The following is a 57,157-nucleotide window of genomic DNA, read 5'->3' as shown; positions in this document are numbered from 1 at the left end:
TGACCTGTTCAAAGGCCCCGACAAGCCACCCCCACGTGCCTTTCCCGTCCTCGAACCGAGCCGCCCGATGCGACTGACCATCCCGGCGATCAAGGTCGAGGCGCCGCTGCTCAACGTCGGGCTGGCCGAGGATGGGACGGTGGCCGTACCGCCGCTGGAAAGGCACAACGAGGCCGGCTGGTTCGATCAGGGACCTACGCCCGGGCAGTTCGGGCCTGCCTTGATCGTTGGGCATGCTGACACCCGTACCGGCGCATCGGTCTTTCATCATCTGGGCCGGCTCAAGCCTGGCCAGAAGATCGAGGTCCTGCGCGAGGACCATGAGACGGCGATCTTTCAGGTCAACTCCGTCGAGCATCACGGCAAGAACAAACTGCCGATCCAGCGGGTGTACGGCGACTACAGCCGTCCTTCGCTGCGCCTCGTGACCTGCGGTGGCACCTGGCTCGGCGGCGAGCGCGGCTACTCCGACAACATCATCGTGTTCGCGTCCCTGATCGACAGCAAGGACGGCTGAGGAGACAAAAAATCCGAGGCGCTAAGCAGCGGCCTCGGCGGTGAAGGTGGTCGGGGCGGGCAGGTCCAGCCAGTCCGCCCAGCGGGGGTCCGGGGTCCGGTGCCCCAGGACCCGCCAGGCGACTCCCCGGGGCGCGGCTGGAGCGGTGTGCAACCGCCACCCGAGTTCCGCCGGTGTCTTGTCACCCTTGCTGTGGTTGCACTTGGCGCAGGCCGCCACCACGTTCTCCCAGGCGTGCAGCCCGCCTCGGCTGCGGGGGAACACGTGGTCGATGGTCTCGGCCGAACCCCTGCAATAGGCGCACCTGCCGCCGTCGCGTGCGAAGATCGCGCGCCGGGACAGGCCCACATGCGTGCGGTACGGCACCTTCACATAGCGGGTGAGGCGGACCACCGACGGAACCGGCAGGTTCTGGTGGACGCTGTGCAGGATGCCGTCACCATCGGAGACGCATTCGGCCTTGGCAGTCAGCACGAGGATGGTTGCTCGACGCACCGATACGACGCACAGCGGCTCGTAGGTGGCGTTCAGAACCAACGCGGAGGAGCCCACTGTGGGTCGTATGTCAGGCATCGCGATCACCCTTCGGTGTGAGTGCTAGCAACCGCTCCCGATGTGCGTGAGGTCTCAAGCGAGCACCGGATCGGCCGATGCTCGTGGGCCAATAGTCCCTGATGAATGACGAATTTGCGAGCACAATCTGTGGCCGGGCGGTAAACGTCCGAGGTCTGTGCCACAGATGTCCGGTTCCCGGGCGGCGCCGAACGGCCGGTACGGTGGTGTCCCGTGATTCTGCTGGCCGCTACTCCCGACCCGTCGACCTCGCCCGTTCCGATCGTCGACACGACGCCGCTGTCCGAGCGCTGTGCCACCGATGAGTTCTGCACCTGGATCTTCCAGAACACGAACAATCAGTGGCTCGCCAACGGTGGCTATCTGTTCATCGTCAAACCGCTGCGGATCCTGGCGATCATCCTCGTGGCGGCACTGATTCGCTGGGCGCTGACCCGCGGGGTGTCCCGGCTGACCAGCACGACGTCGCGCGCCGCGATGCCCGCCCTGCTCAAGCCGCTGCGGGAACGCGCGGACCGCGAGGCCGACTCCACCGAGGCCCAGTTCATCCCGGAACGCCGCCGCCAGCGCGCCGAGGCGATCGGGTCGGTGCTGCGCAGCTTCATCACCGCCGTGGTGTTCACCATGGCGGCGCTGCTGGTGATGGGTGAGCTGGGCTTCAACCTGGCACCGCTGCTGGCCAGCGCCGGGATCGTCGGCGTGGCGCTCGGCTTCGGGGCGCAAAGCCTGGTCAAGGACCTCATCGCCGGGCTTTTCATGCTGTTGGAGGACCAGTACGGCGTCGGCGACTCGGTGGACCTGGGTGACGCGGTCGGCGTGGTGGAGACCGTGGGCCTGCGGGTCACCACGGTGCGCGACATGCGAGGCGTGCTCTGGTACATCCGCAACGGCGAGATCGTCAGGGTCGGCAACAAGAGCCAGGGCTGGGCGATGGTCGTCATCGACATCCCGATCGGGTTCGTCAACTCCGAGGAGGCCGGCGCGGTGCTGCGCTCGGCGGCGCTGGCCTTGGCCGAGGAGCCCGAGCACGCCACCGAGTTCCTGGAGCCGCCGGATGTCGTCGGCGTCGAGCAGTTGACCGTCGACGGCGCGGTCATCCGGACCATCGCCAAGACCACAGCCGACGGCCAGCCGGTCATCCAGCGCGAGCTGCGCCGGCGGCTCACCGAGGCGCTCGAAACGTCCGGAATTTCGGAACGGATTGCAGTATCCCGCATGCTTCCGCGCTCGGCGGTGCCGTCGGCGTACTCCTCGGCGGACGCCCCGGGCGCCCCGGGGGGAGCGTCCTGACCTGCGGCAACACCGCTACGGAGGATGTCTGAGGTCGACCGATTGGACGGCAATCCTCCCGTACGCCCTAGCCAGGACTCCGACGATCGGGCAGAATCGTGCAAGAAGCATCTGCACTTGCAGCGTCACGTACGCGAGAGGCGGACGAGGCCTCCCGGCAGCGGTGAGGCAGTCGTCGCGATCGATGGAGGACCTGGGTGTCCGAGGACCGGCCCGCCGCGCAGCCCGGCCCCAGTGGCAGCGCGGCGGAGCGGGCCGACCGGGTCGGTTACCGCGACGTGCTGGCCGTGCGCGAGTTCCGCGCGCTGTACGTCTCGCTCATCATCAACTGGCTCGGTGACTACCTGGCCCGCGCGGCGATCATCGTTCTGGTCTACGAGCAGAGCCGGTCGGTCATGTTGTCGGCGGCGTCCTTTGCGATCAGTTACCTGCCGTGGATCGTCGGCGGGCCGGTGCTGGCGGCGTTGGCCGAGCGGTATCCGTACCGGCGCGTCCTGATCCTTTCCGATCTGACCCGGGCCGTGCCGATCGCCTTGATCGCGCTGCCCGGAATGCCCGTGCCGGCGATGCTGGTCCTGCTGTTCGTGACCGCGCTCGGCGCGCCGCCCACGCAGTCGGCCCGCTCCGCGCTGATCCCGCTGATCCTCGACCGCCGCCTGGTCGTCACCGGCCTCGCCCTCAACTCCTCGACCTCGCAGGCCGCGCAGGTCTTCGGCTATCTGGCCGGCGGTCTGCTCGCGGCCGGCTTCAACGCCCGGCTCGGGCTGGCCCTGGACGCCGTCTCGTTCCTTGCCTCGGCCGCGATGATCGCCGCCTGGGTGAAGCCGCGTCCCGCCGCCAACGCCCCGGCGCAGCGCCGGCACCTCATGCACGAGACCGCCGAGGGATACCGGCTGGTCTTCGGCACCCCGCAGCTCCGCTCGATCGCGGTGATGGTGTTCGCGCTGACCACGTTCACGATCCTGCCGGAGGGCCTGGCCGCGGGCTGGGCGGCGGTGTTCGAGGACAACCCGGGCTCCCGCGGCTTCGACCAGGGGTTGATCATGGCCGCCGGGCCGGTCGGCTACGTGGTGGGCGGGCTCGCGGTGGGCCGGATCGCGTCGCAGTCCCGCAAGCATCAGCTGGTCCGTCCATTCGCCGCTGTTGCCCCCCTCGCGCTGGCGCTGACCATGTTCGCCCCCAACGCGATCATGGTCGCGGTGCTGGTCTCGGTGTCCGGGGTGGCCCAGGGGGTGCTCGTGCCGACGTTGAACGGCATTTTCGTGCTCGCGCTGCCGCATGGTTACCGGGCGCGGGCGTTCGGCGTCATGCAGAGCGGGCTGCAGCTCACCCAGGGCTTCGCAGTGATGTCGACAGGTGTGCTGGCGCAGCGCTCGTCCGTACCGATGGTCGTGGGGTTGTGGAGCGTCGCCGGCCTGGTGCTGATGGTGGCGCTGGCGACTCGCTGGCCGCGGCCGGACGGGGCGATACGGGCCGGGCGGCACCGGCCGGAGAATGTCACCCCGGCGCTGGAGCCACCGGCGCAGCGCGCCCCCACCGGCGACCGGTCCGGAACGGCGAGCAGTGAGCGCACTCACCTCCCCCCGGGACGACGCACCACGGCTGGCAGACTGGACAGGTGAGCGAGGTCAGCTTCTTCGAAGCGGTCGGTGGCGAGCCGACGTTCCGCCGGCTTGTCGGCAAGTTCTACGAAGGTGTCGCCAAGGACCCGCTGCTGCGCCCGATGTATCCCGAGGAGGATCTCGAGCCGGCCGCCGATCGCTTGACGTTGTTCTTGATGCAGTACTGGGGCGGGCCCACCACGTACTCGACCAGCCGGGGTCACCCGCGGCTGCGGATGCGGCACGCCCCCTTCCGGGTGGGTCCGGAGGAACGCGACGCCTGGCTGCTGCACATGCGCGAAGCGGTCGATGATCTCGGCCTGCCCGAGGAGCTGCGCACCCAGCTGTGGGAATACCTCGAGCGCGCCGCCTACTTCATGGTCAACACCATGGATGCGCATCCCGGGGGACCGGCCCTTCGTTGATCGGGTGACGTTTCCCGATCCCAGGAGCTGCCAACCCCATGCGACGCCGTCTGCTCGCCGCCGCCGCGCTGTTCAGCGCTGCCCTGATCACCACTCCCCTGCTCGGGTCGCCGCCGGCCGTTGCCGATCCGGCTCAACCCGCGGTGGTCTCGGCAAATCCGGTCGACTTCACGCCGCACGTGCTGGACGGCACGGTCTGGGCCCTGACCGTCGTCGGTGACACGGTGGTGGTCGGCGGCTCGTTCACCAAGGTGCAGGACAGCGCCCGCAAGGTCACTTACAGCAGGACAAACATTTTCGCGTACGGCCTCAAAGACGGTGCCGTGCGCCCCTGGGCCCCGGCTGTCGACTCCCCCGTGTACGCCCTGGCCCCCGGTGCCACGAACACGGTCTACGTGGGCGGCGCGTTCCGCACGGTCAACAAGGTCGAGCAGCGCGGCTTGGCGCGGATCTCGCTCACCAGCGGTGCCCGGATCTCGGGGTTCAGCGCGAAAATCAACTGGGGTGATGTCCGCGCGATGGTCATCCGCGGCAGCCGGCTCTACGTGGGTGGCACGTTCTCCTCGATCAACAACGTGGGCCGGGTCGGCCTGGCCCGGCTCAACATCTCCACGGGCGCGGTCGACACCGGCTTCAACCCCAAGCTGTCCGCGCCGGGGCTGAGCCGGCCCCGGGTCGAGCACTTCGACGTGACGCCGGACGGCACCCGCCTGGTCGCGGTGGGCGCGATCCTCAAGGTCGGCTCGGTCAGCCGCACCCAGATCGCCATGTTCGACACCTCGGGCGCGGCTGCGACGGTGCTGAGCTGGTACACCGATGCGTACAAGGCCGAATGCCTGAAGGGCTTCGACACGTACCTGCGGCAGGTGAAGTTCTCGCCGGACGGCAAGTACTTCGTGGTGGCGGCGACCGGGCGGGCCTCCTCGCCGGTCAAGCTGTGCGACTCGGCGGCCCGCTTCGAAACCACCGGCGGCGGCAAGCACAACCCGACCTGGGTGCAGCGCACCGGCGGTGACTCGCTCTACGCGATCGCGGTGACCGGCACCGCGGTGTACGTCGGCGGTCACCAGCGCTACCTGGACAACCCGTACGGCAGCGACGCCGACGGGCCCGGTGCCGGCGCGGTGACCCGGGTCGGCATCGGCGCGGTCAGCCCGACCACCGGCAAGGCGCTGGCCTGGAACCCGACCCGCAAGCGCGGCGTGGGCGTGCGGGCGTTCCTGGTCGTGCCGGGTGGCCTGATCGTCGGCTCGGACACCGATCAGCTCGGCAAGGAGTTCCACGGCCGGATCGGCATGTTCCCGTTGCCCTGATCCGAGTGAGGGCAGGAAAAAGCCGGGCTCCCGCATCGGGAGCCCGGCTTTTGGCATTTCAGAGCAGCGCGCCCTCGTCATGCAGCCAATCCACGAACGAGGTCGCGACCGCGGCACCGCAGTCCAGCATCTCGACCAGCAGCGCGTCGTGCGCGCCGGACGCGAGCGGCACCTGCAGCTCGGCGTAGATCGGCAACTGACCCCGCTCGGTCGGGTCGCCGATGTAGGCCTTGCAGAACCGGCGCGTGTGATTCCACTCGTTGACCACCCGGTAGGCGCGATCGGCCCAGTCCGGCGGGACGGTGGCGTGCGGGCGGGCCCGCATCACCAGGATCTCGTCGTCCGGGCCCTCGAGCGTGAACAGCACCGCGTGCCGCTCCCACATCGCCAGCAGGCTTCCGCCTCCGTCGGCGAGGAACCGGATGTCGAGCAGATCAAGGGCCTTGCCGATCCGGCCCAGGTCGACCGGCGCCACCTGGCCCGGTTCCTCGATCGCGGACAGGTCGGCGGGCGACATCGAAGCGCGCTCGGGCTCACGCTGCGCCGGTACGCCGACACGGACGCCGCTCTGCAGGGCGATCTCGCCACCGTTATCGGGCTCGTTGTCTCCGGACGATCCGGGACGCCATGACCACCACGGCATCGTTGTGCACCTCACTCCCCAGCAGGTCAGCCGCCGGACGTAGCGGTGGACCCGTGGCGACGGTACCCGTACAGCTCGCGGAGGTCATCCCCTCAAAGGGAGGGCGCGACCGGACGAACGATGCAGCATCACCCTTTCGGATGACCCCCCAAGGGCATAACGGTCAGTTCTTGGACCGGCTGTAGCCAGGCAACTCCATATGGTGCAGAAATTCCCACCCAGCGTCCCGCCACGCACACGCGTGGGCTAGGAACGTCGGCCCCCGCCGGTCCGAGGAAGCCCATTCGCGAGATGGCCTGAACGAGTCGCTGCGGCACCGGCACCGGTTCGCCCTCGCTGGGCGTGACCACCAGCGCGACATGATCGAGCAGTGCATCCCGCACCGCCCGCTGCCCCACCGTACGACCGGCCAGCCCACCCTCACTGACCTCACGCAACGTGCCAGCGGCAGCCTCGGCCAGCCGGTCCAGCTCGGCCGCCGTCACCGACTCCACCACGTGCGCCCCGGCCGGCGGCAGCGGCCAGCGCCAAGCGGCATCGCGGCGCTTGGGCAGCTCGGTGCCCCCCGCGGCCAGGATGGACAGCAGCTCGCGGGCGGCCACAGTGGCGTCGCCGGGACCGGGACCGGTCACATCGCGGGTGACCAGCACGCCCCACGGCAGCCGGGCCCACAGCGCGGTGCGGCCCTTGCCGGAACGAAGCCGCACCGCCAGCGCCGGGTCGAGCCGGACCAGGCGGGCCAGGAAGGCGCCGGCGTCCGGGACCCCGGAGATGCCGTGGTCGGTCATCGGCTCAGGCTTCCCGGTAGGGCGTGAGGAAGTTGCGCTCGGCGTCGGTCAGCCGGCGCGGGAAACCCTCTGCCAGCTTGTACGGCACACACACCGACTTCGCCCGGCTGGCCAGCACGCCGTCGTCGAACAGCTCGTACGAGACGGTGAACGAGGCGGCGCGCAACTGGGAGATCCACAACTCGATGCGCACGTTCTCGCCGTAGTCCACCGGGCGCAGGTAGTCGACCTCATGCCGGGAGATGACGATGCCCTCTTCGAACGTGGTCAACCCGGCGGCGCGGGCGGCGGTGAAGAACAGCGCAACGCGCGCCTCCTCGTACAGGGTGAGGAAGCGCGCGTTGTTGACGTGGCCGTACGCGTCCATGTCGGACCAGCGCACTGCCACATCGTAGGTGAACCTGTCAGTCACGGGTCAGCTTGCGGTAGGTGACCCGGTGCGGGCGGGCGGCCTCGGCGCCGAGCCGGTCGATCTTGTTCTTCTCGTACGCGTCGAAGTTGCCCTCGAACCAGAACCACTTGTCCGGGTCCTCCTCGGTGCCTTCCCACGCGAGCATGTGGGTGGCCACCCGGTCGAGGAACATCCGGTCGTGGGAGATCACCACGGCGCAGCCGGGGAACTCGAGCAGCGCGTTCTCCAGGCTGCCCAGCGTCTCCACGTCGAGGTCGTTTGTCGGCTCGTCCAGCAGGATCACGTTGCCGCCGATCTTCAGCGTCAGCGCGAGGTTGAGCCGGTTGCGCTCACCACCGGAGAGCACCTTGGTGGGCTTCTGCTGGTCCGGGCCCTTGAAGCCGAACGCGGCGACGTAGGCCCGCGACGGCATCTCGACCTTGCCGACCATGAGGTGATCAAGACCGTCGGAGACGACCTCCCACACGGTCTTGTCGCCGTCGAGGCCGGCGCGGTTCTGGTCGACGTACGACAGTTGCACGGTCTCGCCGACGCGGACCTTGCCCTCGTCCGGCTGCTCGAGCCCGACGATGGTCTTGAACAGCGTGGTCTTGCCGACGCCGTTCGGGCCGATGATGCCCACGATGCCGTTGCGCGGCAGCGAGAACGACAGGTGGTCGATCAGCGTGCGCCCGTCGAAGCCCTTGGTCAGCTCGTTGGCCTCGATGACGGTGTTGCCCAGGCGCGGGCCCGGCGGGATCTGGATCTCCTCGAAGTCCAGCTTGCGGGTCTTCTCGGCCTCGGTGGCCATCTCCTCGTAGCGGTCGAGGCGGGCCTTGCTCTTGGTCTGGCGGGCCTTGGCGTTGGAGCGGACCCACTCCAGCTCCTCCGACAGCCGCCGCTTGAGCTTGGCGTCCTTGCGGCCCTCGACGGCAAGGCGCTGGGCCTTCTTGTCGAGGTAGGTCGAGTAGTTGCCCTCGTAGGGGTAGGTGCGGCCGCGGTCCAGCTCGAGGATCCAGGTCGCGACGTTGTCCAGGAAGTACCGGTCGTGCGTGATGGCGATGACGGTGCCGGCGTACTTGGCGAGGTGCTGCTCCAGCCAGTGCACACTCTCGGCGTCCAGGTGGTTGGTGGGCTCGTCGAGCAGCAGCAGGTCGGGCGCCTCGAGCAGCAGCTTGCACAGCGCGACGCGGCGGCGCTCACCACCGGAGAGCTGGGTGACGTCGGCGTCCGGGGGCGGGCAGCGCAGCGCGTCCATGGCCAGCTCGAGCTGGGAGTCGAGGTCCCAGGCGTCGGCGTTGTCGAGCTCCTCCTGGAGCTTGCCCATCTCCTCCATCAGCTCGTCGGTGTAGTCCGTGGCCATCTGCTCGGCGATCGCGTTGAAGCGCTCCAGCTTGGCTTTGGTCGCGGCGACGGCTTCCTCGATGTTGCCGAGCACGGTCTTCGAGTCGTTGAGCGGGGGCTCCTGGGCGAGCATGCCGACGGTGTAGCCGGGCATGAGCCGGGCTTCGCCGTTGCTCACCTGCTCGACGCCCGCCATGATCTTCAGCAGGGTGGACTTACCCGCGCCGTTGGGGCCGACCACGCCGATCTTGACCCCGGGCAGGAAGCTCAGCGTCACGTTGTCGAGCACGACCTTGTCGCCGTGCGCCTTGCGCGCCTTCTCCAAGGTGTAGATGTACTGGGCCACAGCGCGGCCTACCTCCGTGATCGTGGTTTCCGGTGCCGGAACGGAGGCCCAATCTTTCCAGGTCGCTCCCCGGCCTCTTACATCAACCCCGGTCGGCGCACAAGGATTCCCCGTACCCCGGCTACTGGACCCGCACGGGGTGGTCCTCGACCTTGCCGTTCTTCTTGACGATGTGCAGCTCAGTGGTGCTGACCGTGAAGGTCGCCCCGTCGTTGGCGGTGGCGATGTAGCTGTCGCCGGACTTCTCGACGTCGCTGAGGAACAACGCGGTCTCGCCCTCGACCCACTGGCCGTCCACGCCGCCGCGGTTGGCCTGGTAATAGAGCTTGGCCGCGGGGTCCTGGCAGATCCAGACGACCAGCCCGGTGTCCTCGGTGCGCACCTGCAGGACCTCGCTGAGCTGCCCGGTGATGCCCAGCCTGCGGGCCGTCGCCAGCATTTGATCGGGGCAGGACGGGCCGGCCGGCGCGGGCTGGTCGCTGACTGGGTTGGTATCTGGCGTCTGGGGGGACTGAGGGGCTGTCGCCTGGGAATCCCGATCCCGGCGATGCTCTGTTCCCAGCGCGAAGCCCCCCGATATGCCGATGATGGCCAGGAAGACGGTGGCGATGACCACAGGAAAGAACAGCGGCCGTCGCGGCGGGGAAAGATCAGCGGACAGACTCACCGGTCAAGGATGGCATTCGCATGCCACCGCCCCGCCCCCGGCGGGACGGTCCCTCAGCAAGACCCGGCTGGCTACGCACAGTAGGCTCGTCAGCGGGGAACCAGAACGACCCGGAGGTGCACTCAGCGTGGCCGAACGAAGTTCCTTCGTCGTAGTTGCCAACCGCCTGCCCGTGGACGAGGTCATCGTCGACGGCGAACGGCAGTGGCGCCCGAGTCCCGGCGGTCTCGTCACCGCCCTGCACCCGGTGCTGACCCAGCACCGGGGCACCTGGATCGGCTGGGCCGGGGGCGATGGCGAGGCGCCGGAGCCGTTCGAGCTCGAAGGCATCAACATCCACCCGGTGCCACTGAGCGCCGAGGAACTCGAGCGTTACTACGAGGGCCAGTCGAACGCGACCATCTGGCCGCTGTATCACGACGCCGTCGAGACCCCGGTCTACAAGCGGCGCTGGCGCGAGGCCTACCGGCTGGTCAACCAGCGGTTCGCGCAAGCTGCGGCCGAGGTCGCCGCCGAGGGCGCCACCGTGTGGGTGCAGGACTATCAGCTGCAACTGGTGCCCGCGATGCTCCGCGAGATGCGCCCCGACCTGCGCATCGGCTTCTTCCTGCACATCCCGTTCCCGCCCATCGAGCTGTTCATGCAGATGCCGTTCCGCGCCGAGATCCTGCGCGGTCTGCTCGGCGCCGACCTGGTCGGGTTCCAGCAGCGGCTGGCCGCCCAGAACTTCGTGCGGCTCGCCCGGCACCTGCTCGGGCTGCGTTACGAAGGCCAGTCGATCCAGGTGGACGGGCGCAAGGTCAAGGCCGGCGCGTTCCCGATCAGCATCGACACCAAGGACATGGAGCGGATGGCCGCCGACCCCCGGGTGCAGGCCCGGGCCAAGGAGATCCGTGCCGAGCTCGGTGACCCCGAGACCATCGTGCTGGGCGTGGACCGGCTCGACTACACCAAGGGTATCGAGCTGCGCCTCAAGGCGTTCCGCGAACTGCTGGCCGACGGCAAGCTCAAGGTGCCGGACGCGGTGATGGTGCAGGTGGCCACGCCGAGCCGGGAGCGCGTCGAGCACTACCAGACGCTGCGGGTCAAGGTGGAGCGCGAGGTCGGCCGGATCAACGGTGAGTTCGGCAAGGTCGGCATGCCGGCGGTGCACTACCTGCACCAGTCCATGAGCAAGCAGGAGCTGGCCGCGCTGTATGTGGCCGCCGATGTGATGATGGTGACGCCGCTGCGCGACGGCATGAACCTGGTCGCCAAGGAATACGTCGCCTGCCGCGGTGACCGGGGTGGCGCGCTGGTGCTCAGCGAGTTCGCCGGGGCCGCGACGGAGATGCGTCAGGCCTTCCTGTGCAACCCGCACGACCCCGATGGCGTCAAGGACGCGCTGCTGCGGGCCGTGGCCGCCGAGCCGGCCGAACTCAAGCGCCGGACGCGGGTCATGCAGCGGCACCTGCGCACCCATGACGTGGCCGAGTGGGCGCGCACCTTCCTCGCCGAGCTGGGCGTCGACGCGTCGGACGACGCGTCGGACAACCCGGCCGGGGACAGCTCAGAGGAAAGCCCGGCCGGGGACAGCTCAGAGGAATAGGCAGAAGGGATGGCCGGCCGGGTCGAGATAGATCCGGACGTCCTCGTGCGGCTGGAAGCCGGCCTTGGTGGCCCCGGCCTTCTCGGCATGCAGGCCCGCCTCTTCGAGGTCGGTCACCTGGATGTCAAGGTGGATGCTCATCTGCGGGTCGTCGGGGCCGGTCGGCCACACCGGGCGTACATAGTGCGCCTCGGTCTGGAACGACAGGCCCGGACCACCGGCCGGGTCGCCGAGCTTGACCCAGTCCGGCTCGTCCTGCACCGCGTTCCAGCCCAGCAACCGCTGGTAGAAAGCCGCGAGTTGCTGGGCGTCCGGGGAGTCGAGCACCACCCCGGCGACGATCATCTGCGGTCGCTCACTCATGTGAGTGAGCTACCCATTCCTCACCGTGACTATCCCAGGACGCCGACGACCTCGCCGATCACGACTACCGCTGGCGGCCGCAGCCCTGCGGCAGCCGTGGCGGCAGCCACCTCGCCCAGCGTGCTCTGCAGCACCCGTTGCGAAGAGGTCGAGCCCTCCTGCACCACGGCGGCCGGCGTGTCAGCCCCGCGCCCCTCGGCGATCAGCCGCTCGGCGATCTTGGGCAAGTTCTTGAGCCCCATCATGATCACCAGCGTGCCGCGCAGCCGGGCCAGCGCGGCCCAGTCGACAAGTGACTGGGTGCTCTCCGGCGGTACGTGCCCGGAGACGACCGTGAACTCGTGGGCCACCCCGCGATGGGTGACCGGGATGCCGGCCAGCTCGGGTGCGGCGATGGAGCTGGTCACGCCCGGCACGACAGTGACCGGCACCCCCGCCTGCGCGCAGGCCAGCACCTCCTCGCCTCCGCGGCCGAAAACGAACGAGTCACCGCCCTTGAGCCGCACCACGAACTTGCCGGCCTTGGCCCGCTCGACCAGCGTCTGGTTGATCCACTCCTGCGCGGCGGACGGGCCGTAGGGGATTTTCGCCGCGTCGACCAGCTCGACGTCGGGGCGCAGCTCGTCGAGCAGCATGCCGGGCACCAGCCGGTCGGCGACCACGACATCCGCGCGGGACAGCAGCCGGCGCCCCTTCACCGTGATCAGCTCCGGGTCGCCGGGGCCGCTGCCGACCAGCACGACCTGACCGGGTTCCTCCCCCACCTGGGGCTCCGGGAGGTTCTGCAGGGCGGCGGCGATCAGGTCCCGCACGGCCATGGCCCGGCTGCGTTCCCCGCGGTCGGTCACAGCCACGGTTACCTCGCCCTGGCGCGCCACGGCGGGGGTCCAGGCCGTTGCGGCGTCGCGGTCGTCCGCTCGTACGCAAAAAACGCCGTGCTCTTCGGCAGCGGCACTGACCTGCTCGGCGGCGCCCGGGTCGTCCACGGCCACCTGCACGAGCCAGGCCCCGCTCACGTCGGCGGGCTCGAACCGCCGCTCCTGCCAGGTCAACCGGCCCGCGTCGACATAGGCGCGCAGGGCCGGGGTGAGCACCGGCGACACGATCTCGATGCGGGCCCCGGCCGCCAGCAACGCCGGCATCCGCCGGGTCGCCACCGCACCGCCGCCGACCACCAGCACCCGGCGGCCGTCCAGCTTGAGCGCCAAGGGGTAGAGGTTCACTTCTCCGACACTCCTGCGCTGTCGAACGTCGCCACCTCGTGCAGTACCCGCACCGAGCCGGCCACCAGCGGCGCGGCCAGCGCGGCCCCGGTGCCCTCGCCCAGGCGCAGGCCCAGGTCGAGCAGCGGGGACAGACGCAGGTGGGTGAGCGCGACATCGGCGCCCGGCTCGACGGAGCGGTGCCCAGCAACCATGGCGGCCACGGCGTCCGGGGCGAACGCGGCGGCGACCACGGCAGCCGAAGCCGCGATGACCCCGTCGATGATCACGGGGATTCGCCGGGCGGCCGCGCCCAGAATGAAGCCGGCCAGCGCGGCGTGCTCCAGACCGCCGACCGCTGCGAGCGTCGTGAGCGGGCGCGCGGGGTCCGGCTGATGCAGCGCGATCGCCCGGGCCACCACATCGACCTTCTTGGCGTACGTCGCGTCGTCCACGCCCGTGCCCCGGCCGGTGACCTGCGCCGCCGCCGCACCGGTGAACGCGGCGATCAGGGCCGCCGCGGGCGTCGTGTTGGCGATGCCCATGTCCCCGGTGAGCAGGCACTTCGCCCCGCCCTCGATGAGCGCCTCGGCGACCGAGATGCCGGTCTCCAGCGCGGCGCGCGCCTCGTCCTCGGTCATGGCCCCGGTGACGGCCAGGTCCCGGGTGCCCCGGCGCACGTTGGCGTCGAGCAGGTTGTCGCCGCCGTGCAGCTCGATGCCCACGCCGACGTCGATCACCAGGATCGAGGCGTTGATCTGGCGGGCGAACGCGTTGATCGTGGCGCCCCCGGCCACGAAGTTGGCCACCATCTGCGCGGTGACCTCCTGCGGCCAGGGCGTTACCCCCTGCGCGTGCACGCCGTGGTCACCGGCGAACACGGCGATCGCGGCGGGCTCGGGCATCGGTGGCGGGCAGGCAGCGGCCAGCCCGGCCAGGCGTACGGATAGCTCCTCGAGAACACCCAGCGAGCCGGCCGGCTTCGTCAGGCGCGCCTGCAGCTCGCGGGCGGCGGCCATGGCCGGCTCATCGGCGGGTGCGATGGCGGCGAGGGTCGTCTCCAGGGTCACTGTCGCTCCTTCAGCACATCAATCAGCGTCGCAACGAACGCATCCGTGGTGGCAGTGTCGCGCACGGCCACCCGCAGCCAGTCGGCGCCCAGGCCGGGGAAGGTGTCGCCGCGCCGTACCGCGTACCCTCGTTTGCGCAGCTCAAGACGCACCTCGGCGGCACCGGCCAGGCGCAGCGCGACAAACGCCGACGCCGGGACGCCCGCCACCGTGATGTCCGGCACTGCTGTGAGAGCGGCCACCAGGTGGTCCCGCTCGGCCGCCATGGCCTCGGCGATCTCGCGCTCGGCAGCGACGGCCTCGGGGCTGGCACAGGCCTCGGCGGCGGCGAGCGCGGGCGTGGAGACGGCCCAGAGCGGCAACGCGGCGGCTAGTTGAGTGATCAGCTCCGGCGCGGCCAGCGCGTAGCCGATCCGCAGACCGGCCAGCGCCCAGGTCTTGGTGAGGCTGCGCAGCACGATCAGACCGGGAAGGTCGGTGCGGCTGGCGAGCGACTCGGGTTCGTGCCCGCCGTTCCACGTGGTGTCGGCGAACGCCTCGTCGATGACCAGGACGCGGCCGGGGCGGGCCAGCTTGGCGAGGTACGCGGCCGGGTGCAGCACCGACGTCGGGTTGGTCGGGTTGCCGACGAACACCAGGTCGGCGTCCTCACTCACCAGCGTGGGGTCCAGCCGGAAGCCGTCCTCCTCGCGCAGCAGGACGCGCTCGACCTCATGACCGGCGTTGCGCAGGGCCGCCTCGGGCTCGGTGAACTGCGGGTGCACCACCACGGCACGCCGGGCCCGGATGGTTTGGGCGATCAGGACGAACGCCTGCGCGGCCCCGGCGGTGAGCAGCACCTCGTTCTCGGCGCGGCCGTGCTTGGCGGCCGTCGCGCGGGTGGCCCGGCGGGCGTCCGGGTACGCCGCGAGCCGGGTCAGCGATGCCGCGATCGGTTCGGCCAGCCACCCGGGCATGCTCTGGTGCCGGACGTTGACGGCCAGGTCGACCAGCCCCGGCTCGACCTCCGCGTCACCGTGGTGATGAAGGTCCAGCTGACCCTCCCCGTGCTCTTTCTCCACCCCGCCAGCATGCCGGATGTGATTAGCGAGTTCACTTCGGCCGTTCCGTCGGGAGTTCGGCCGTTTTGTCATACCTTCAGAAGGTGAAGCAGACGAGAGTCGCCAGGGCCGGTCGGATCTCCCCGCTCATCCGGGCGGGCCTCATCGCCGGGGTCGTGGTCGCCGGACTCGTCTTCCCGCTGGTCGCGCTGGCCGGCGTCGGCGCCAAGGAAGGTGCGGACGCGCTGAAGGACATGCCCGAGCAGCTGACCGTGGTCCCCTCGGCGCAGACCACCTACGTGTACGCCAACGACGGCAAGACGCTGCTCACCATGTTCTACGAGGAGCACCGCAAGCCAACCAAGATCACGGACATGTCGCCGTACATCACCCAGGCGATCGTGGCGTCGGAGGACACCCGGTTCTACGAGCACCACGGCGTGGACCCCAAGGGTGTGGCCCGGGCCTTCGTGGCCAACCAGCAGGCCGGTGGCGTCTCGCAGGGTGCTTCCACGCTGACCATGCAGTACGTCCGGATGGCGCTGCGCGACGGGGCGGCCACGCCGAAGGAGGCGCTGGAGGCCACCGAGCAGACCACGGCTCGGAAACTGCGCGAAATGCGGCTCGCGATCGAGCTTGAGAAGCGCGTGTCGAAGCAGGAGATTCTGCAGCGCTATCTCAACTCGGCTTACTTCGGGCACCGGGCGTACGGCATCTTCGCCGCCTCCGAGGTTTTCTTCTCCAAGACCCCGAAGCAATTGACGCTCAACGAGGCTGCCCTGCTCGCCGGCCTGGTCAAAGCACCGTCGGCCTACGACCCGGCGACCAATGACCAGCGTGCGGCCACCGAGCGGCGCAACTACGTGATCGACCAGATGCTCAAAATGGGTTCGGTCACCGCCGCGCAGGCCAAGTCGGCGCAGAAGTCGAAGATCAAGCTCAACCTGACCACGCCGCCCAACGACTGCGTCTCGGTGCCCAAGAAGCACAACGACTGGGGCTTCTTCTGCGACTACCTGCGCAATTGGTGGATGGAACAACCGGCGTTCGGTGCCAACTCGCAGGAACGGCTCGAGAATCTGCGCCGCGGCGGCTACAAAATCGTCACCACCATCGACCCCGACATCCAGGCGTCGGCCATGAAGCACGTTCTGGACAAGGAAAAGAAGAAGAGTGTGTACGCCCACGGCGAAGTGATCATCGAACCGGGAACTGGGCGCATCAAGGCCATGGCGGTCAACCGCAAGTACTCGCTCGACCAGAGGAAAAACGGTAAGCACAGCGATCGGCGGCTGCGTGGCGAGGTCCGCGGCAACTACCCCAACACCGTGAACCCGCTGCTCGGCGGCGGTGACATGGCCGGGTATCAGGCCGGATCGACGTTCAAGGTCTTCACGATGCTGGCCGCACTCGACGAGGGCATGCCGCTGAACACCTCGTTCTATTCACCGAATCGCTTCGTCACGAAATACATCACCGCGCCGGGTCCGGCCACCTGCGGGGTGCACTGGTGCCCGAAGAATTCCAGCGAGTCGATGACCGGCAAGCAGACCATGTGGAGCGGCTTCGGCAAGTCGGTGAACACCTACTTCGTACAACTCGAGCAGAAGGTGGGCGCCGACAAAGCGGTGAAGATGGCCGAGCGGCTCGGGCTGAAATGGCGTACCGAAATCGACCAGATGCTGGCCGGCCCGGACCACGCCGGCGGCTGGGGGGCGTTCACCCTGGGCGTCAGCGACGCCACCCCGATCGAGATGGCCAACGTCTTCGCCACCCTGGCCGCCGAAGGCACCTACTGCGAACCCATCCCGGTTCGCATGATCAACACCCGGGACGGCGCGTCGCTGGAGTACCAGGGCAAGAAGGTCGCCGGCCCCCGCTGCCACCAGGCCATCCGCAAGGAGGTGGCCCAGGCCGCCACGGACGCGGCCCGGTGCGTGACCGGCTACGGCGCGGCCAAGGGCGACTGCGGCGGCTGGGAGACCTCGCCGATGGTGCACGCCATCCTGAACCGGCCGGTCGCGGGCAAGAGCGGGACGACCGACAGCAACCGCAGCGCCTGGTTCTGTGGCTTCACCCCGCAACTCGCGGCGGCCGCCTTCGTGGCTGATCCGGACAACCCGGAGAACACCGTGGGAACCAGCCGCGGCACCATCTCCAAGTTCACGGTGGCCGAGACGTTGAAGGACGCCTTGAAGGGCCAGCCCAAGGAGAAGTTCGACCCGCCTCCCGCGGAGATGGTCCGGGGCGACTGATCGGATCCGGCTCTGGTGGCGCGGGCGCTTCGGCGCCCGCGCCACCTTTGTCTTCCGGTCCCCGTCAAGGTCTGAGCCTGCACAGGCGGCGCCGACGAGTTGACGCCGCCTAAAGAGCCGCCGTGGCAGGGCGCCAACGCGGATCGCGTCCGGCCAGCGCGACGGCCTGATCGAGCAGCGAGGCCTCATCGTCGGTCGGGACCGGCAGGGCGAACAGTCCCGGCACCCCGGCCGGGGACTGGCCGAGGAACTCGATCAGATGCTCGAGAATGCGAGGGTCGGCCGCATACTCCTGGCCGGTTGCTCGCGCGAGATCCCAGCCGTGCATCGTGAGCTCGTTGACGGCGAAGGTGCCGTGCATCGCCGCGGGCAGGGTCACGCCGCCCACCTGGGCCGTGCCCTCCCAGGCCGCTGGCACCTTCCAGGCGCGTGACAGGGTGTCGAGGACCTCGGGCAGCCGGATGCGCCAGCGCTGGTTCAGGTGGTCCCGGGAAGGGGCGGGCGGGGGTGCGCCGGTGGCGACGGGGTCGGTCTTCTTCTGCGCGCCCTGGGTGAAGGCGTGGGACAGGCCCATCAAGTGATCGAGCAAGGCGCCGACGGACCAGTCCGGACACGGGGTGGGCGAGGTGAGGTGGGCGTCGGTGATGCCCAGCAGCAGGTTACGGATCTGGCGGACCGGCGGGTCAAAATCCAGCGGCACTTGATCGGCCACGGCTGTGCTCCCTTCTCGCGGAACACCCTTACCGTACGGCTGGGGTACGACATTCGCCGGGCGCGGCTGCCCAGCTCCCGACGTACCTGCTAGTGATTCTGGAAATCGGCGGCCGTGAGTGAGAGGGTGGCCTCCTCCGAATCGGCCTCGGCGGGCTTGACCGGGAGCGGAGCCGCCGGCGAAATGATCGCCGGGCTCTGCGGCAGCGACGCGGCGACCAGGCGGCGGGCGATCTCCGGGGCACCCGCCCAGTGCAGCCCCAGCTGCGAGGCATGCACCTGGCGCCAGACGAAGCCTTCAGGAGTGCCGCCCGACCAGGTCCAGGCCGGCACGTGACCCGCGCGCGGCGAAACGATCGCGCGGTGTTGCTTGTAGCCGGTGATCCGCGCGCCCGCCGGAGCGAGGTAGGACGTCGCCGGCGCGGTTGCCTCGCGATAACCGGCTACCGTCTGTGAGCCTGTGGTCGCCGACGCGTCGATTACCTCGCACATCGGACGGCCATCGAAGTCGTGCGTGAGCCAGGGCAGGCCAACGCCTTCCGCAACGATCGGGCCACCGTCGCGCGCGAGCTGGGCCACGGCCGCGCACAGGCGCCGGTTGGCCGACAGTTCCTCCGCGTAGCCCTCGGGGAGCCCGGCGCCAATCATGAGCGCCCGCGTGCCGGCCGGGAGAATCTCGTCACGCAACGGATCGACCACGACGACGTCGGCGCCGGCTGCGGTGAGGAGTTCGGCGGTTTCCACGTACGTGTAAGGCGCCCCCGGACCACCCGCGAGCGCCACTACCGGACGCTGCTCCGGCACCTCCGCGCCCTCCATGGTCTCCGACGGCGACCACGCCGGGCCGGGCAGATCAGGTGCCGTGTCCGCCAGCGCCATGATCCGATCAAGATCAAGAGCTTGACCCACAGCTTCACCCAGACGGCGTACGGCCCGAGCTGCCTCAACCGAGCGATGCGCGACCGGCACCGGACCCTGCGACCGGGCGGGAAGAACAGCCGGAAGGTCCCCCCGGTGCAGCGCGCCGAGCACGGGCATGCCGATGTCGTCCAGCGCGGTCCGCAGCATCTCCTCGTGCCGCGGCGAGGCGACCCGGTTCAGCACGACGCCACCCAGGTGCACCATCTCGTCGAACATCCGGAACCCGTGCACCAGCGCTGCCAGGGAGTGGCCCATCGCGGCGACATCCACGACGAGCAGGACGGGGGCTCGCAGCGCGGCGGCTACTGCGGCCGTACCGTCAATCTCCGGTTGGCCCGTCAGGCTGTCGAACAGGCCCATTGCGCCCTCGATGACGGAGAAACGGGCCCCCGACGCCCCATGCGCGAACAGCGGAGCAATGCGCTGCGACCCCACCAGGCGCGGGTCCAGGTTGCGGCCCGCCCGGCCGGCGGCCAGACCCAGATAGGCGGCGTCAGTGTGGTCCGGCCCCACCTTGAAACCCGCAGCCGGTACGCCCCGGGCGGCGCACGCAGCCAGCAGCCCCACCGCGATGGCGGTCTTGCCGTGCCCGGAGGAGGGCGCGCTCACCACCAGGCGTGGTTGGCTGGTCATGACTGGCTCCCTCGCGGATACGGAAATCGGGGCCATCGTGATATTGACGGCCGAAGTCGCACCCTACCTGCCAGGCGCATGCGGTTGTCGGCAGCCGGGTAGCCTCGATTCGTGTACCGGTTCCTGCTGACCCCTCGCTGGCTGGCCGCGGCGGCGCTGACCGTGGCGGCGTCGGTGGTCATGGTGTTCCTCGGCAACTGGCAGCTGCACCGGTATCACGAGCGCAGCGCGATCAACGCCCGGATCGACGCCGCCGACTCGGCAACCGCCGTGCCGCTGACGTCCGTGCTGGTCAAGCCGGACACCCCGGGCAAGGTCGGCGCCATGCCGGGCAAGGACAAGGCCTGGACCAAGGTGACGGTCACGGGTCACTACGACGTCACCCACGAGATCCAGGCCCGCGGCCGCACGGTCGACGGCAACGTCGGTTTCGAGATCGTTACCCCCCTCGTCCTGGCAGATGGGACAGCGGTCCTGGTGGACCGCGGCTGGGTGCCCCCGCAGACCGGCGACGCCACCTCAGCCCCGGTCTCATCGGCACCGCCGACGGGCGAGGTCACGGTCGTCGGCCAGATCCACCTGACCGAAAGCCGCCCGTCCGGCATCTCGACCCGGGACGGGCGCATCGACACGCGCCGGGTCTCGCTGCCCCACCTCGCGGACCAGATCCCCTATCCCCTGTACGGCGCGTATGTGCTGGTCACCGACCCGGCAGCGGGCTACTCGGCGATTCCAATCGACCACGAGGACGCCTGGCAGAACGGTGGCTATGCGGTGCAGTGGTGGCTGTTTGCCGTGATGGCCCTGCTGGCGTACGGGTGGCAGGCGCGCAAGGAAGCCCACGGCGAGCGACCGGTCAAGGAGAAGGTGGACCGGGTGCAGGCCGCCGACGCCCGGCTGACCGCGGTGCCTTCTACCCGCCAGCCTGAATGAGTTCTGCCGCTTCGCCCGTTCGCCAGTGAGCCCGCCTCATCCACGGGCTGGCTGGTTCGACGCGGGCGGGCTCGTCGCCGGTGCGTGCTTTCCGACGGCGTGTCCCGCGGTTAGGGTTTTCGGGTGACGTACCCTCCGATCCCGCCGCCCGATGACCCGTGGGCCGTGCCGGCGCCGCCGCCGCTCACTCCCGCGGCGCCTGCGAACCCGGGCCCGGTGATCGTGCGGATCGGCGACCTGGGCGTGACGTCGACGGTGGTGCACACGCCCGCCGGTGACATTCCGCTGGCCGGATCAACGTGGATGGTGCACGACTATTGGCATCATGAAACCAAGATCCCCACCTGGGCGATCCTGGCGACAATCTTCGGTTTCTGCGTGCTGACGGTGTTCAGCCTGCTGTTCCTGCTGGTCAAGGTCACCATCCCGCGCGGCACCGTGCAGATCACCGTGTCAAACGGCGTCCGCCAATACGTCTCCCGCATTCCGGTAACCGACCAGACGCAGGTCACGGCGCTGCACCAGCAGGTCAATTACGTGCGTTCGCTGGCTGCTATCTAGCCCCCAGTTCCTTCACCATGTCGATCGTGTCGGCTTCTTCGGCCCGTTTGTCATCCCGATACCGCAGCACCCGGGCGAACCGTAAGGCCACCCCGCCCGGATAGCGCGGCGACGTCTGCACGCCGTCGAAAGCGATCTCGACAACCTGCTCCGGTCGTACCGTCACAACCCACCCGCTGTCATCCACAGCCAGTTCCCGGAATCGTTCGGTCTGCCACCGCAGAAGCTCGTCGGTAAGGCCCTTGAAGGTCTTTCCCAACATCACAAATCCGCCGGTACGAGGATCGCGCGCGCCCAGATGCAGATTGGAAAGCCACCCTTTGCGCCGCCCGTGTCCCCATTCCACGGCAAGTACCACAAGGTCCAGCGTGTGCCGCGGCTTGACCTTCACCCAGGCGGACCCGCGCCGCCCGACGTCATAGGGAGCCTCCGGCGCCTTGAGCACCAAGCCCTCTTGACCAGCAGCAACGGCCTCCGCGAAAGCCTCGGCGGCCTGCTCTTCGTTCTCGACGGTCCGGCGCCCAACAATGAGCTCCCCGGGAACGGTGCCAGCCAGCGCAGCCCACCGAACACGACCGGGCTCATCGAGAAGGTCAGAACCGTCAAGATGCAACAAATCGAAGAAGTACGGCTGCAGCTCTGCAGCCGTGGAACTGGTGGACCGGGTAGCCGCCCGGCTGGAGATTTCCTGGAATGGCCGAGGTCGCCCGTCGGGCCCCAATGCCATAGCCTCGCCATCCAGCACAACGTCGCTGACAGCGAGCCCTCGGACGGCGTCGACCACCCCGGGAAGCCTCGCGGTGATGTCGTCGAGGCTGCGGGTGAAAACAGCAATCTCGTCGCCCGACCGGTGCACCTGAATGCGAATACCGTCAAGCTTCACATCGGCGGTAGCAGGCGCCCCGGTACTGAGCAAAGCCGCCGCAACATCAGGAGCACTGGCCGCAAGCATCGGCGTCAAAGCAGTGCCGACCCGAAGGCTGATATCGGAAAGAGCGGAAGCACCCCCGGTAAGCGCGGCAACAGCCACCTGCTTGAGATCCCCGGAGAGCAACAACGCCCGGCGTACGGCAACAAGCGAAACCCCGGCAGCCTTAGCAATCGCATCGGCGAGCAGTCCGGCTTGCGCCCCCTGCCGCAGTTCCCCGCTGAAGAGCCCCACGAGCAACCGCTGCTCATCACCGGTAGCTAGCGAAAAGAGGGAACCAAGAAGCTCCCGCCGCCGAGCCTGAGACCCGGCCCCGGCAACGACGGAGATCTCAGCGATCCGCGCATCAACCTCAGCTACCGACAGCGAAGCCTCCGCCGCCGGCTCAGGAAGATCCCGCAACGCCGCATACCCGACACCGGTCTGCCGCTGCCGCACCTCCCCAGCAAGGTAGGCGGAACCGGCAGCAATCTCCCCACCGTCAAGCCGCCGAAGAGCCTCGGCAAGCACCTCAACCTTCGCCTTCCGCCCGGAAACCGCGGACACGGACGCTGAAGTAGCCGCTAGATCAAGAAACCGCACGAGGTCATCCTGGCAGCTCTTTACGACATTTTCTGCAGGTGCGAGGGGTGGTCAGGCTTTGTGGGGTGGCCGGCTACTCGAAGGCGAACGGCGGACGGGCTGCTGAGAAGGGAGTAGCGGGCAGCGCTGCTCAGAGGTGAAGCGGGCAGGGCTACTGGGTCGAACGTCTTTGACGCTTGAATGGGCGTCGGCAATCGGCGGGCTCCGGCCTCCCCTCCTGCCGCAAGCCCGCCCGCCCCCGATCGCCCGCAGCCCGCCCGCCACGCGCGCCCATCACCCCATCAAAACGTCAAGCAGCCACAGCAACCGTGATGGACAGCGGTCCAGTAATCAGCGTCGGCCCGGGTTCCTCAATGCGGAAGCCGCGTGCTCGGACTGCGTCGGCTACTCGGGAGAGTTGGGAGTCGAGCTCGCACAGGGCGGCTGACAGGTCGGTGAGCTGGCCGGTGAGGGCGGTGTCGTCCCACCCGGAGACGTCGATGTCCCCCAGAGCGTTACCCGCGGCGCGAAGCGCCTGGATTGCCTCATTCGAACTCATGTTCGAATCCTATCAGGACTGGTACGCAGCCGCGGACTTGCCCCCACTCAAAACCAGGCAACGAGACAACCGCCCTGATCAACCCAATCCAGCAGCCTTCCGCAGCAGCACGGACCTCTCTCGCCGGTTCGCGCACATCCGAGCAGCCAGCTCCAGCTCAGCCCGCGCCTCCGAGCGCCTCCCGAGCCGAGCCAGCAGCTCCCCCCGTACCGTCGGAACCAGATGGGACCCCGGCAGCTTGTTGGAGGCGACCAGCTCGTCCACCATGGCCAGAGCTGGCGCCGGACCCGAGGCCATAGCCACCGCTACGGCCCTGTTCAGCTCCACTACCGGCGACGGAGCAACCCGGCCCAGCGCCTCGTAGAGCAGCACGATTCGGTCCCAGTCCGTCTCCTCCACGGAAGGTGCCGTTGCGTGGACCGCGGCAACAGCGGCTTGCAGACCGTACGGGCCGAGTCCCCGTTTCGACGCCTTGGTCAGCGCGGCCAGTCCTCGGCGGATTGCGGAGAAGTCCCACAGCCGGCGGTCCTGGTCTTCGAGCAGGATGGGGGTGCCGTCCGGGTCCGTTCGGGCCGGGAAGCGTGCGGCGGTCAGTTCGCACAGGGCGAGCAGGCCATGCACCTCAGGCTCGTCCGGTTGCAGCGCGACCAGCGTGCGGGCCAGCCTGATCGCCTCGTACGCGAGGTCGGTGCGAAGCAGCCGGTCGCCCGAGGTGGCCGACGAACCCTCGGTGAAGATGACGTAGATGACGCTGAGCACACCGCCCAGCCGCTGTCTGCGTTCGGCCGCCAGGGGCAGTTCGAACGGCACTCCGGCCGCCGCGATCGTCTTCTTGCCCCGGGTGATGCGGGCCTGCACCGTTGGCACAGAAACCAAGAAGGCGCGGGCGATCTCCTCACTGGACAAACCGCCGACCACGCGCAAAGTAAGCGCCACCCGCGCCTCGGGAGAGAGCACCGGGTGGCAGCTGATGAACATCAGCGCCAGCACGTCGTCGTCGATGCTGTCCGAGCCGGCGACGGGATCAACTTCCGGGGCAGCCTCGGTCACCGACGCCGCCATCAGGACGTACTTGTCCTGCAGGGCAGCCCGCCGCCGGATCGCGTCGATGGCCCGGCGCCGGGCCGTGGTCATCAGCCAGCCGGCCGGGTTGGCCGGCGGGTCGAGCCGCCACGACACCAGCGCCTCGGCCACCGCTTCCTGAGCTGCGTCCTCGGCCAGCCCGAAGTCCCCGGTGAACCGGGTCAGCGCGGCAACGATGCGCGCTGACTCGATCCGCCATACAGCCTCGACGTCGGCCGTACCCATCAGTTGCCGATCATTCGGCGGCCTGCGGGGCCTCGTCGCTGCCGGGCACCCGCCGGACCTCGATCTTGGCGCCGCGGGCGACCGGGACGCGCTTGGCCCACTCGACCGCTTCCTCCTGCGAGGCGACCTCGAGCATGAAGAAGCCGCCGAACAGTTCTTTGGTCTCGCCGTACGGCCCGTCCGTGACCACTGGCGTTTCGCCGCTGAAGTCGACCACGACGCCCTTGCCGGGTTCGTCGAGCCCTTCCGCAGCGAGGAGCACCCCGGCCTTGACCGCGTCTTCGATGAACTGGTGGGTGATGGTCATCAGCTCTTCGATGTTGGCCATCATGGCCGCGTTCGACTCATCGGTGCCCCGCATGACCAGCAGGTACTTCGCCATCGCGCTCTCCTCATTCAGCGGGCCGCCGCTCGGCCTTCGCCTCCTTGTGTCGAACGAAGGGACCGCGGATCGACACGGCCTCGGAGAAATCTCGTGAGCGGTGACGGACGGTCAGGGCCAGCCCGGGGGCATCGCTTGCCGGAACACCTCGGCCGCCTGCGACGGGGGCGCGGCGGCAGCAACGAAGCCGTCTGGACGTACCAGATAAAGGATGTCCGGTTCAAAAGCTGGCGCCGGCGCGAAGGTCTGCAGCGGCAGGTCGAGGTTCGCAGGGGGTGTGACCTGGCCGTATGCGTGGATCTGCCACTGCGCCTCGCGCAGGCTCTCGTGGTTGGCGCCGGTCCAGGGCAGGCGGCGGCCCACCACCCGGTCGCGGGGCTCGCCGGGCAGCATCGGGTAGCGGATGCGGGTCTGGGAGACGTATTGGAACAGCCGCGAACCGGAACCCGAACGCGGCAGCACTCGAACACCGATCGGAGCAGCCAGCGGTACGACCAAACGGCGCAACGTCTGAGCTCGCCGGCCCTCGGAAGTGATCGCGCCGAAGAGGCGGTCGGTGGTGGCCACCAGCGTACGCGCCACCGGACGGCGCTCGGCTTCGTAGCGATCGAGCCAGGCATCGCCGGCCCGGCCGTGGAGCACGTCGGCCAGCTTGAACGCGAGATTGTGGGCATCCTGCAGGCCGGTGTTCATGCCCTGACCGCCCACCGGGGAATGCACATGCGCTGCGTCACCGGCAAGGAAATACGGACCGTCACGGAAAGCAGCCGCCACCCGATGATGGACACGGTAGGTGGCGAACCAGCGCGATGCGGTGTACGTGACGGCGAAGTCGCTGCGCAGGCGTGAGCGGGCATCGTCCTCGGACAGCTTGCCGTCGCCGTCGTCATCACGGATGAGCCCGATGAGCCGCCAATTGTTGCGCCCCACCATCGGGAAACCGAGCAGAAAGTCCGTGCCGCCGGGACGCACATTGATCGCACGGTCGACGAGGCCGGCAACGCTCGTGGCGTCGATGACGTAGAACTGGTGCGGGTTGGTGACGCCTTCGAACGCGATGTCGCGGGACCGGCGGACGATCGAGTTGGCCCCGTCAGCGCCAACGCAGAAACGGGCGGTAACGGTCTGCGCCCCTATGACGGCGGAGATGCCACTGTCGGTAGTGGAGAGTTCGGTGACTTCCTCACCCCAGCGGACCTTCCCACCGAGGGCGCGCAGGTTTTCGTACAGAATCTGTTCGTTGCGGCTCTGCTCCAAGACCTCGATATGGGGGTACGGCGTCAGCCCCGCCCCCAGCGGCCCCAACGGAATCCTCCCGTAGACCCGGCTTCCGAAGCCCGGTACCAGCGCCTCGGCCCGTTGTGCCGCCGCGAGCACCTTGCCGGCCAGGCCGAGTTGGTCGTAGATCTCGATGCTGCGCGCTTGAAGCACCAGCGCGCGTGACTCGCGGGTGGGGCCGTCCTTGGCGTCCGCTACCACCACCCGGACCCCGAGCTTGACCAGCCAGTTGGCCAGCATCAGCCCGGTGGGGCCGGCGCCGGCGATCAGGACGTCGCAGTCGAGGTCGGGGGCGGTCATGTCACTTGCCCAGCCGGGCCACGTTGTGCAGGAGCAGAGCTTCGGCCAGGCACACCCGGGCGAACTCGCCGAGGTGCAGGCTCTCATTGGGTCCGTGCGCCGCGGAGTACGGATCCTCGACGCCGGTGACCAGGATGGCAGCCTGCGGGAACAGCTCCTGGAAGGTGGCAATGAACGGAATCGAGCCGCCCACGCCCATGTCCACCGGCGCGGTGCCGTCCCAGGCGGTGGTGAACGCCGCGCGGGCCGCGTCATACACCGGGCCGGTCGCATCGATGACGCAGGGCGCGCCGGAGCTTTCGAGGGTCACTTCAACGGTGGCGCCCCACGGCACGGACTTCTCGAGATGGGCGCTAATGGCCGCGTACGCCGAATCCGGGTCGTCACCGGGCGCGAGCCGCACGCTGATCTTGGCTTTGGCCTTGGGAACGAGCGCGTTGGGCGCCTCGCTGGTGCGCGGGGCGTCGATGCCGAGCACCGCCACCGACGGCTTGGTCCAGATGCGATCGGTGAGCCGCCCCTCGCCGATCAGCTGCACCCCGTCGAGCACGCCGGCCTCGTGCCGCAGCCGATCTTCGGCGTAGTCGACCTCGGCGCCCTCCCGCCCGGCGAGCCCGTCGATGACCACCTCGCCGTGCTCGTCGTGCAGCGTGCTGATCAGGCGGGCGAGAACGGTCAGCGCATCGGGAACCGGCCCGCCGAACATGCCGCTGTGCACCGCGCTCTTCAGTGTGCTGACCTCGACAAAGCAGTTGACCAGCCCGCGCAGGGAGGTGGTCAGCCCCGGCACACCGATGTCCCAGTTGCCCGAGTCGGCAATGACAATGACATCGGAGCGCAGGACATCCCGGTACGAGGTGAGCAACTCGTCCAGCGAAGCCGACCCGTACTCCTCCTCGCCTTCGACGAACACCACGACACCGACAGGCAGTTCGTCCCCGAACGCCCGCAGCGCCGCCACATGCGCCATCACGCCGGCCTTGTCGTCGGCGGCACCGCGTCCGTAGAGCCGCCCGTCCCGCTCAACCGGCTCAAACGGGTCGCCCTCCCACAATGTGAGGTCGCCAACCGGCTGCACGTCGTGGTGCGCGTAGAGCAGAACCGTCGGAGCCCCCTCAGGCGCCGCCTTGTGACCGATGACGGCAGGCTGCCCCGCCCCGCGCACGATCTGCACCTCAAGGCCGCACCCGCGAAGCAACTCGGCCACCGCTTCGGCCGACCGCTCAACCTGCGAGTGGTCGAACCCGTCGAACGCGATCCCGGGAATGCGAACCAGCCGTTCGAGGTCGGCGCGGACCCCGGGAAGCTCCCGAGCAACCGCGGTACGCAGTTCGTCTTCAGTCATAGCCCGATCCTAGGCCCGCCCCACCTTCAGGCGGCCGCGTCGTCGTCCCGGCCGGATGCTCAGGCGGCGCCTTCCTGTCCCTGCCGAATACTCAGGCGGCCAGCTTGTCGTCCCGGCCGGGTGCTCAGGCGGGCGGGTTGTCGTCGCGGCGGCGGCCGGCGTTGGAGGCCCAGTCGCGAGCCCCGCGCGCCGCCGAACCGGCCAGGTCGGACGCTCCCCCACCGAGCTTGCGCAGCAGCCCGACGAGCGGATCCTGCGAGTTGGTGAACGTCTCCCGGTACGAGTCCGCGGCCGCCTTCACATCCTCGGTCACCGAGGCGTCGCCGTCAGAATCGCGCCGCGGGTAGTCGCCGCTCAAGATGCGCGCATACTCACCGGAGTCCACCCACTTACGCAATTCCGAGGCCCGCGCGACCGGCACCGGGTGAGTGCTCCACGCGGTCAGCCCGAACTTGTGGATGCTGTCGCGCAGGTCCCCGCCGCTCTCGTACTCCGCGGCCTGCTCCAGGAACGCCGCCGTGTCGATCTGCGAGAGGTCGCCCCCACCGGCCAGCTTCATGAGCAGCCGCGTCGACGCCGCCGGGTCCTGCCCCGCGAGCAAACCGGCCCGGTCGGCGGACAGCTCGGCCTTGCGCCACCACTCCAGCATCGCGGCGATGATGGCTCGCAGCGCCAGGGCGCCCACCGGCAGCCAGCTCAGGTTCGCCGCCCAGCGGGTGAGGATCATCATGATGGTCTTGTAGACGGCATGCCCGCTGCGCACGTGCCCGATCTCGTGGCCCAGCAGCGCGCGCAGTTCGTCGTCCTCGAGCTTCTCGACGGCCGCGGTGGTGATCACGATGAACGGCTTGTCGATCCCGATCGCCTGTCCGTTGATCATCGGGCTCTGCGTGACATACAGGTCGGGAAGCTCGGCCACGTCCAGCGTCGCTGCGGCCTCGGTGAAGCGCTGGTAGACGCGCGGATACTGCCGGTGGTCGACGCGGATGGAACCGGCGAGGTACTGCAGCCGGAACCCGCGCTCGTTCCACATGCCGAAGAACGCCTTGACCACGTCGTCGAACCCGCGTAGCTCGCGCAAAGCGGTAAGGGCTCCGCGGTCGGCCGGGTGCTCCCAGGCGCGTGAGCTGATGCCGGTCAGAGTGATCCGCCGGCGTTCCGGCCGGTTCTCCTCGGTCGTCATCGTCGTCCCCGTTCCCGCTGCTCCCGCAGCTGATCGTGGCCCTTGGCGGACCGCCGGCTACAGCTCTTCGTACTCTTCGCCGAAACTTCGCGCAGCGCCATCAACCAGGAGGTCGACAAACGCGGCGGTCTGGTCCGCAGCGAAATGCTCCTGCTCGGCGGCATGCCAGCGCTCAAGGTACTGCTGGAAAGCAACATCATCGCCGCCGTCGCGTGCCACAACCCGCCGCCACCCCACATCGGCGGGGGCGTCAAGAAAAATCGAATAGGAAAGCTCCGGACGAATCACGCTGCGCGCCGAAGAAGACCCTTCCAGGAGTACGACCGGAGCAGCGTCAACAAAAACCGGAACGCCCCCGAAAGCCCCCCGATGCCACAAGTACCGCTGATAACGGCCGGAGCACCCCTGTCGCAACGGCCCGAGCACCTGTTCCTCGAGCCGGGTCCAGAAGGTGAACTGGTCTTCCCACCCGTTGAGCAGGTCATCGGTGTGCACCACCGGAGCATTCGCAGCCTGCGCCAACCGGCCCGCAAACGAGCTCTTCCCCGCCCCGCTCGGCCCGTCCACAGCCACCAGCCGCACCGCTCCGAGCCGGGGAGCGGTCGCGTGAATCCGGGCAGCCAAATCAGCGAACGTAGGCACCGGGAGCCCCTGGCGCAATGAAGGGACCACCGCTGGGCCCGGACTCGATCAGACGCCACAGCGCCTCGGTATCGAGGTGCTCCTCCACCAGATCACCCAACGTGTCCAGACTTCGCTCCCGCACGGCCGAAAAGCGAGTGTCAGGAGCAACAACGAACCCGGTACGACCAGCCTGCCGCGCCGCCTCGGCAAGAAACCGGCGCCGGAACTCGTCCGACTCGAACGCCCCATGCCAATGCGTGCCACTGACGGTGCCTTGCACAGCCCCTTCGGGAGTGCCGTCCGCGTAGTGCAGGAGGGACTCGGGGGCGGCGCTGGAAACGTACCCGTGATGAATTTCGTAGCCGCTGACCGGAACCTGCCCCCATGCCGTTCCCTGCGACCGAGCCAGGGTTTTACGGGCGCCGAAGGTTACGTCGACCGGCAGCAAGCCAAGCCCCGGCACAGTGCCACGCCGGCTTTCCACCTCGTCATTGATCGTGCGTCCGAGCATCTGGAATCCGCCGCAAATGCCGACTACTGGCTTCCCGGCCGCGGCGTGAGCCTGAACAGCATCGGCAAGGCCCCTTTCACGAAGCCAAGCCAGATCGCTGACCGTCGCCTTGGACCCCGGAATGACCACCAGATCGGCATCCGCGACCTCCGCCGGCTCCACGGTCAAACGAACATGCACCCCGGGTTCGGAGGCAAGCGCCTCAGCATCGGTGGCGTTCGAAATGCGTGGCAACCGAATCACAGCAACCCGAAGCCACTCGGTGCCGCGCGGTGCCCCGGGCCGGCCAAGCGTCGTCCCGTACGCCAACGAGTCCTCGCCATCGACCCACACATCGGTGTTGAACGGCAGCACCCCGTAAACCGGACGCCCGGTAGCGCCGGCAATCATGTCAAGCCCCGGTCGCAGCAGCCCCAGATCGCCCCGGAACTTGTTGATGACGAACCCGCTCACCAACGCCTGGTCCTCGGCGCTGAGCAATGCAACCGTGCCGAACAACGCCGCAAAGACGCCACCCCGGTCAATGTCGCCGACCACAATCGCCGGCATCCCCGCCTGCCGCGCGAGCCCCATGTTGACGAAGTCCCCGTCCCGCAGATTGATCTCAGCGGGACTACCGGCCCCCTCACAGATCACAGCGTCATACTCGGACCGCAACTCCGCCAGCGTCGCAAACGCCACCTCAGCCAGCCGCGGCCGCAAAACCCGATAATTGCCCGCCGTAACGGTGTCAACAGCCTCGCCCAGCAGAACAACCTGACTTGAATAATCGCTGCCCGGCTTGAGCAACACCGGATTGAACCGGATATCCGGAGCAACCCCACACGCAGCAGCCTGCATAGCCTGCGCGCGCCCAATCTCCCCGCCCCGCCTGTCGGCCCCCACAACCACGACAGAGTTGTTGGACATGTTCTGAGCCTTGAACGGCGCCACCTTCACCCCACGCCGCCGCAACCACCGGCAAATGCCAGCCGTCAGCACACTCTTCCCAGCATCAGAAGTAGTCCCAGCAACCAGCAACCCGCCACCGCTCACACGCCCCTCCTCTCCAGCCCCGTGCCCCCGTTCACGCACTGCGCCTCCCGCAGCCCTGTGCCACGCTCATGCGCTTGGCCTCCGGCTGCCACGTGCCGCCGCCAGCCCCACCGCGATGACGGCCGCCGCCAAGCCAACCGCTCCGGACAACCGCCCCGCGTAGCGAAGGTGCCCCGCACCGGGCCGCGGCCCATCGCCAAGAAAGGGACGAGTCTCCGTACGCCCGAAGTAGACATTCCGGCCGCCAAGCCGCACCCCCAACGCCCCCGCCATCGCCGACTCACACTGCCCGGCATTGGGACTCGGATGATCGTTGCGATCCCGCCGCCAAACCCGCAGCGTCTCCCCCGGACGCCCACCGACCAGTGGCGCAGAAACGATCGTCAACAACCCGGTCAACCGAGCCGGCACAAGGTTGAGTACATCGTCCAGCCGTGCAGAAGCCGTGCCGAACCGCGCATACCGAGCCGACCGATGCCCCACCATCGCGTCGAGAGTGTTCGCGGCCCGATATCCCAGTAGTCCCGGGAGCCCAGCAACCCCACCCCAGAAAAGAGGAGCCACCACGGCATCCGAAGTGTTCTCAGCAACCGACTCAACAGTCGCCCGCGCCAACTCAGAGCTGTCGAGCTGCGATGGATCCCGCCCGCAAAGATGACCGAGCCGCCCCCGCGCCGCCTCAAGGTCGTCATGCTGCAGGTACGTGCCCATAACGCCCGCCTCGTGCCGAAGGGTCCGCCCGCCAAGCACGGTCCAGGTAGCAGCCGCAACGAGGCAGGCCCGAACAAAAGGCCACCGCCGCGTCCCGGCCGAGAACGCCACTCCAGCACCCACAGGCACGCCAACGGCAACCGCGGTGAAGACCACCCCGGACCGCCGGTTCGAGGCATAAAGCCGCCGTTCAAGCGCCCCGGCGGCCGTTCCGAACCCCGCCACCGGATGAAACCGCCGAGGGTCGCCAAGCAGCCCATCCAAGGCATACCCAGCAGCAATCCCCACAGCATCCGCTGCCCAACCCCGTCCCATCTCCACCACCCTAGTAAGCCCACAATCCCGATCCCCCTGAAGCTCCCGCCGTGTGATCTCCCTCCGCTCCCCGGCGAACTTGCCCCGCACCGCACACACCCGGCCGCTGCCCACGCACCACGCCTCCCGGCGCCTGCCCACGCACCGCACGCACCGCACACACCGCACACACCGCACACACCGCACACACCCGGCACTGCATTCGCCCGGCGCCGGCCGGCCACCGACCCGCTGGTGGAGTCGGTGGCCGGCACTTTGCCGCCCGTCCGGCCAGGGCGCCACCCTGCCGGACAGGCTCACGCCCGCGATCGAGGCCGGCCCGCGTCGCTCGGCCGATCCGCAGGGCACCGGTGGATGGGCTGTCCGACCACTAGGAACCCATCCACCCCACCGCGATGACGGCATTGACCCATATGCCAGTCATCGCGGCCGTCGGCACCGGAAGACCGCCAGCCACCACGGCTGCCGGCACCGGAAGACCACCAGCCACCACAGCCCTCAGCCACCGGAGACCAGTTCCCCGCCGCCACCGGGCAACCGAAAGCCACCATCCGCCCCAAGCCAAAGACCAGTTCTCCGCTACTACCGACTCCTCTCAGCCTCATCCCACGCTTTGGGGCCGGCCGCCGCCGAGTCCGGGCCCGGCGGCGGCCGGTTGTGCGCTGTCTCTCCAGGAGGCGCTCGCCACGCGCCTTGCCTACGCGCTGCGATGCGCCCTTGCTGCCTCCGGCCGCGCCGGTGGAACGGCCTTTCTCCCAGGTAAGGCCTTCCCCGGCTGGAACCCGTGGCCCGAGCAGACCCGCCGCCGAACAGGCCCGCTTGCCGGGTTCACCGGGGAACTCCACGCGAGCGCCGGGACGCAGCGGAGGGGCAGCGCTGACGAACGGGTGCCGACCACCGAGCTCCCGTTCGCCGGCCGGCGGACTACGAGTTCACCCCCCTACGAGTCCACCGGCGTTCTGTACATCTCTGAACTGCACGCCCAGCGGGACTTCGCAAGCGAGGTGCTGGGCCATGCGGGTGTGGTCAGGCGGGCCCGGCCGGTACCGGGGGTGCCGGCCGGGCCTCTGCCGCTCGCTTGGCCGGGGAGAGCCGGCACGACGAACGGCCATTTCGCCCGAGCTGGTGCGTCACTCGGGTGAGGGCCGGTGCTCCCGTGTCCGTGCGAGCACGGTCACTCCCGCCCGGGGTGGGCGGCGCGCTCGCAAGGGCGACGGGTTCCGGCCACCGGTTCTCAGCTTTCCTGGATGGACCGGCCGCATCGGCGCGGTGCCTTGGAGGCAGGACACCGTGGCTGTTCGGCCGGCAGTGGTGGGAAGAGCCGAGAACCGGGGCAGGCGCCGCCGCCGGGTGGGCTGTCCGAGGGCATCGACAGGCCGCCCGACGACGGGCGTTCAGGATGTGTCAGGCAGCCACAGGCTGGCGACGCGTGGTGCGACTTCGGACCCGCTTGACCGCAGGCGCGGCGTCGGAGGACTGGCCAGGGCCGGCATCGGATTCGTCCCCGTCAGCGGTGGAAGATCCGGGCGCTGCCGAGGAACCATCCGGGGCAGAGGACTCAACCGAGGCAGGAGACACGCCCGAGGCCGGATCGGGGGAATCGCCCGACGCTTGCTCCGAGGATTCGGGGGCGCTGAGGTTCAGGTTGCTCTCGAACGGCTCGAACGCCCCGCCAGGGACCATTGGCTGGTCATCGAATGAGGGTTCTGCCGAGTCGGGGACCCCTTCGCCGTACACGGTGGGTGCTTCGTCTTCGGTGATTGCTGGCGCGTTCTCCCCGCGTACCTTCGTTTCCAGCTCCGGAATTTCGACGGTGGCCGTGACCGCCTGCTTGTTGCGGAAGAACTTGGCACGGCCCCGGGCCAGGTCGTGACCCACGGCGGAGGCTTCCATCTCGTACGAGGTACGCGGGTTGCCATCGGAATCCACCCAGTCACGGGTGTAGAGGCGCCCGGTCACCATGACGGGATCGCCGATCATGACCGACGCGGCTACACCCTCGGCGAGCCGGCGCCAGCAGTTCACGCGCACCCGGAGCTGGTTGCCATCGGTCCATTGGCCTGTTTCCCGGTCGAGCCGGCGCGCGGTCGACGCGATCTTGAAGGTGGTGACCAGGGTGTTGGTGCTGGTCGTCCGGCGCCATTCCGGCGGGCTGAGCACGTTGCCGACCACGACAATGTTGGTGTCGAACATCGCTTCTCCTCAATCGGTCGAAGTTCGTGGGAGCAGCGTGCCGCGATCGCCGGCAACTCCGCCGAAAAAGTCCGTCAGGCCTGTGGACAACGGCGCATTGGGGATAACTCCACGGGGCTCTGTGGATCTGGTATGGCGCACGACGGCCTACGCATGGGTAACCTGGCGACGTGGAGACGGATGTTCTGGGTACGCCGTACGAGCGTCACACCATTGACCTGGGCACCGACGACGAAGGCGCCGTGGTGGCCACGCTGGTCCGGCGCAGATGTGACGCCCCGTCGCGCAGAGCAGTGCTCTACGTACACGGTTTCGTCGACTACTTCTTCCAGACCCACCTGGCCGACTTCTTCGTCGAGCGCGGCTGGGACTTCTACGCCCTCGACCTGCGCAAATACGGCCGCAGCCTGCTCCCGCACCAGACGCCGAACTTCGTGCGCAACCTCAGCGAGTATTTCCCGGAACTGGACGAATCTGCTCGAATCATCCGAGAGCAGGACGGACATGACCAGTTGCTCGTCGCCGGCCACTCCACCGGCGGGCTGGTCACCTCGCTCTGGGCGAACTCCCGTAGCCAGAGCAGGATCGTCGACGGACTGTTTCTCAACAGCCCGTTCTTCGACTTCAACGTGCCGTGGTTGCTGCGCCGGCCTTTGATGAACCTCGTTGGGCGTACGAGCACACGCAACCCGTACCGCATCATCCCCATGAATTCGCTCGGCCTGTACGGCCAGAGTCTGCACAGCAATCACCGGGGCGAGTGGACGTACGACCTCAATTGGAAGCCGGTAACAGGTTTTCCGGTACGTACCGGATGGCTCGACGCAATTCGCCGCGGCCAGGCCCACCTTCGCTCCGGCCTTGCCATCGACGCACCCATTCTTGTCGCTTGTTCGACCAGAACGTTCCGCGGCCGATCCTGGACCGACGACGTGCACCTCACCGACGCCGTTCTCGACGTCGATCACATCGTGCGATGGGCCCCCCTGCTCGGACCGCGAGTCACAATCGCGCGTTTCGACGGCGGCATGCACGACCTCACGCTTTCCGGCAAAGAGGTACGAACAGAGGTGTTCCGCGAGCTGGGGCGCTGGGTCGACGGCTTCTTGAAGCCGAAGGACACGCCCGAGGAAGAGATCCCTCCCGCCCCCGAAGACCAGCCCGAACCAACCGCCCGGGACAAAGCAGACACCACGACCGCCTGACAACCGGCTCGCCACGAAGCCGACGGGACTCTAGTATGTGCAGGCCAGGCGCTCGTAGCTCAGCGGATAGAGCAACGGACTTCTAATCCGTCGGTCGCAGGTTCGAATCCTGCCGGGCGCGCCTTATCCCGCATCTACCAGGGTGTTTGGTTTGCCGGGCCATCTGCCGACGGTCCCGCTTACCTGTTTTGTTACCCGTTTTGGCGTACGGACGTCACAGGTGCTCGGCGACCGAGCGCTTGTCGCCCATGAGGTCGCGGCCCAGGTAGACGCTGGCCGTCATTGCCGGATCGGCGTGGCCAAGCTGATCGGCAATCCGGGCGATCGGCACGCCCGCCTGATCGAGCAAGGTCGCCACCGTACGCCGGAAGGTATGCGGGATGGCCCACGAGAATCCGCTGCCATCGAAGATGCTCGCGAGCGCCTTGGCAGAGTTGCTCTGATCCCATACACGTTCCGGCTCGCTCAGGTGATGCGGGGAACTGAAGACCAGTCCCTTGGTCCCGAACCGCTCCGCGCGGCCGGTCAGGCGCTCGGTCAGCCACGAGGGCAGGGTGAGCCGCCGATCCGACTTGCGAGTCTTCGTGCCACGGACGTGCGCGGCATTGGTCTTGAGGTCGATGTCCTCCCAGCGGAGGCCGCGAGCTTCGTTGATCCGTACGCCCGTGCCCGCCATGAACGCCACCAGGTCGGCAACCGTCTCCCGCTTGCGTCGTGTGCGGGGATTGGCCGACTCGTCACGTGCCAGCTTGTCCGCGTATGCGATGACGGCGTCCCGTTCCTCTCTGGTGAAGGCTCGCTTGGAGTCGTGTTCCTGGACCTTGGCGGTTTGCGCCCTCACCGGGCGGATCTGGCGGAGGGCGTTGGTGGTCAAGATGCCGTTCTCGATGGCGAAGTTGAGGATGCCGGAGAGGACGCTCTTGCTGATCTTCGCGGCTCCGGTGCCATGCCTGTCCGCCACCTTCTGGAGGAAGATCCTGAGCCGCTGGGGGTCGTTGACCTGCACCAAGCTCAGGCCGCGAACGCTTGATCCCTGTACGTCGATGTAGCGGGCGAAGGTCCGGCCGTAGTCCTGGACCGTTCGGGCACTGAGACCCGAGTCTGTACGTCGGATCTGCGTCAGCCATAGCTCACCCGCTGCCACCAGGCTCGTGCCCGAGGTCATCTCGACGTGGCCGCGCTCCCGCTCTTCGAGAGCGGTTTCCACAGCTTCGATGGCGAGTCGCTTGGTGCGCGCGACTCGGGAGATCTCGCCCATGACCCCGTCGTGTCCCCGGTGGTAGCAGCGCGCCCGCCACCTTTCGGCGCCGCGAACCCTCACAGCACGCTTCCACTTCCCATCCGCATCTCGCATTTGGGGAGTTGCCTCAATCTCCCCATGCTCACCGAGGCCGAGTGCACGTCTGCCCATACGTCACTCCCTCTCGGCAAGTTCAGCGTCGATGAGTGCGTCATCTTCGGGCGACCAGCCGGGATGCAGGGTTTTGAGAGCCTTGTCTGTTAGGCCGCCCCCAGCTTCGCCCGGCTTGACCGCCGTGAGCATGCCGCGCTTGCGCGCCTCCGCGATCCGGTTGGCCCACGTGCCGCTGACTCCACCGTGCATGCCGGCAAGCGTCTTGGCCGGCGTGCGATCGCCGTCCTGCACGAGGAAGGAGTACTCCACCGCCAGGCCGGCGTAGGCCTGGTCATCACGCGGTTGACGGCCCCGCCCGTCCTCCAGGAAGGCGGCTAGCCGGTCCTCCGCAGAGCTGACGAATCGCACCCTGCTCGCGACAGGGCGAGCGCCGATCTGGACGCTGAGCGCCTTCCTGGCAGCTGCGAGCAACTCCCCGATCGGCAACACCCGGATCGTCTTGCTCGTCATCGCCGACGGGGCAGTCTCGTCAACTTGCCGTACGGCGAACTCCACGGCCCGCCACTCGCCTGGGCGATCGCCCACCGCCGCAAGGCGGAACCCGACCAGCCAGTCTTGCGCGCCGTCGTGGTGGCGAAGCACAGCGAACGCGCTCCGGCCGGCCGCACCCAGGTGGACGAGCGGATCTGTGGTGGTGAGGGCCGACTCCATGACGTCACTCAGGCCCGAAGGTGTAGATGAGTCCATGCCAGCCAACGTAGCAGATGGCAGGTACACGCCCTAATCATTAATGTGGGTTGCAACCACAACCATTTGCCAGGTAGCGTCAGCGTGCATCACCCCGTGACGTCGAACTGAGGAGATTCATGAGGCCAGCAGGCTTCGATCAGCACCAGCGATCGAGGAGATCCTCCGAGTGCATCAGGAAGTCATCGTCCACCTCACCCCCGCACACCTCGCGCGGCGATGGTTCGTCTCCGTCGGCCACCTGGCGAACCTTCGCAGCAACGGCATCGGTCCGGCCTACCTGAAGCTGGGAGGGCACGTCCTCTACCGCCTCGCCGACATCGAAAGCTACGAGCAGCGCTCGCGGGTTGGGACCAAGGCATGACCCGACCGGAGAGTCGGATCACGTTCGCTAACAACGGTCCGTGGGGTGCGTACTCGCAGCGCGAGATGGCGCGCTGGGCAACCGATGAGAAGAACGGCCCGCTCTGGATCCGCGTGCTGTTCGCGGCTCTCGGCCGCCACAACTCGACCGGGCACGCTCCGTTCGGCGTGGGCGAGTTGGCTCGAATCCTCGGCAGGACGGAAGAGCGACTGGATTCCGTCTCGGGTGCGCTCCGCACGGCGAAGAAACGGGGCTTCATCCACCCGGCATCCAACGCCCGCTGCATCGTGCTGCCCCACCACACCTTCCAGAAGGCGTCCCGGGACAGGCCACCATGTCGCGTACACAGGGCGACTTGGTCGGACTGACCAACGATCCGCGAAAAATTGGTCGGGCACACCAACCCACTTGGTGTCCACAGCCAAGCCGAAACGCCCTGAGCTGCAAGAACGTCACGTTGCTCTTGACTATGTATCAGTGGCGAAGGGAATCGGGGAGGCCAGGAACCACAAGCGTTGCAGCCTGGCCAGCGAAGCGTCAGCCCTCAGGTGCTAGCCCATCTCGGGGGCTCCGCGCCCGGTTATCCAATGCTTATCGCCCCGTCAGCCGGTAGTGGCTCCACGCTCCAGAGGCATCAACAAGGCGGCGAGTCCAAGGATCCGGATCAGCTCCGCCGGCTTCTTGCCAGATCCTCGCGTTCGCCGCTGCGAAAGCCGTGACACCTTGCGGGGGCGCCGTTCGCCATGCAGGGACGTGTACAGCCCATCGCTCGGCGGAACGGGGATCGTGGCCTGCGGCGATCAGCCAGATCACCCAATAGCCGGCATCAAGCCACGGTGCACCGCGCGTCGCCCACCCCCAGTCAACGATGCGCGCCCGGCTCCCACCGACGATGACGTTGGCGTTGTTCAGGTCCGTGTGCAGCAGCGCTTCACCGGCGAAGTAGTGCAGCTCGCTCGCCTCGGCGTACGCCCGCATGCGCTGCTCCGCCTGCCGCAGGGCGAGGTCGGGGCAGGCAAGCTCACCGATCCGGGCGAGCAGGTCGACGGTGTGTTGGAGATCGTGTGAGCCCGGGGCGTAGTCGGCCTGGTGTCCCTCTAGCGCTTCGAAGATCAGGACATCCCAGCCAAGATCCACGACGCGCTTAAAGAGCGCCGGAGCCACCGGGTGCACGAACTGGGCGATTTCGGCTTCGCGGGCCTGCGTCCATACCCAGCGATGATCCGACGGCAATGCCTTCACGAAATAGCTGCCCGTTGGCGTGCTCAGCAGAGCGGCAACGGAGCTGTTCAGCCCTTCCCCCACCGACGTAGCTGACGTGACGATGCCGGTGGCGTCCTCGATCTTGTTGCGGACGACCATCGGGAGATTCCAGTACGAGATGCGGGTGAGCGGCACGGCGGGTTCCTCAGCAGGCGACACGCTCCGGATCGCCGCGCCATGGCACGACAGCGATCCGGAGCGCTGATGGGCGTGGGTCAGCGGTACGGGTTGTCGTCGCTGCACCCGCGCACATTATCCGTGGTCAGGGCGTCGACCGTCGTGATGACGATGCCGGCCGGCTCCTGCTTGGGCAGGTGCTTGGCGGCGTTGCCGACCCTCGGCGAACGGCTGATGATCTCGACAGGGGTAGCGGTCATGGTTCCTCCTTCATGCCGTGCTGGCAGTAGTGACTCAGTGGTGCCTTCGCCTCCTGGTACACGCGCGCCATGGGTCGGCATACCCGGCAGGTGGACGAGAGCTTGCAGCCGCTACATCCACCCGTGCGAAGCATTTGAGCGTCTGCAATCCCAGGCAGACGCAGGAGCCCGTCAGGGCCTTCGGTAACCAAGTTGATGGGGTTGTCGCGGCCGACCTTGCACATCGTGGTGAAGCCGAGCGGGTCGACGTGGAAGGACGTGTGGCCAGCGGGGCAGCCCTGGAAGATGTCGCTCTTGCCGATCAGGCTCGGCACCTGCGTGGCCAGCGTGGAACCCTTGCCGGTGTAGGTCGGCGAGATCGACGCGTACTCCTTGAACGGCAACCCGAGGTCACGGACCATGGCGCGCATCTCGTCGAGTTCTTCGACGTTGTGCTTCGTGATGATCAGCGTGACCTCGATGGGCAGACTTGCTCCGGCTGCTGCCACCATCCCCCGGTAGGCGTTCTTGAACGCGCCGCGCGTCTGCGTCAGCGCGTCCGCGGTCTCGGGACTGGCGCCGTACATCGAGACGGTGATCTTGTGTGGTCGGTGGACCGCGAAGGTGTCCAACAGTTCGTCGCGGTAGAGCCGTGAGCCGTTGGTCAGGATCTCCATCATCATGCCGGCGGCATGGGCTCGCTTGTAGGCGGGCACAAAATCCTGGTCGATGAGTGGTTCGCCACCGGTGATCTCGAACCAGATCACGCCCATGTCGCGGAGGAGGTCGAGCAGGCGGAACTTGTCCGCCAGCGCCAGCCCTGCAAAGGGTCGTTGTTCGAGGTAGCAGTGCTCGCAGGAGAAGTTGCAGCCCTTGTTGATCTCCCACGACGCACGGCTGTACGCCACCGGCAGGACCGACGGCGCCCGCACCACCAGGACCTCCCTGACGGGACGGCCAGCGAGTTCGATGCCCCAGGCTTGACGTGCTGCGTCCCCGAACCAGTCGGGCACCACCCCATCGGAGTCCGCGATGTCGGCTAGCTCCGCGTAGTAGGCGGATGGAAGCTGCATGGCAGCCGGCTGGCCAGCGCGGGCGGCAATGAACTTGCTGTCCTGCGGGCTGACGATGGCCTGGTACATCGGCTCCTCCTCGGGACTAGCGGTGACGGTCCGGTGCGCAGCGGGCGTGACCCGCGCTGTAGGGCTCTCTCGGCCTCGTAGTGGTCGCAACCTCGGCTGGATCGCCCGTGGTTTCCTGGTCGATGGGCGGAAGGATCGGAGGATCCGGCAGACGAGGGACCCACCCCATGAACCGATGCCAGAAGTCGATCTCGCTCTCGGAGGGATGCCGAACGGCATCCTCGATCGCGTCGTACATGTAGGAAGCCATGTAGATCCGTAACGGCGAACGCGCGTGTCGGTACGTCCTCAGTAGCTCCGCGCGCTGCGAGGTGCAGGGCCACGGCTGTCCGCAACCGGGTGCCTGACAGTTCCAATCGGGCCGCGATGGCACGTGCAGGGTTGTTGGCTTCGGCATCCGAGCACCGCTAGCCCGCGAGTGGAAGCCGCGTGGTCGGCATTCGACGAGCGTTGATCAACTCGGGTTGACTGGCCCCGGGCTGACGGGTCGGTAGCCGCAGAGTCCGGGAGAAGACAACTACCGCGTTCTCCCGCCTCCAACACGGACCGCAGGTGCCGCACTCCAGGCAACGGTTAGTGCCGCTCGAAGTGATGTGCGTGTCGAGTACCCGTTGCGCTTCACTCAACTGCTGGTCGGCCGACATCGCGTAGTACGTCGTCGATGCCTTGCCCGGTTGAGGCCGGCCTTCCAGGCTTGCCATCTCGTACACGCCCCTCCCGTCGGTGCAGGTCAGGCGGTGATCGCCCGTCCTCAACGGTTGTGACGCTATGGTCACTCCAGGCAGGAATGATTAGAGGCAGTAATCACGCAGTGCCGAGCCGTGCGGCGAGGGCTTGCAGATCTCGCCCACCTGCTGAACGGCGCGCTCGGCGCAGCATTGAGCCCACGGTCTCCCGTACGAGCGGCGACAGACGGACCCGTTGCGGCGCGATCGTTTCAGCGCGGAGCAGGGCAGCCATCGCCTCGCCGTCGTGCTTGCGGGTCTGGGCAAGGCACCTGCCGAGGTCGGCATACATGGTCGCCCGGCGATTCGATGAGCCGATGGCTGATATGTCGAGCGTTGGCGTGTTCACGAACGCACCACCGTCGCCAAGCTCGGCGAGCACGCCGAGCCGCCAGATCTCGACGTTCGTCGGCCCGAACCACAGTTGCCCGAAGTTGCCCTCGCCGAGCCGGCCAGCGGATCCGCGCGCCTCGCGAAGATGGGTCCGGCTTGTCGACGCGTCTCCGCCGATCGCCGCCAGCATGGCGGCGCTCAGGTGCAGCATGCCGTGAACCTGTCCGGCGCGTGGGTGATCAGCGGCCATCTCCAGGAGATCGATCGCCCGGCCGGCCCGCTGCAACGGCAGCGCCCGTGACTCGGCTGGCAGGGTGTGCACGATGGCGAACTCGGCCATCCCCAGCCACTCCGGTTCGTCCGCCAGGAGAGCGGCGGCCTCCCGACACTGCTGCGCGGCCAGCATCGCTAGATCGGCGTGCCCGAGGTACTTCGCTGCGAAGGTCGTCGCATACGTCACCCACACCAGGCGACGAACCGACACGGGATCGTCTCGCCTACCACCCAGCGTCAAGAGCAAGCCCGGGAGGTCGGCGACGAGATCGTCGTAACGGCAGGCGTTGTGTAGCTCGGTGACGTCGCGCACGGCGGCTGCAAGATCCGTTGGACCATCGTCCGGAGCGCCGGTCGAGCCGAACGCCAGCTCCGCGAGTGCTGCCCTCAGCGGGGGAAGGTGACGTACCGCTGTCGCATGCTCCAGGGTGGTGGGATCGTAGGGCTGCCCGGTCAGGTCGGCCAACGAGACTTGCAGTGCCTTGGCGAGCGCGAGTTGCGTACTGCGCTTGTCGAGCGGAGCTGTTCCCGCCTCGATCTGCGCGATGTATCCCTGAGTCAGGCCAGCCAGGTCCGCAAGCACGCGCTGGCTGAGATTACGCTTGAGCCGCCAACGGCGGACCCGTACTCCGATATGGTCCAGCGCGGTGCCGGATTCTCGCCGGTCCGCAACCATGGGATGACGATACGTCAGCGCTTGGGCTCGGACTACCGGGCAAAGTTATCGGTCGAGTGATGGAGCGGTATGCCAACCCACGGTCAACCCGTGCTCTACGTCGTGGCGTGCGGCGGACGCCCCGCCGCCGACCTGCCCAGCTTCATCTCCCAGATGCAAGCCGACGGTTGGCACGTGTGCGTCATCGCAACACCATCCGCCGTGAGGTTCATGAACCTCGACGAGATCGCGGCCATCACCGGCCACCAGGTCCGCTACGACTACAAGCAGCCAGACGAGCCCGATGTCCTGCCTTTTCCCGACGCGTATGTGATCGCTCCCGCCACGTTCAACACCATCAACAAGATGGCATCGGGAGCAAGCGACACGCTCGCCCTCGGCATGCTGAACGAGGCCATCGGCCTGCCGCTGCCAATCATCGCGGTCCCCACACCGAACGTGGCGCTCGCCCGCCATCCGGCCTTCATGGCCAGCGTGCAGGCGCTCCGGTCGTGGGGCGTCGAGTTGCTCTTCGACCCGGACCGTTATCCCCTGCCAACTCCGAACATGGGGCCGCCGGCCGCCGCTCTCTTCCCATGGGCTGACCTGGTCTCGGCCATCAATCGGCTCCGCAAGACGATCGACGTCAGTGCGGAATAGCCTCGATTAAACGGGATGAACGTCAGGTCCGTTCAGTGAGGTATGAGAAGTAGTACGACTCCTATAATCAGAACCAAAAATCCGACAAGGAAAAGCGCCCTAACATATCCGTCCTCATGCGAGGAAGCGCTTCGGCCCTTACGCCAAGCCAATAGACTAAAAATCAAAACCGTTGAGAATGCCGCTAGGCCGATGACCTGAAGCCACAAGTCGGACGGCCCGCGCAGGGCATTAGTCATCTGCATTCCTGACGTCCGGCGGCTGTTCGAGGTTCTGCTGCCGCTTCTTCTGTTCAGACTTGAGTCGGTGAACCTCCTCGACGAATTCTGCAAGTGCTTCGGACTCTGGCATGTTTCGGTATCTCCCGACACCGATTTCTACCGCTTCCCACTCACTTTCAATTGCATCTGCCGTCTGCTGCAGATAGAAGCTGCGCTCCTTGTACTTGAAGTAGCCCATGAACCCACTAGCAATGCCAACGGTAAAGGTCAAACCCAATGTCACCCAACGCAGGACGGGCACCTCGGTCGCGATACCCGACGCTCCGGTAGCGGCCAAAGAGCCAATAATGATTATTCCTTGTAGAAAGTTGTTGACACTGCGGTAGTTCTTACTTTCTCCCCTAAGTATGTCGATGTCAGAATAAGCATCTTCCTTGTAAGTTACTCGCCGAACCTTTGGTGGCGTATCCACGTTCGCAAGTAGCAATTTCCGCGCATCGCGTTGCTGCGCGACCTTCAATTCCAAATTGCCCGCAGAAATGAATGATTTTCCGCCACGTTCGTTTATGGAGGGATATCCTGGATTGCGCTTGTAGTAGTAAGAGGCGACGCCGAATAGCACTGCAATAGGAATTGCAGGTATGTAAATGGCTATCAGCACGCGCTTCGGTATCAGGGGCACCCAGGCCATTGCGTACAACACTAGACCAAGCAGCGGGCCGAGAAGCATCGCGATGTTCGACCAACGTGACCGTCGCCGAGCCACTGCCAGCGCGTGGTCGGTCTCCCGAATCTGATGGCTTAGTAGCAACAATTGCTCGGTGTTGGGTGGCGGCACTTCGGTCCCTTCATGACTTGAGGTGAATTCACAGTCAAGTGCTTACTCGACTCCGGGAGTCAATATGATGACGAAGTCTGACGGCCGGAAAATCCAACCGGACTTTGCGGCCAATAGGCCGCTACAGAAGTCGACAAGCCTAACCGCCGACTGCGAATTCATATTCGAAAGGTCGAGCGAGACGATGCGATTTTGCCTGTACGAATCTGCCACCTCGCGTGCGGCAGTCGAGTAGTCATTTGGTGAATAGCGAACCGCGTTCGCCAAGTGGATGGCCTGCAGTGCTTTCCTTCCGACATTGTATGGATTCAATGCGACGGCAGCGTCGAGGGCCTGATCGAGCTCGCTGGTAACCCACGGGGTGGCCGACGGTAGGCGGTTCCCGGGGGCAGTATTGAGCCTTCCGGGTCGACGAATTCCACGGAAGGAGAAGGCCAGTGCGGCGCATACAATTAGAAGAGAGGTGGCCGCTGAAATCAGTACGGCAACGTATCCGAGTGCCGTGAAGTTTTGATTCACCCGTTGTTCCCGCTCCAGCCGGCCAGCCGTGGATGGCGCATGTGTCGGCCGCTCACATCAGGGAGGGCAAGGAGCCGGCGCAAGGTGGCCCACGCCTCAAGTGAGAAGTACGGCCGGATCCAAAATAGACACTCCTCGCGCCATCCACATTAAACTGTCAGATTCGTGATCGAACTCTTGCGCCGATCAAAATATGGGCCGTGGTGCGGATCGCGTTCAAGGATCAGATTGACCTTGTGCTGACAAGCAAGGCACGCCGTCAGGACCTCATGACACCTGGTAAGGACCCAGTAGGCCAAGTCGGGGTCGTCGCGGCAATCCGAGCCGCAGTTGCACGCCCGTCGATGGGCCGCCGCCGACGCGGGCCAAGCGACAGCGGCGGCACTCGCACACACACCCTGGGTCGGCGGCGTGAGCGGCGCGTTCGGGCCGCCTTGATCCTTTTACAGAAAGATCCTCACTGGTCTGCAAGACCGGTTGTGACACCGCGTTGCCAACCGAGGCGTTGCGCCTGTGCGCTGCGTGTCGGCGGATGGCCGCGTTGTTGAGCCGATCTTGAAGAACACCGATTCATCGAGGAGCCCAAGCTGCGGGCCGACACCCGAAGCCCGAACAGTCCGAGCCGGCTATCCTTCGGGATCACCACGCTGGACGCGGCGCCTTAACTGATGCAGCAGGTCGGCGGGTGGTAAGCGCCGCAACGTCGACTTCTAAACCGTGGCAAGTTCGGAGCTGCTATCACCCGGCGGTCCTCGTCCCGAGCGCCAGTGGGTCATACCCCCAGGGGTAGACTGAACAGCGAATAGATCATGGGTTCGCGAGATCGGTCAGAGCGACTGGGCCGACTGTCAGATCAAAGACAATCGACCGCGATGCTTCCGTGACTCACATTCATCGCTCATCATGGACGTCGTGCCCAAACGACATCGGACCATCTCTGTGCTCTTTCTGATCATTATTGTCTCGCTGATTATGATCGTTAGCGGGAGTCTTAACGGTGCTGCCGCTTGGGCGAACATCCTTGCTTTGCCAGTGGCGATCGTTGGTGTGATCGCCACGTTTCGCACCGAGTTTTGAGCGTGTCGGGTCGACCAGGGAAGACGGGAATCCGGCTGCGTCGTTGCCTCAGCGAAACGCCAGCCAGTCGGCCGTGAATCAGATCGGCATCGCTCAGCGAGATCAGATCAATGTGGCACACGACTATATCGTTCATGGCGGCACTGATCACGGTGAAAGGTGACCGTGGTGGGAGATCAGATCGGATATGCCGACCGAGACGCAATAAACGTTGGGAACGACTACCACTATCACGATCACAGTAAGACGATCATAAATCCCGACGCCAACCAAACTTACGGAGAAGACGACAGCGAGTCGTCGGAGTCTGGTTCGGGCGCTGGAACGGCGGTAGCGGCAACCGGCGGTGGTGGTGGACTGATCGCTCTGTTAGTCGTTGGCTACCTCATCTTCGGGACCGATGAGCCGTTCCCAACGCAGACGGATCCCTTTCCGGCCGGGGTGCAGAGCGCAGCTGTAACGGCATCCGTCGGCAGCTGGCTCGATAAGTGCCAGGCGGCGGCCTCGGCGGCCTCGGTCAACTGCCCGCAGTCCATCGACGAAACCATGGGCGACGCCTCCAACATTCATTGGACCTTCTACGGCAATCCGGTCGAGGCCGCGTTCGTCAACTACACCGCTGACGACAAGCATTTCGACGTCTTGGGAACCGTCGTCATCTCGGCGGACTACACCGTTTCCACAAAGCCGCAACGCGTGGTAACACCCATGACCTACTGGGCCAAGGTGAGCTGGATCGATGGCAAGCTGGAAGTCCAGGCGATCAAGGAACACTCCGCCATCGGCGATCCTGATGTGAAGAAGCAGGATCCCAAACAGGCATGGGAACCGAAAGCCGCGAAGTTAAATAACGCCTTCAAGCGGTGTGTGCAAGGGGCCAGCTCAGCCATGCCCGCCGGGTGCCCCGACTGGACGCCGCCGCGCGGTTCCGAGAAGGTCAGGTGGTCGATGAACGGCGATCCCCTGCTGACGGCTCGGCCATCGTTCGATCTGAAGTACGGCGTCATCCACGTGACGGGCACGTACGGATTGACCGTGCGCTACACCTTGCTAGGGGAAACCAAGACGGAGAGCAGGACCCCGAACTACGAGGCTCTGATAGCCCCGACCGCTACCGGGCCTGTCGTTCTCCAGATCAAGGATAAGGACGCGACGTAAGGCGGTCTGCCAGTAGTGCAGGGGAGGCCCGACTCTATCCCAACTAGGTGAGGCGGGCTCCTTGTCGTTGCGCCACCGAGGCGGCTAGCGCGCCAGACCATGTACGCCTCCGGCATGCAGGGGAGGCCGCTTGAGCTGTACGTAACTGGTGGCCCGGTAGCCTGTCGGGACCGCCATCACGCCACGTTGGTACCGCCGTCGGTACCGAAATTGTTACCGACGATGGCCATGATTCCTGGTTGAGGCGGGTGATCGCCGATGATCACCGCATCCTCGCGAAGCCCCGAAGCGCCTGCTCAGGATGATGATCGATGATCTCTCGGCGACCCCCATGATCACCCGCCCCTCTACTCCGTCGGTCGCAGGTTCGAATCCTGCCGGGCGCGCTTTGTGATGTCTCGAGACATCGGAAACCCCTGAACCTGCGGTTGTGGGCTCGCTGGTCGCACCGCAATGCGGGGGGTCACGCGATGGTGTCGCGCCCCGCCGTCCGTTCGCTGCACGGAGCGGGCTTCTGCGTGAGGCGCAAACGCTGGCTCAAGTCGCAGGAGTTCCGTCCCGGCTATCCATGTGCTGGTCGCCCTGTCAGCCGATGTTGATTCCACATTGCGGAGGCATCAACAAGGCGGCGAATCCAAGGATCAGGATTACCTCCTCCGGCTTCTGACCACATTCTCGCGTTTGCCGCTGCGAAAGCTGCGACGCCTTGCGGCGGCGCTGTCCGCCAGGCGGGGACTTGTTCGGCCCACTGTTCAGCGGCACGGGGGTTGTGACCGGCGGCGATCAGCCAGATCACCCAGTAGCCAGCATCAAGCCACGGCGCGCCGCGCGTCGCCCAGCCCCAATCAACGATGCGCGTCTGACGCCCGCCGACGATGACATTGGCATTGTTCAGGTCCGTGTGCAGTAGCGCTCCACCGGCGAAGTATTGCAGCTCGCTCGCATCGGTGTACGCCTGCAAGCGCTGCTCCGCCTGCCGCAAGGCAAGGTTGGGACAACTGAGTTCGCCGATCCGAGTAAGCAAATCGGCGGCATGGTGGAGATCGTCTGAGCCTGGGGCGTAGTCGGCCTGGTGCCCCTCCAGTGCTTCGAAGACAAGCACATCCCAGCCGAAATGTACGACGCGCTTATGGAGCGCTGGAGCTACTGGCTTGACGAAGTCAGCTATCTCTGCTTCGCGGGCCTGCGTCCATACCCAGCGATGATCGGAGGGCAGCGCCTTTACGAAGTAGCGACCCGTGGGCGTGCAGAGCAGAGCAGCAACAGAACTGTTCAGCCCCTCCTCCACCGGAGTTCACAGCCGCTTGCGCATGCGGACCAGCGGAACCGGGATGCCTCCCGCCGCGTCTGTCAGGTGCTCGACGTCATGGAAGCCAGCGGCCTCGTACAGCGGCTGGCCCGCCATTGTTGCCATGAGTTCCAATTCTCGGAAGCCCTCTGCAGCTGCCGCCTGTTCGCACAGCGCCAGCACCAGCCGTCCGGCACCCCGGCGAGCAAAACCAGGGTGCGTATACATTGCCCGAATTCTCGCCGGCTCGGTTGCTGGGTTGAGCAGTGTCGCGTTGCGCCCGGCCGAATGGTCGGCTCCGTACAGGGTGGCACGCCTGCTCCAGCCGCCGCAGCCCGCTAATTTTCCCTCGGAATGGACCACGTAATAGGTGCCGTCGTCGATCAGTTGGGTGTCGAGGCCCATGATGGCGCGACTTGAGCGGATTTGGTCGTCGGTGAGGAAGCCGCGCTGCAGTTCGGTGATGGCCGCGTCGATCAGCGGCGCCAATTCGGGCAGATCGTCGGAGGTGGCGATACGGCCGGTCAGTGTCATGGCGTGCCGACGTTGGTGTCGATTACTTCGCGGTTGACGTGGATATGACTGCCGGGGTCACTCATCGGTCAGCTCGGAATGGTCCGGGGTACGGGTGGGCGCGTTGCCGGTTCCGTGGTCGCGGACCGGTTGACCGGGCCGTCGACGGCTGCCATTGCCAGGGCGATACCGAAGAACATGACCGACATGTTGGGGTCGGTGTAGCCGTAGAACGGCGTCATGATCAGGGCGATGACCGGAATGATGCTGAGCCATTTGCCCGGCGTGGAAACTGCCACGGCCAGGCGGCGGGCGATCAGCACGAAAATGAGCAGGAACAGGATGAGAGCGGGAAGGCCGTGACTGAACATGATCAGCCACAGCTGGCCTTGCGTGCCCAAAGGCTCTGCGCCTGTTGTCGTGTCCACGGTCCGCGGCGCGCCATAGCCCAGCAGGGGTGAGTGCAGGACCGCGTTCAAGGTCTGCCAATAGAGATCGGCGCGGTCGCGGGTGGAGTCGGTGTTCTCGACGCGGTTGGTGATCAGGTCCATGACCGGAATGAACAGCGTCACCACCCAGGCCAGCAGCGCCACTCCGATGATGGAGGCAATGACCCGCACGTCGCCGCGCATCAGGGCCCGCAGGCCGAGATAGAGCAGGCCGGCGCCGAGCCCGATGAACATGCCGCGGTTCAGCGTCAAGAATGCCGGGACCAGGGACAACGGCAGAGAAACAATGACAATCTTTCGAAGCAACCCCTGCCGTACGGAGGACAGGTACGCGACCACGCACGGCACCAGAACGGCGAAGCCTGTCCCCCAGTTGTTGGTGTACGGGAACGGCGCGGCCGTCCGAAAGTAGGGGTTGCGGCTGGCCACGTTGAACTCGGTCGTATGTACGTGCGTGAACGCCTGCACGATCCGGTCACCGGAAATGCTCTTCGGCAGCAGCATCTCGACCGGGGTGGTCAGCGCCAGTCGGGGCAGGATCACGCCGAGCCAGCCGAGGGCCACCATGGCGAGCCAGAACACCATCAGTGGCTGAAACAACCGTTTCCAGCTGAGTCCGCTGCGGGCCGCGTTGTAGACGTACAGATAAATCAGGAATGCCGAAACCACAAAGCTCAGGCGTAATCCATACATGATGAAGCTCGTGATCTTTTCCAAGCGGGTCGCACTGATCACGATCAGCGAGATCATCATCAGCCACAGGGTCCACCCGGTGGGCATGCGGATCCGGCCGCGGCTGAGCAGCACGACACCCAGCACCACGGTGAACACGGGCCAGAACAGGTAGAGCCCACCCAGCGCCCACCACAGGGGCACCATGCCGAACATGACATAGAGCGGCCAGAGGGGTAGCGCGGGCATCGAAGTAGTGTAGTGCCGGTCCCCCTATGTAGGATACGGACATGGCTGTGCGGATGACGTCGTCGGTGCTCAAAGTGATCGCCGCGTTGCTTGCCGACCCCACGTCCGAACGCTACGGACTGCAGATCATGCAAGCGACGGGCCTTCCGTCGGGGACGCTCTATCCCATTCTGGTACGACTTGAGCGCGCCGGTTGGGTGGAGTCGAAGTGGGAGGATGTCGATCCCGCGCTCGAAGGCCGCCCGAGCCGGCGCTATTACCGGCTGACCGCCGAGGGCGAAACCGAGGCTCGCCGGGAAGTTGCCGCCATGCACCAGCAGATGTCCCGCGCAACCGGCATTCCGGGGCTGTCCACATGATTACGGCATATCTCGTCGAAGTCGCCGCGCGCCGCTGGCCAGCCGGCTTCCGGTGACGGGGCTGGGCGGGGCGGTTTGGGGTAATGGGCAGCTTGTTCTTGCTGTCGGTGTCGTGGTCATCGCGGGCTTCTTGCATCCGCAGGGGACGGTGGTGCCTCGTGCCTTGGCCGTTGGGCGGGGGTTGGTGGGAGGGCGGGTCGTTAACGCCGCTGCTTCTCGCGTGGACCGTCGCTGATGGCTTGTAGTTCGTGGGTCCGACTCCCTTGAGCGAGTTGGCGATTTCCCTACAACCCTGCTTGCTGGGCAACGCTGTAGTCAGCGCCATTAACGGGCACCTCCGCGACGACGTCACCCTGAGCCAAGCACCCGGCATCGCACCTGCATCTCCATCCCTCAGCCAAGATGCTCACCCGCTTATTGTTCTCAGGCAAAGCCCCCCTTGACCAATCACCACTCGGAGCCTTTCCCCCAACCACTTCTTTTCTGTCGCCTCAGGCAACCACCGCTTAAGGCCAGCACTTCCTTCAGCGCCGCCCTGGGTGCGGAAAGCGACGCGGGTAGCCTCGCGGCGAGCCAACCCCATTCAGGCCTGCGCCTTCCTCGCTCAACTACCCTAGGTCGACAGACGCTCGGACCCGATAGTCAACCCAGCCTGCCACTGTTTCTTCCTCACGTTCAAGCGCAAATGCCTCCTTCACTTAATCGCGAATCGGCTCTTTGGTTGCACCTGCAGAGCAGTTTGGCACTATGGCATGCGTCGCACAATTGGCTTGGCCCGGAGCGCCCCGGAGGCTCAAAATGTCACAGGCGCGCGGAACAATTTCGGCATGAGTGATGCGGAGCTGTTCTGCCAGAACGAACGCGAAGAATGGCGGCGACGTTTGGATGAGCGCACTCGAGAAAGTCTGCGCAAGAAGGAAGCAGCCGCAGCGAGCCGAAAGGCAAGGCAGGCCCGCAGGACACACGGTTTGAGCACCCGGCACGCGATGAAGATCGCCCGGGTACGGCAGAACGACTATCCCTTCGCCCCTGACCCTGACTGCTCCGAGTAAGGGCGCAGCGACTGTTCTGCGTACGAGCGCAGCGACTGTTCTGCGTACGAACGCAGCAGCTTTCCGAGTCCTGTCTCATCCGGGCGGCTCACACCTTGTGAGCCGCCCGGCCAATCTGCGGTGGACGTTTCCTGGAGCTGCGAATGCGGCGGGCGCCGCCAGACAACCCGGGACCCATGACGCCAGGGACCTGTGACAGCGGTCGCGCCTGGTCATCGGGCAGTCGCAGGGCTTCCACGCACTCTTCCGTCACGCTGCGCGCGGCTCCCCAGCACTACTTCCGTCAGGCTGCTGCGTGAGGTCCGCGCACTCGTCCGGCGAGGCCAAGGTTGATGCAGCCGGCTACTTCCGGTTATAGAGCCGCATCGTCAAAGGCCCGAACACCCCCACAAGCACCCCCGAAGCCACCAGCACCCAAACAACCTCCCCACCATCGACATCCCCCCTCATAACCGACCGCACAGCAGCCACCAAATGCGTGATCGGGTTGACGCTGACGAACGCCTGCAGCCATCCCGGCATCGTTCCGGGGTCCACGAAGACATTGCTCAGGAAGGTCAGCGGGAACAGCACCAGCATGCTCACGCCCATGACCGACTTCTCCGAGCGGAGCAACAGCCCGAACATGGTCCAGATCCACGAGAAAGCGAACGAGAAAACCACGAGCAGGGCCACGCCGAGCACTACGCCGACCGGCCCGCCGGCTGGGCGGAAGCCGAGGATCAGGCCTACGAGCATGATTGTTGTGGCGGCGAGAATGTATCTGAGGACGTCGCCGAAGATCATGCCGACCAGGGCTGCTGGGCGCCATACCGGGAGGGTTCGGAAGCGGTCGAAGACTCCCTTTTCAATGTCGGTGTTGAGGCCCACTCCGGTGTACATGGTGATCATGACGACGCTGGTCACCATGATTCCGGGGAGGAGGAATTGCAGGTATTCCCTTGTGGAACCGGCTAGGGCTCCGCCGAAGAGGTACGTGAACATCAGCGTCATGATGATGGGGAACGCTGTCACGTCGAACAGTTGCTCGGGAACGTGCTTGATTTTGAGCATGGCCCGCCAGCCGAAGGTCAGCGACGCCGCCAAAGCTGAGGGGCGGCTGGGGCGTTCCTCCCTGGTGAGCACAGCAGCAAGCGACGTCATGCCGCCACCCCCGAGGCGGTAAGCGCCAGAAAAACCTCGTCAAGACTGGGCTGCCCCAGCGAGAAGTCGTCCACCACAATCCCCGAAGCCGCCAGCGCCGCCAAAGCCCGTGACGCCTGCTCGGCTGAGCTGGCCGGTACCGTCAACGCCACCGGGTCCGAATTCAGCTGCACCATCGCGTCCAACGTCGCACTGAGCAGCTTCTCGGCTTCCGCGCGCCGGTCCGCGTCTCGCAGACGTACATGAATGGTGCCCGCGCCGATCGAAGCCTTGAGTGATCCAGGTGTGCCCTCGGCGATCACCTTGCCGTGGTCGATGACCGCAATACGGGCGGCCAGCCGGTCCGCCTCATCCAGGTACTGCGTTGTCAGCAGCACCGTAGTGCCGTGGGCGACCACCTCGCGCACGATGTCCCATACCTGGTTCCTGCTGCGAGGATCCAGCCCGGTTGTCGGCTCGTCCAGGAACAACAGGTCCGGCGTGTTGAGAATGCTGGCCGCGATGTCGATGCGGCGCCGCATACCACCGGAGAACTTCTTGACCTGCCGGTCCGCCGCCTCGGTCAGCCCGAAAGCCGCCAGGAGCTGGCCAGCCCGGTCGCGCGCCGCGGCTCTCTTGTAGCCCAGCAACCGGGCAAGCAGTACCACATTCTCCATGCCGGTCAAGTCTTCATCGACCGAGGCGTACTGGCCGGTCAGGCTCACGCGGCGGCGTACCGCGTCGGGCTCCTTGGCGACGTCGTGGCCGAAGACCTGGGCCGTACCGCCATCGGGTCTCAGCAGCGTCGCCAGCATGCGTACCACCGTTGTCTTGCCTGCTCCGTTGGGACCCAGCAGGCCATAGACCGTCCCCGGCGGAACAGTCAGGTCGACACCGTCGACCGCGCGGTTGTCTCCGAACATCTTGACGAGACCGGAGGTGTGAACTGCCGGTGCGTTGGACATGGGGGCATCGTCGCGTAACCGTGTGACATCTTCACCGGTTTTATCGCGTCACCCACTAAGTCCGTTTCCCCATCGTCACTCGGCTGCCAGCATTTGCTCAGGCGCGCATCGCGGCGGAGGGGGTAGCGATGATCCAGGCAGCAGGGGTGAGGATCGGCTGGCGGGATCTTCCCCATCTGATCCGCGCGGAGATCGAGATCATTCTGGGCGGGCGGGTTGTCGCTTCGCGATCACAGCAGGGCGGCTTCTCTCCGGGTACGGCCGACCGCGTTGTTACCGACAGCAATCAACGCGCGTTCGTCAAAGCGGTCAGCACCTCGCTGAACGAGACGTCGGTCGCGATGGCCCGGATGGAGGCCCACTTCACCGCTCAAATGCCCGACGGCGTTCCGGTGCCGCGGCTGCTCGGGTCGTTTGACGACGGCGAATGGATGGTGATGGTGGTCGAGGACGTGAACGGGCGCCATCCTCGTACCCCGTGGATCGATGCCGAAATCGAGGCGGCGGTGACCGCATTGCGCACGCTGGGCCAGGCAATTGGTCCGGAGTCTCTGGCCGGAGTGCCGCACGCAGCCGACCGCTTGACGTCTCACTTCGCCGGCTGGGCCGACCTCGCCGCCGAGCCCATGTCCGATCTTGATCCGTGGGCCGCCGCCCACGTGGAGGATCTGAACGCGGCCGCAGACCGCGGGCTGGAGGCGCTCAAGGCCGCCGAGACCGTCGCGCATTGCGACATCCGCGCCGATAATCTTCTGGTACGTCCGGACGGCACCGTCATGGTCGTCGACTGGCCCTGGGCCAGCCTCGCACCGGCCTGGCTCGACACCGTCCTGCTCGCGATGGACGTGGTCGTGCACGGCGGCGACGGCGACCGCGTTCTCGATGATATCGACCCAGCTCAGGCCGTTGACGTGTGCGCGGGATTCGCCGGATACCTCATGCAGCGCTCCCGTCAGCCGTCGCCGGGCATCCCGCGGGTGCGTGACTTCCAGCGGGCTCAGGCCGATGCGCTGCTGCCGTGGATCAAGCAACGCCTGAGCTGCTGAGGTTACGGACTGACCGGTAGATGGGACCTCCGGCACACCCCCGGCATCGGGGCAATCCGGGGCACTACTCTGGGAGCCCTGTGACTGGGCTTCGGTGTGGCGGCCCCGGCGATCAAACCCGATCAAATTCCCCAGACGAAACGGACAGTGATGATCGACCAAGCCAAGGTACGAGTTCTGCTGCTCGAGAGCATTCACCCCGACGCGGTGTCCCGGCTCGAGGCAGAGGGCTACCAGGTCGAGTCCCTGCGCAACGCCCTCGACGAGGCTGAGCTGATCGAGCGCATCCCGGGCGTGCACCTGCTCGGCATCCGCTCCAAGACGCGAGTCACCGCCAAGGTGCTCGAGGCCGCGGACAGCCTGGTCGCCATCGGCGCGTTCTGCATCGGCACCGACCAGATCGACCTTGGGACCGCCTCGCGGGACGGCATCGCCGTGTTCAACGCCCCGTTCTCCAACACCCGCTCGGTTGTCGAGCTGGCCCTGGCCGAGATCATCGCCCTGACGCGCCGCCTCACCGAGAAGAACACCCTCATGCACGAGGGCGTGTGGGACAAGGCCGCCGTCGGCAGCCACGAGGTGCGCGGTCGCAAGCTCGGCATCGTCGGGTACGGCAACATCGGCACCCAGCTCTCGGTGCTCGCCGAAAACCTCGGCATGCACGTGCTGTTCTACGACACCGCCGACAAGCTGGCCCTGAGCAACGCCCAGCGCTGCAGCTCGCTCGGCGAGCTGCTGGAGCAGGCGGATGTGGTCACCCTGCACGTCGACGGCCGCCCGGGCAACGCCGGCTTCTTCGGCGCCGAGCAGTTCGCCAAGATGAAGCAGGGTGCGATCTTCCTCAACCTGTCGCGCGGCATCGTGGTCGACCACGTCGGCCTGCGCGAGGCCCTGACCAGCGGCCACCTGGCCGGCGCGGCCGTCGACGTCTTCCCCAGGGAGCCCAAGGGCCGCGGCGATGAGTTCGTCTCCGAGCTGCGTGGCCTGCCCAACGTCATCCTCACCCCGCACATCGGCGGGTCCACCGAGGAGGCCCAGGCCGACATCGGTGACTTCGTGGCGAACAAGCTCACCCTCTTCGTGCAGGAGGGCAACACCACGCTGAGCGTCAACCTGCCCAGCGTTGCCCTGCCTGCCGGGGACAACATGAGCCGCATCGTCCACGTGCACATCAACATGCCCGGCGTGCTCGCTCAGGTGAACAGCATCCTGGCCGAGCACCAGGTGAACGTCGAGGGCCAACTGCTCAGCACCCGCGGTGAGTACGGCTACCTGATCACCGACATCAGCGGCAACTACAGCGCCGACGTCCTCGACAAGCTGCGCGGCATGAGCCAGACCGTGCGCCTGCGAGTGCTTTCCTGAACAGCATCAAGCCGGGTTCGGGTGGCCCTCAGTCGCGTGTCTCCACGGACAGCAGGGTCACCTGGGCCTCGGTGTCGACGTCGTAGCGGTTACCGGTCGCCCACCCCTTAGGCGTGAGAGTCGACCCGGGAGCAACATCCTTCAGCGTACGATCGCCCGCCGCGACGGTCTTGGCCCCGCCCTTCATCTCCACGCGCACCGGGTTCCCCGCCGGTGACGTCATCGCGAGCTCTTCAACCGATCCGGTGACCTTCAACGGCACGGTGCCCGCAGCCTTGGGTAGCTGAACCGAGGTCCGGCGCACCTCCCCGGTGAAGTCCATCCCGGCGACCCGGCCCTTCGCCAGGTTCAGCTCCTGCTCCTCGGCTGCCCCGGAAAACTTGAGCTTCCAGGTCACCTTCGAGGACAGCACCACCTCAACGTCCCCGGCCTCGTCAGCCGGCCCGGTCGGCGCCAACTGCAACTGCACCTTGTCCCGCGTCAGTTCCGGCTTGGGCACCAGCCCCGACCCGTCGGCCGTGGTGATCCGGTAGAGCGCATCCCCCAGATCGTCATTGCGCACCGAAACCTTGCCAACCGCGCTGACAAGTTCAAACTCAGCAGCCGTACGTCCCTCGACCAGCGCTGTGGCCGTACGAGAATCACCGTTCTTGCCGTCGGCACCCAGCTCAAGCACGCCCGAAACGTCCTTGTCCCCGCCGGAGAAGTACGTCACCCCAGCAACCGTCCCGCCCACAACAACGGCCAACGTGAGCCCCAGCCCAGCAACAAGCACCCCC

General features: G+C 66.9%; 56 protein-coding genes and 1 tRNA gene (1 of these 57 running past the window's edge). 20 read left to right on the top strand and 37 right to left on the bottom strand.

The features are described 5' to 3' along the window. Nucleotides 1-517, top strand: partial view of a class F sortase gene (locus tag TFC3_RS06795; protein ID WP_236718015.1) — the 3' portion only. 134 nt of this gene lie to the left of the window's left edge; the window shows 517 of its 651 coding nt (coding positions 135-651); its start codon lies off the left edge, out of view; its stop codon occupies nucleotides 515-517. A 21-nt stretch (nucleotides 518-538) separates the two neighbouring features. On the opposite strand, the gene TFC3_RS06790 is transcribed toward TFC3_RS06795, so the two are convergent. Further along, a complete protein-coding gene (locus TFC3_RS06790; RefSeq protein ID WP_067497054.1) occupies nucleotides 539-1,090 on the bottom strand; it encodes an HNH endonuclease in 552 nt (183 codons plus the stop codon). Between the two features lie 213 nt (nucleotides 1,091-1,303). On the opposite strand from TFC3_RS06790, the gene TFC3_RS06785 reads away from it, so the two are divergent. The 4 genes from TFC3_RS06785 to TFC3_RS06770 all read left to right on the top strand — a co-directional run bounded on the left by TFC3_RS06785 (nucleotide 1,304) and on the right by TFC3_RS06770 (nucleotide 5,719). Beyond that, nucleotides 1,304-2,380, top strand: coding sequence for a mechanosensitive ion channel family protein (locus TFC3_RS06785; RefSeq protein ID WP_082771893.1), 1,077 nt, complete (start codon nucleotides 1,304-1,306; stop codon nucleotides 2,378-2,380). A 197-nt stretch (nucleotides 2,381-2,577) separates the two neighbouring features. Continuing rightward, nucleotides 2,578-4,002 (top strand): MFS transporter, encoded by a 1,425-nt coding sequence (locus TFC3_RS06780; protein ID WP_067497052.1) that lies wholly within the window; start codon nucleotides 2,578-2,580, stop codon nucleotides 4,000-4,002. Then, nucleotides 3,999-4,406, top strand: coding sequence for a globin (locus tag TFC3_RS06775; RefSeq protein ID WP_067497051.1), 408 nt, complete (start codon nucleotides 3,999-4,001; stop codon nucleotides 4,404-4,406). The genes TFC3_RS06780 and TFC3_RS06775 overlap by 4 nt, the downstream gene beginning before the upstream one ends. A gap of 38 nt (nucleotides 4,407-4,444) precedes the next feature. After that, on the top strand, nucleotides 4,445-5,719 hold the full coding sequence (locus TFC3_RS06770) for a delta-60 repeat domain-containing protein (protein WP_067497050.1): 1,275 nt from the start codon (nucleotides 4,445-4,447) through the stop codon (nucleotides 5,717-5,719). A 58-nt stretch (nucleotides 5,720-5,777) separates the two neighbouring features. Here the strand turns inward: TFC3_RS06770 and TFC3_RS06765 are convergent, their stop codons facing one another. From TFC3_RS06765 to TFC3_RS36810, 5 genes are all read right to left on the bottom strand, one after another. Beyond that, nucleotides 5,778-6,362: a YbjN domain-containing protein gene (locus TFC3_RS06765; RefSeq protein ID WP_067497048.1), complete on the bottom strand. Its 585-nt coding sequence runs from the start codon at nucleotides 6,360-6,362 to the stop codon at nucleotides 5,778-5,780. Between the two features lie 128 nt (nucleotides 6,363-6,490). Beyond that, on the bottom strand, nucleotides 6,491-7,150 hold the full coding sequence (locus tag TFC3_RS06760; protein ID WP_067497046.1) for a hypothetical protein: 660 nt from the start codon (nucleotides 7,148-7,150) through the stop codon (nucleotides 6,491-6,493). A gap of 4 nt (nucleotides 7,151-7,154) precedes the next feature. After that, nucleotides 7,155-7,562: a thioesterase family protein gene (locus TFC3_RS06755; protein ID WP_067497044.1), complete on the bottom strand. Its 408-nt coding sequence runs from the start codon at nucleotides 7,560-7,562 to the stop codon at nucleotides 7,155-7,157. Beyond that, nucleotides 7,555-9,231, bottom strand: coding sequence for an energy-dependent translational throttle protein EttA (gene ettA / locus TFC3_RS06750; RefSeq protein ID WP_067497041.1), 1,677 nt, complete (start codon nucleotides 9,229-9,231; stop codon nucleotides 7,555-7,557). The genes TFC3_RS06755 and ettA overlap by 8 nt, the downstream gene beginning before the upstream one ends. 121 nt (nucleotides 9,232-9,352) lie before the next feature. Next, nucleotides 9,353-9,898 (bottom strand): hypothetical protein, encoded by a 546-nt coding sequence (locus tag TFC3_RS36810; RefSeq protein WP_153040122.1) that lies wholly within the window; start codon nucleotides 9,896-9,898, stop codon nucleotides 9,353-9,355. A gap of 127 nt (nucleotides 9,899-10,025) precedes the next feature. Between TFC3_RS36810 and TFC3_RS06740 the strand changes: the two genes are divergently transcribed. Continuing rightward, the gene (locus TFC3_RS06740) at nucleotides 10,026-11,486 is read left to right on the top strand and encodes a trehalose-6-phosphate synthase (protein ID WP_067497035.1); all 1,461 of its coding nucleotides are present in this window, start codon (nucleotides 10,026-10,028) and stop codon (nucleotides 11,484-11,486) included. On the opposite strand, the gene TFC3_RS06735 is transcribed toward TFC3_RS06740, so the two are convergent. Genes TFC3_RS06735 through cobC form a run of 4 tightly spaced genes read right to left on the bottom strand, consistent with a single transcriptional unit; the run spans nucleotide 11,475 to nucleotide 15,182 of the window. Then, a complete protein-coding gene (locus TFC3_RS06735) occupies nucleotides 11,475-11,849 on the bottom strand; it encodes a VOC family protein (RefSeq protein ID WP_067497034.1) in 375 nt (124 codons plus the stop codon). The genes TFC3_RS06740 and TFC3_RS06735 overlap by 12 nt on opposite strands. Before the next feature lie 29 nt (nucleotides 11,850-11,878). Continuing rightward, on the bottom strand, nucleotides 11,879-13,072 hold the full coding sequence (gene cobA / locus TFC3_RS06730) for a uroporphyrinogen-III C-methyltransferase (RefSeq protein ID WP_067497032.1): 1,194 nt from the start codon (nucleotides 13,070-13,072) through the stop codon (nucleotides 11,879-11,881). After that, nucleotides 13,069-14,121: a nicotinate-nucleotide--dimethylbenzimidazole phosphoribosyltransferase gene (gene cobT, locus TFC3_RS06725; RefSeq protein ID WP_067497030.1), complete on the bottom strand. Its 1,053-nt coding sequence runs from the start codon at nucleotides 14,119-14,121 to the stop codon at nucleotides 13,069-13,071. The genes cobA and cobT overlap by 4 nt, the downstream gene beginning before the upstream one ends. Beyond that, on the bottom strand, nucleotides 14,118-15,182 hold the full coding sequence (gene cobC / locus TFC3_RS06720) for an Rv2231c family pyridoxal phosphate-dependent protein CobC (protein ID WP_067497027.1): 1,065 nt from the start codon (nucleotides 15,180-15,182) through the stop codon (nucleotides 14,118-14,120). The genes cobT and cobC overlap by 4 nt, the downstream gene beginning before the upstream one ends. A gap of 83 nt (nucleotides 15,183-15,265) precedes the next feature. On the opposite strand from cobC, the gene TFC3_RS06715 reads away from it, so the two are divergent. Beyond that, nucleotides 15,266-17,416, top strand: coding sequence for a transglycosylase domain-containing protein (locus TFC3_RS06715; protein WP_067497025.1), 2,151 nt, complete (start codon nucleotides 15,266-15,268; stop codon nucleotides 17,414-17,416). A 109-nt stretch (nucleotides 17,417-17,525) separates the two neighbouring features. Here the strand turns inward: TFC3_RS06715 and TFC3_RS06710 are convergent, their stop codons facing one another. Together TFC3_RS06710 and TFC3_RS06705 are read right to left on the bottom strand one after the other, a co-directional pair. Next, nucleotides 17,526-18,128: a TIGR03086 family metal-binding protein gene (locus tag TFC3_RS06710; RefSeq protein WP_067497023.1), complete on the bottom strand. Its 603-nt coding sequence runs from the start codon at nucleotides 18,126-18,128 to the stop codon at nucleotides 17,526-17,528. An 89-nt stretch (nucleotides 18,129-18,217) separates the two neighbouring features. Next, the gene (locus TFC3_RS06705; protein WP_067497021.1) at nucleotides 18,218-19,681 is read right to left on the bottom strand and encodes a cobyrinate a,c-diamide synthase; all 1,464 of its coding nucleotides are present in this window, start codon (nucleotides 19,679-19,681) and stop codon (nucleotides 18,218-18,220) included. A gap of 111 nt (nucleotides 19,682-19,792) precedes the next feature. On the opposite strand from TFC3_RS06705, the gene TFC3_RS06700 reads away from it, so the two are divergent. Then, complete coding sequence (locus tag TFC3_RS06700; RefSeq protein WP_067497019.1) at nucleotides 19,793-20,614, top strand: SURF1 family protein; 822 nt, start codon at nucleotides 19,793-19,795, stop codon at nucleotides 20,612-20,614. Between the two features lie 123 nt (nucleotides 20,615-20,737). Continuing rightward, on the top strand, nucleotides 20,738-21,175 hold the full coding sequence (locus TFC3_RS06695) for a hypothetical protein (protein ID WP_067497017.1): 438 nt from the start codon (nucleotides 20,738-20,740) through the stop codon (nucleotides 21,173-21,175). Here the strand turns inward: TFC3_RS06695 and TFC3_RS06690 are convergent. From TFC3_RS06690 to ssb, 11 genes are all read right to left on the bottom strand, one after another. Next, entirely contained in the window at nucleotides 21,168-22,685 is a 1,518-nt protein-coding gene (locus TFC3_RS06690) for an ATP-dependent DNA ligase (protein WP_067497015.1), read from the bottom strand. The two genes, TFC3_RS06695 and TFC3_RS06690, sit on opposite strands and share 8 nt — an antisense overlap. Nucleotides 22,686-22,974: 289 nt before the next feature. After that, a complete protein-coding gene (locus tag TFC3_RS06685) occupies nucleotides 22,975-23,223 on the bottom strand; it encodes a hypothetical protein (RefSeq protein WP_067497013.1) in 249 nt (82 codons plus the stop codon). Between the two features lie 78 nt (nucleotides 23,224-23,301). Further along, the gene (locus TFC3_RS06680) at nucleotides 23,302-24,531 is read right to left on the bottom strand and encodes an RNA polymerase sigma factor (RefSeq protein ID WP_153040121.1); all 1,230 of its coding nucleotides are present in this window, start codon (nucleotides 24,529-24,531) and stop codon (nucleotides 23,302-23,304) included. A gap of 10 nt (nucleotides 24,532-24,541) precedes the next feature. Continuing rightward, on the bottom strand, nucleotides 24,542-24,913 hold the full coding sequence (locus TFC3_RS36805; protein ID WP_067497006.1) for a YciI family protein: 372 nt from the start codon (nucleotides 24,911-24,913) through the stop codon (nucleotides 24,542-24,544). Between the two features lie 111 nt (nucleotides 24,914-25,024). Further along, nucleotides 25,025-26,491, bottom strand: a complete 1,467-nt coding sequence (locus TFC3_RS06670; RefSeq protein WP_067497004.1) for an FAD-dependent monooxygenase — start codon at nucleotides 26,489-26,491, stop codon at nucleotides 25,025-25,027. Nucleotide 26,492: 1 nt separating this feature from the next. Next, nucleotides 26,493-27,836, bottom strand: coding sequence for a dipeptidase (locus TFC3_RS06665; protein WP_067497002.1), 1,344 nt, complete (start codon nucleotides 27,834-27,836; stop codon nucleotides 26,493-26,495). A gap of 124 nt (nucleotides 27,837-27,960) precedes the next feature. Beyond that, nucleotides 27,961-29,019: a M48 family metallopeptidase gene (locus TFC3_RS06660; protein WP_067497000.1), complete on the bottom strand. Its 1,059-nt coding sequence runs from the start codon at nucleotides 29,017-29,019 to the stop codon at nucleotides 27,961-27,963. A gap of 57 nt (nucleotides 29,020-29,076) precedes the next feature. Continuing rightward, entirely contained in the window at nucleotides 29,077-29,514 is a 438-nt protein-coding gene (locus tag TFC3_RS06655) for a uridine kinase (protein ID WP_236718457.1), read from the bottom strand. Between the two features lie 130 nt (nucleotides 29,515-29,644). Further along, a complete protein-coding gene (locus TFC3_RS06650; RefSeq protein ID WP_067496996.1) occupies nucleotides 29,645-31,189 on the bottom strand; it encodes a cobyric acid synthase in 1,545 nt (514 codons plus the stop codon). A 66-nt stretch (nucleotides 31,190-31,255) separates the two neighbouring features. Further along, nucleotides 31,256-32,215: a cobalamin biosynthesis protein gene (locus TFC3_RS35415; RefSeq protein ID WP_082772385.1), complete on the bottom strand. Its 960-nt coding sequence runs from the start codon at nucleotides 32,213-32,215 to the stop codon at nucleotides 31,256-31,258. Between the two features lie 1,404 nt (nucleotides 32,216-33,619). Next, nucleotides 33,620-34,408, bottom strand: coding sequence for a single-stranded DNA-binding protein (ssb, locus tag TFC3_RS06645; protein ID WP_067496994.1), 789 nt, complete (start codon nucleotides 34,406-34,408; stop codon nucleotides 33,620-33,622). A gap of 170 nt (nucleotides 34,409-34,578) precedes the next feature. On the opposite strand from ssb, the gene TFC3_RS06640 reads away from it, so the two are divergent. Both TFC3_RS06640 and TFC3_RS06635 read left to right on the top strand, forming a co-directional pair. Further along, the gene (locus TFC3_RS06640) at nucleotides 34,579-35,613 is read left to right on the top strand and encodes an alpha/beta hydrolase (protein ID WP_067496992.1); all 1,035 of its coding nucleotides are present in this window, start codon (nucleotides 34,579-34,581) and stop codon (nucleotides 35,611-35,613) included. 48 nt (nucleotides 35,614-35,661) lie between these two features. Continuing rightward, a tRNA-Arg gene (locus tag TFC3_RS06635) sits at nucleotides 35,662-35,734 on the top strand. A gap of 93 nt (nucleotides 35,735-35,827) precedes the next feature. Here the strand turns inward: TFC3_RS06635 and TFC3_RS06630 are convergent. Both TFC3_RS06630 and TFC3_RS06625 read right to left on the bottom strand, forming a co-directional pair. Next, the gene (locus TFC3_RS06630) at nucleotides 35,828-36,619 is read right to left on the bottom strand and encodes a site-specific integrase (RefSeq protein WP_236718014.1); all 792 of its coding nucleotides are present in this window, start codon (nucleotides 36,617-36,619) and stop codon (nucleotides 35,828-35,830) included. A 408-nt stretch (nucleotides 36,620-37,027) separates the two neighbouring features. Continuing rightward, nucleotides 37,028-37,678 carry a hypothetical protein gene (locus TFC3_RS06625; protein ID WP_067496988.1) on the bottom strand — a complete coding sequence of 217 codons (651 nt, stop codon included), beginning with the start codon at nucleotides 37,676-37,678 and terminating at the stop codon, nucleotides 37,028-37,030. 205 nt (nucleotides 37,679-37,883) lie between these two features. Between TFC3_RS06625 and TFC3_RS06620 the strand changes: the two genes are divergently transcribed. Continuing rightward, the gene (locus tag TFC3_RS06620; RefSeq protein ID WP_201787126.1) at nucleotides 37,884-38,078 is read left to right on the top strand and encodes a hypothetical protein; all 195 of its coding nucleotides are present in this window, start codon (nucleotides 37,884-37,886) and stop codon (nucleotides 38,076-38,078) included. Then, the gene (locus tag TFC3_RS06615; RefSeq protein WP_067496986.1) at nucleotides 38,075-38,446 is read left to right on the top strand and encodes a hypothetical protein; all 372 of its coding nucleotides are present in this window, start codon (nucleotides 38,075-38,077) and stop codon (nucleotides 38,444-38,446) included. Before TFC3_RS06620 ends, TFC3_RS06615 begins: the two co-directional genes overlap by 4 nt. A gap of 223 nt (nucleotides 38,447-38,669) precedes the next feature. On the opposite strand, the gene TFC3_RS06610 is transcribed toward TFC3_RS06615, so the two are convergent. From TFC3_RS06610 to TFC3_RS06595, 4 genes are all read right to left on the bottom strand, one after another. Continuing rightward, complete coding sequence (locus tag TFC3_RS06610) at nucleotides 38,670-39,584, bottom strand: hypothetical protein (protein ID WP_201787125.1); 915 nt, start codon at nucleotides 39,582-39,584, stop codon at nucleotides 38,670-38,672. Next, nucleotides 39,557-39,718 (bottom strand): hypothetical protein, encoded by a 162-nt coding sequence (locus TFC3_RS37815; RefSeq protein WP_161952544.1) that lies wholly within the window; start codon nucleotides 39,716-39,718, stop codon nucleotides 39,557-39,559. Before TFC3_RS37815 ends, TFC3_RS06610 begins: the two co-directional genes overlap by 28 nt. Next, nucleotides 39,715-40,839: a radical SAM protein gene (locus tag TFC3_RS06605; protein WP_067496984.1), complete on the bottom strand. Its 1,125-nt coding sequence runs from the start codon at nucleotides 40,837-40,839 to the stop codon at nucleotides 39,715-39,717. The genes TFC3_RS37815 and TFC3_RS06605 overlap by 4 nt, the downstream gene beginning before the upstream one ends. 804 nt (nucleotides 40,840-41,643) lie before the next feature. Beyond that, nucleotides 41,644-42,846: a helix-turn-helix domain-containing protein gene (locus tag TFC3_RS06595; RefSeq protein ID WP_067496980.1), complete on the bottom strand. Its 1,203-nt coding sequence runs from the start codon at nucleotides 42,844-42,846 to the stop codon at nucleotides 41,644-41,646. A 90-nt stretch (nucleotides 42,847-42,936) separates the two neighbouring features. Between TFC3_RS06595 and TFC3_RS06590 the strand changes: the two genes are divergently transcribed. Next, on the top strand, nucleotides 42,937-43,485 hold the full coding sequence (locus tag TFC3_RS06590) for a flavoprotein (protein WP_201787124.1): 549 nt from the start codon (nucleotides 42,937-42,939) through the stop codon (nucleotides 43,483-43,485). A gap of 231 nt (nucleotides 43,486-43,716) precedes the next feature. Here TFC3_RS06590 and TFC3_RS35405 read toward each other — a convergent pair whose 3' ends face one another. Both TFC3_RS35405 and TFC3_RS40360 read right to left on the bottom strand, forming a co-directional pair. Continuing rightward, entirely contained in the window at nucleotides 43,717-44,544 is an 828-nt protein-coding gene (locus TFC3_RS35405) for an SLATT domain-containing protein (protein ID WP_201787123.1), read from the bottom strand. A 42-nt stretch (nucleotides 44,545-44,586) separates the two neighbouring features. Next, entirely contained in the window at nucleotides 44,587-45,063 is a 477-nt protein-coding gene (locus TFC3_RS40360; protein WP_161952543.1) for a cell division protein SepF, read from the bottom strand. Nucleotides 45,064-45,975: 912 nt separating this feature from the next. Here TFC3_RS40360 and TFC3_RS37810 point away from each other — a divergent pair. Then, a complete protein-coding gene (locus tag TFC3_RS37810) occupies nucleotides 45,976-46,140 on the top strand; it encodes a hypothetical protein (protein ID WP_161952542.1) in 165 nt (54 codons plus the stop codon). Nucleotides 46,141-46,308: 168 nt separating this feature from the next. Beyond that, on the top strand, nucleotides 46,309-47,298 hold the full coding sequence (locus TFC3_RS06580; RefSeq protein WP_153040120.1) for a hypothetical protein: 990 nt from the start codon (nucleotides 46,309-46,311) through the stop codon (nucleotides 47,296-47,298). Between the two features lie 562 nt (nucleotides 47,299-47,860). On the opposite strand, the gene TFC3_RS35395 is transcribed toward TFC3_RS06580, so the two are convergent. The 3 genes from TFC3_RS35395 to TFC3_RS06570 all read right to left on the bottom strand — a co-directional run bounded on the left by TFC3_RS35395 (nucleotide 47,861) and on the right by TFC3_RS06570 (nucleotide 50,469). Beyond that, entirely contained in the window at nucleotides 47,861-48,586 is a 726-nt protein-coding gene (locus TFC3_RS35395; protein ID WP_082771886.1) for a phosphotransferase, read from the bottom strand. A gap of 6 nt (nucleotides 48,587-48,592) precedes the next feature. Continuing rightward, nucleotides 48,593-49,120, bottom strand: coding sequence for a GNAT family N-acetyltransferase (locus TFC3_RS06575; protein WP_067496975.1), 528 nt, complete (start codon nucleotides 49,118-49,120; stop codon nucleotides 48,593-48,595). A 68-nt stretch (nucleotides 49,121-49,188) separates the two neighbouring features. Beyond that, nucleotides 49,189-50,469 carry an O-antigen ligase family protein gene (locus TFC3_RS06570; RefSeq protein ID WP_236718013.1) on the bottom strand — a complete coding sequence of 427 codons (1,281 nt, stop codon included), beginning with the start codon at nucleotides 50,467-50,469 and terminating at the stop codon, nucleotides 49,189-49,191. Nucleotides 50,470-50,510: 41 nt separating this feature from the next. Here TFC3_RS06570 and TFC3_RS06565 point away from each other — a divergent pair, with 41 nt between their 5' ends. Both TFC3_RS06565 and TFC3_RS36800 read left to right on the top strand, forming a co-directional pair. Continuing rightward, complete coding sequence (locus TFC3_RS06565; protein WP_067496971.1) at nucleotides 50,511-50,828, top strand: PadR family transcriptional regulator; 318 nt, start codon at nucleotides 50,511-50,513, stop codon at nucleotides 50,826-50,828. Between the two features lie 827 nt (nucleotides 50,829-51,655). Further along, a complete protein-coding gene (locus tag TFC3_RS36800; RefSeq protein ID WP_153040119.1) occupies nucleotides 51,656-51,880 on the top strand; it encodes a hypothetical protein in 225 nt (74 codons plus the stop codon). Nucleotides 51,881-52,222: 342 nt separating this feature from the next. Here TFC3_RS36800 and TFC3_RS06560 read toward each other — a convergent pair whose 3' ends face one another. Then, entirely contained in the window at nucleotides 52,223-53,023 is an 801-nt protein-coding gene (locus TFC3_RS06560) for an ABC transporter permease (RefSeq protein WP_067496969.1), read from the bottom strand. Then, complete coding sequence (locus TFC3_RS06555; RefSeq protein ID WP_067496967.1) at nucleotides 53,020-53,967, bottom strand: ATP-binding cassette domain-containing protein; 948 nt, start codon at nucleotides 53,965-53,967, stop codon at nucleotides 53,020-53,022. Before TFC3_RS06555 ends, TFC3_RS06560 begins: the two co-directional genes overlap by 4 nt. A 146-nt stretch (nucleotides 53,968-54,113) precedes the next feature. Here TFC3_RS06555 and TFC3_RS06550 point away from each other — a divergent pair, with 146 nt between their 5' ends. Both TFC3_RS06550 and serA read left to right on the top strand, forming a co-directional pair. Beyond that, nucleotides 54,114-55,013, top strand: a complete 900-nt coding sequence (locus TFC3_RS06550) for a phosphotransferase family protein (protein WP_369819581.1) — start codon at nucleotides 54,114-54,116, stop codon at nucleotides 55,011-55,013. A gap of 150 nt (nucleotides 55,014-55,163) precedes the next feature. Continuing rightward, nucleotides 55,164-56,378, top strand: a complete 1,215-nt coding sequence (gene serA / locus TFC3_RS06545; RefSeq protein ID WP_067496963.1) for a phosphoglycerate dehydrogenase — start codon at nucleotides 55,164-55,166, stop codon at nucleotides 56,376-56,378. A gap of 28 nt (nucleotides 56,379-56,406) precedes the next feature. On the opposite strand, the gene TFC3_RS06540 is transcribed toward serA, so the two are convergent. After that, on the bottom strand, nucleotides 56,407-57,157 hold a 751-nt coding region (locus TFC3_RS06540), incomplete at its 5' end, for a hypothetical protein (RefSeq protein WP_161952541.1).

Source organism: Actinoplanes sp. TFC3 (assembly GCF_001553785.1).
Taxonomy (GTDB): Bacteria; Actinomycetota; Actinomycetes; order Mycobacteriales; family Micromonosporaceae; genus Actinoplanes.
This window is presented reverse-complemented; position numbering and strand designations above follow the sequence as displayed.

Coding starts and splice junctions, on each gene's coding strand:
- TFC3_RS36800 (WP_153040119.1), top strand. CDS start 51,656: ATGAGTGATGCGGAGCTGTTCTGCCAGAACGAACGCGAAGAATGGCGG.
- TFC3_RS06790 (WP_067497054.1), bottom strand. CDS start 1,090: ATGCCTGACATACGACCCACAGTGGGCTCCTCCGCGTTGGTTCTGAAC.
- TFC3_RS06735 (WP_067497034.1), bottom strand. CDS start 11,849: ATGAGTGAGCGACCGCAGATGATCGTCGCCGGGGTGGTGCTCGACTCC.
- TFC3_RS06605 (WP_067496984.1), bottom strand. CDS start 40,839: ATGTACCAGGCCATCGTCAGCCCGCAGGACAGCAAGTTCATTGCCGCC.
- TFC3_RS06595 (WP_067496980.1), bottom strand. CDS start 42,846: ATGGTTGCGGACCGGCGAGAATCCGGCACCGCGCTGGACCATATCGGA.
- TFC3_RS06555 (WP_067496967.1), bottom strand. CDS start 53,967: ATGTCCAACGCACCGGCAGTTCACACCTCCGGTCTCGTCAAGATGTTC.
- TFC3_RS06570 (WP_236718013.1), bottom strand. CDS start 50,469: ATGCCCGCGCTACCCCTCTGGCCGCTCTATGTCATGTTCGGCATGGTG.
- TFC3_RS06685 (WP_067497013.1), bottom strand. CDS start 23,223: ATGAGTTCGAATGAGGCAATCCAGGCGCTTCGCGCCGCGGGTAACGCT.
- ssb (WP_067496994.1), bottom strand. CDS start 34,408: ATGTTCGACACCAACATTGTCGTGGTCGGCAACGTGCTCAGCCCGCCG.
- TFC3_RS06680 (WP_153040121.1), bottom strand. CDS start 24,531: ATGGGTACGGCCGACGTCGAGGCTGTATGGCGGATCGAGTCAGCGCGC.
- TFC3_RS37815 (WP_161952544.1), bottom strand. CDS start 39,718: ATGACCGCTACCCCTGTCGAGATCATCAGCCGTTCGCCGAGGGTCGGC.
- TFC3_RS36805 (WP_067497006.1), bottom strand. CDS start 24,913: ATGGCGAAGTACCTGCTGGTCATGCGGGGCACCGATGAGTCGAACGCG.
- TFC3_RS06765 (WP_067497048.1), bottom strand. CDS start 6,362: ATGCCGTGGTGGTCATGGCGTCCCGGATCGTCCGGAGACAACGAGCCC.
- TFC3_RS06625 (WP_067496988.1), bottom strand. CDS start 37,678: ATGGAGTCGGCCCTCACCACCACAGATCCGCTCGTCCACCTGGGTGCG.
- TFC3_RS06575 (WP_067496975.1), bottom strand. CDS start 49,120: ATGACACTGACCGGCCGTATCGCCACCTCCGACGATCTGCCCGAATTG.
- TFC3_RS06670 (WP_067497004.1), bottom strand. CDS start 26,491: ATGACCGCCCCCGACCTCGACTGCGACGTCCTGATCGCCGGCGCCGGC.
- TFC3_RS06560 (WP_067496969.1), bottom strand. CDS start 53,023: ATGACGTCGCTTGCTGCTGTGCTCACCAGGGAGGAACGCCCCAGCCGC.
- TFC3_RS06615 (WP_067496986.1), top strand. CDS start 38,075: ATGACCCGACCGGAGAGTCGGATCACGTTCGCTAACAACGGTCCGTGG.
- serA (WP_067496963.1), top strand. CDS start 55,164: ATGATCGACCAAGCCAAGGTACGAGTTCTGCTGCTCGAGAGCATTCAC.
- TFC3_RS06565 (WP_067496971.1), top strand. CDS start 50,511: ATGGCTGTGCGGATGACGTCGTCGGTGCTCAAAGTGATCGCCGCGTTG.
- TFC3_RS06660 (WP_067497000.1), bottom strand. CDS start 29,019: ATGACGACCGAGGAGAACCGGCCGGAACGCCGGCGGATCACTCTGACC.
- TFC3_RS06705 (WP_067497021.1), bottom strand. CDS start 19,681: ATGACCAGCCAACCACGCCTGGTGGTGAGCGCGCCCTCCTCCGGGCAC.
- TFC3_RS35415 (WP_082772385.1), bottom strand. CDS start 32,215: ATGGGACGGGGTTGGGCAGCGGATGCTGTGGGGATTGCTGCTGGGTAT.
- TFC3_RS06665 (WP_067497002.1), bottom strand. CDS start 27,836: ATGACTGAAGACGAACTGCGTACCGCGGTTGCTCGGGAGCTTCCCGGG.
- TFC3_RS06770 (WP_067497050.1), top strand. CDS start 4,445: ATGCGACGCCGTCTGCTCGCCGCCGCCGCGCTGTTCAGCGCTGCCCTG.
- TFC3_RS06760 (WP_067497046.1), bottom strand. CDS start 7,150: ATGACCGACCACGGCATCTCCGGGGTCCCGGACGCCGGCGCCTTCCTG.